Source organism: Kangiella shandongensis (assembly GCF_020005365.1).
Classification (GTDB): domain Bacteria; phylum Pseudomonadota; class Gammaproteobacteria; order Enterobacterales; family Kangiellaceae; genus Kangiella; species Kangiella shandongensis.
Genome location: NZ_JACNML010000005.1, coordinates 173,015 through 228,429, shown reverse-complemented (window position 1 = coordinate 228,429; position 55,415 = coordinate 173,015). Strand labels below are relative to the sequence as shown.

Sequence of the window (55,415 nt, the reverse complement as noted above, 5' to 3'; positions counted from 1 at the left end):
AATTGGTTAATTTGTCCCTGGTTTAAATGAACTGGCTGAGAAATCGCGTCCACTACCATAAAGTCATTACCAATACCCTGCATCTTTGTAAATGGCACTATCATGACCCAGCCTCTTTCAGCGTCGTGTCCGCTGGAGAACGCACTAATGTTTGTTTTTGTGGTTCATCGTCCGGCATGCGCAATGGCCCTTTTTGTCCGCAAGCCCCTAGAAACAACACGGCCAAGCCTGCTAATCCCAGCAGTCGTAAGCGTTTCATTGTCATCTTTGATCGTTTTTCCTGAAAATAAGTCTTATCTTGCAATAGCTGGGTTTTGACTGCAAGCAAGATTGCAATCAACCGCACTTCTGGCACAATATTCAACCAATATTTAGTAAACCGCGTATCACACTATGGCAACGCTAACGGAATCTGAATTTAACGAGCTGATGGACGATACCATCATCGCTATCGAAGAAGCGCTGGATGAACTCGACGAGCTGGATCTGGACTACGAAACCAGTGGCGGCATTTTAACCGTTACCCTGGAAAATGGCACCAAAGTCATCATCAACCGCCAAACCCCGTTAAAACAACTGTGGCTGGCTGCAAAAGATGGCGGCTATCATCTAGACTGGACGGGCGAAGCCTGGCAGACCGATAAAGAGCAGGAGCCGCTTGAGGCACTGCTCAATCGTGTTTTAAGCCAACAAGCAAACGAAACTATCAGACTCAATCTCGAACTATAATTTTTTATTACCGGATATTTTATGACTGAAACCATTTCAGAGCTGTTACCTTGCGTCACTGTGAACCCAACTACAGAACATAAAGCGACTGTCATCTGGCTACATGGCCTCGGTGCCGATGGCCATGATTTCGAGCCTATCGTGCCAGAATTAAAATTACCCGCCGAATTGGGGGTTAAATTTGTTTTCCCTCATGCCCCTGTCATGCCGGTCACCATTAACGGTGGCTATCAAATGCGTGCCTGGTACGATATTCGCGATGCCGATCTGGCCAACCGTGAAGACAAGGAAGGTGTCCGCCGATCCGCGGCTGAGGTTAAAAAACTCATCGACGCCGAAATCGAGTCGGGGGTCCCGAGCGACAAAATTATTCTGGCTGGCTTTTCCCAGGGCGGCGCCATTGCATTGCATCTGGCAACCCGCCTGCCGCATAAACTGGGTGGTATCGTTGCATTATCAACCTACCTCACCATGCCAGAGCAACTCGAGGCGGAGAAGTCCAACAGCAACCTGGATACGCCTGTTTTTATGGCTCACGGCTCTCAAGATCCGGTGGTGCCTATGCAGCGAGGCCAATACAGCGCTAAGGTACTTAAAGATAATGGCTTTAAAGTTTCCTGGCAGGACTACCCGATGGCGCATGCGGTTTGCCTTGAAGAAATCCAGGCTCTGGGACAGTTCTTAAAATCTAGGCTGTAAACTTCAGAATAGATGCAATAAGTACATTAGTGGCATGACGGCTTTGCCTCTTTAGCGGAGTCAAAGCCGTTTGGTTATTGAGCTGAACCAATGGCACTCGGGAGCCACGGTCTGAATGTGTTTTCGCCTGACAAAGCCTTGTCTGTTAGCAGTAATTATGCCGAGGACGCATAAACCCCATTCTGCTTTAAGTACCAACGGCTAAAATATTCGCTTGGTATCGCCGGAGAAATATAGTGACCTTGAGCCATATCACAGTCGATCTGCCTTAAGTAGTCATACACAACTTTCGTTTCGACACCTTCGGCTATGGTTTTAATGCCCATCTTTTTAGCTAAGGTGACGGCCGCATCAACAATATAAACCGCACCTTTGTCCCGCGGCAGACGCTTAACAAAAGACTGATCGATCTTAATCAGCGAAGCCGGCAGCCGATGCAGATATTGCAGCGACGAATATCCTGTTCCAAAATCATCAATCGAAATCGAAAACTTGGCTCCAGCCAATCGAATTAACTCATCAATGGTATGTTCCATATCGACCACTAAGGCACCTTCCGTTACCTCCAGTTCAATACATTCACCATCGATCTGAAACTCATCTAATAACCGAAAAACACTGTCAGTAAAATTGGGATGTAACAGATTGCGGGTGGAGATGTTCACCGCAATAGGAATGTTAATGCCCTGCTTTTTCCACTCCAGATGCTGCACAATGGCTTGCCGTAAAGCAAACTGGGTAACGACCTGAATTAGAGTACTTTGCTCAGCGCGAGGAATAAACAGATCTGGAGCCACCATCCCTCGCTGTGGGTGGTTCCAGCGCAGTAAAGCTTCAGCGCTACAAATTTCACCGCTTTGTAAATCCACCTTCGGTTGGTAGTGTAAACAAACCTGCTTGGTTTCAATCGCTGCCTGCAATTCTCCCAAGATAGACAAATTCTCTTCCGTCTTTGTGACTATCTCTGGGCTGTAAGCTGTCATTTCCTGAGATCGTTCCTGTACCAAGGCTAACGCCGCTTCTGCTCGATGCAGATACACTTCCGGATCCTGTTTGACTTCATTAAAGCTAACGTATCCCGTTCGCATTTCAATATGAACCGAAATATCGTTATAGGACACGCCTTCTTGTAGTAACACACTCAAATTCCTTAAAAAGCGTTCATTCTTTTCCTGGCCATTATTTAAGATGATGGCGACCTGAGCGGAATCCGTATGATAAATATCATCCCCCCCGTTCAGCGCTAATCGTCGCGCTACCTGTTTGGTCGCCTCGTCAATCACACCAAAACCAAATGCCGACTTCAGCTCTAAGGTATTATCTATGGCGATCACCGCTAACATAGCCGTTCCCTCTGGCTGTCCCTGCTTTTTCATTTGCAATAAGGTATCAAATAAAGCATTGCGATTAGGTAAACGCGTCGAACGCTTATGTCGGGATATCCACTTCAAGTAACGCAAATATCGAGCAACAATATCACTCATCACACCGCTGGTAGCTCCGATAGCCACAAAGAATCCAGTGCGGTACAACCAGTTTGCCGTTTCTTGCATTTCTCCGCTAACAACATCGATCGGCATAAAGGGTCCAAGCACAATGCCGGCCACCAGTCCGATTAAGATGCCACCTTTAATACCAAAAATAAAACCGGATATGAGGATGGGGATGTACATTGAATGGGAATAGACATACTTAATTCCGCCGGTACTGTAGACCAGCAGATAGACCATGCCAACAAGCAGCAGCACGGTAGGAATCATTAAGCGCTGCAACCTAACTTTACGGCGCTCGATCCAGTCAAAGAGTTTAGGGGCTTCCATGAAAAACTCCTTTTATTTATAAGCAGTTACCTTCAGCAAAATGCTCACTGCTCCCCTTAACATACTAGAGATAATGACTTTTTTCCGCAAGAGGCATACAAAATACATCTTTATTACCCTTAAAATTGACTATTTATCAACGGCTTATTTAATATTAATTTTGTTTAGCTGTGGATTTTTCCAGCGTTTTAAGCGACTATTAACCCATGAAAAACGGGGATTCCACCATCTCAGGCACCAATCAGTTACCTGACTTTTGTCAGCCGGCCACCCTGCATCTGACCATTATCGCCAGCATATTGTTAGCGTTGATGCTCAGTTTTTTGCTTCCCCAGTGGCAACATAATTTTTGGTATCACTTGAGTTTGCATGCTCTGTTTACCTTGTGGACTTCACTCACCAGTCTTGGCCTCTTATGTTTGCTGCGCCGCTACGTCAACAAAAAGCAGTTACAAAACATTCCGTTGCAACGTTTTTCTGCGCTGGCCATCGGTATTATTTTGTTGGTCACGCTCTGCTATAGCCTCGTTATCAGCTTTTACCTCAGCGAAGCACCGTCCATCTGGTTTTTACTGCGTAACCTGTTTATTGCCTTTATTGTCAGCGGCGTTTTTTTCCGCTACTACTACCTGCGGGAAGAAAGCCTGCGACGCATTCGCTCGGAAGCCGAAGCTCGAGTACAGGCGTTACAGTCACGCATCCGGCCTCATTTTTTATTTAACAGCCTCAACACTCTGGCCAACTTGGCCGCGGTCGATCCAGAGAAAACGGAGCAGATGATCCTCGATATGGCGGATATTTTCAGAGCCAGCATGAAACGCTCGGATGTGTTGATTCCGTTTACCGAAGAAAAGCAGCTGTGCTCGCAGTATTTAGGGCTTGAGTCGCAACGCCTTGGCACCCGGCTCAAGGTTGAGTGGCAGGTCAATAACATTGCGGACAATTTACTGGTTCCACCGCTGATCTTACAGCCGCTCCTGGAAAACGCGGTGTACCATGGTGTGCAAAAGCATCCTCAAGGCGGCACCATTCGTATCAAAGGCGTCAGCTATCGGCACCATATTCAATTGGAGGTTACTAACCCGATAGCACCGACAGACAGCGAAGAGCATAAAGGCAACTCGATGGCCTTGAACAATATTCGCCAGAGACTTGACGTACTTTATGGTAATAAAGGTCAATTAACCTATCATCAGGCCGACGATTTGTTTTACTGTATCGTCAATATACCGAAGCAACTATAAGACTGACGATAAGAAATAGAGCTATGAAAACCATAATAGTTGATGATGAACAGCCTGCCCGAGAACGTATACGCCGTCTGCTGGCAGACTACCCAAATGTGGACATTGTCGCTGAAGCAAGTAATGGCGAAGAAGCCTTGAGTAAAATTCAGCAGCAACAGCCACAGCTCGCGTTCCTCGACATTTCCATGCCCGTCATGGGCGGTGTCGAACTGGCGCGCGTGCTGAGTCAGGATTACCCGCAACTGCACATCATTTTCACTACCGCCTATGATCAGTATGCCCTGGAAGCCTTCGACGTCAATGCCACCGACTATCTACTGAAACCCATCCGTAAAGAACGTTTAAACAAAGCCTTGGGCAAGATCATGAACTTTCAGCAGGATGAGTCCTTTATTACAGTACGTGAGCGCGAAACAGTGCGTCAGGTGTTATTGAAGAACATCGTCTGCCTGCATTCGGACCAAAAGTACGTCGAGATTCACCTACAGGATCACACCCTGCTCAGCAGCGAAAGCCTGAAAGAACTGGAACAACGTTATCCGAATATCTTTCTACGCATCCACCGCTCAACGCTGGTTAACCGCCAGTATTTTTATGGTGTCGAGCAGGATAATGGACAGTGTGTCGCCCTGCTCCGTCACAGCAACTTCAGGCCGGTTATCAGCCGACGACATCAGGCGGAGGCACGACAGTTTTTACAATCCAGCACCGACTAAAAGCAGCAAAACCGAAGCTAATGGCGTACCATTTATGCTAAACTTGCCTCCAAATTTAACAGTAATCCCTTGTCCAGAGCGACCTGTACCTTATGAGTAAAACGACCCTACGTATCGCCACCCGCCAAAGTCCCCTGGCGTTATGGCAAGCCGAATTCATTCAACAGCGCCTGCACCAGCTCCACCCTGATTTAAGTGTTGAACTGGTTCCCATGACCACCAAAGGCGATAAAATTCTCGGTACGCCTCTGAGCAAAATTGGTGGTAAGGGGTTGTTCGTCAAAGAACTGGAACAGGCCATGCTGGAAGATCGTGCCGATATCGCCGTGCACTCGATGAAGGATGTGCCCTACCGGTTCCCAGATGGTCTGGAACTGAAAGTTATTTGTGAGCGTGAAGATCCGAGTGATGCCTTCGTGTCTAACGATTATCGCTCTCTGGAAGACTTACCACAGGGCGCAACGGTCGGTACCTCAAGCCTGCGCCGTAAGGTACAGATCATGGCATTACGCCCGGATCTGAAGATTACCGATCTGCGAGGCAACGTTGGAACCCGTTTATCAAAACTGGATATGGGTCAGTACGACGCTATTATTCTGGCCTCGGCCGGTCTGATCCGTCTCGGCCTGGCAGAGCGTATCGCCAGTCACTTTGCGCCAGAGCAGTTGCTGCCCGCTCCCGGTCAGGGCGCGGTCGGAATCGAAGCTCGTAGCGATGATGCGGAACTGGATGCCCTGCTCGCCCCATTGCAGGACGACGAAACCGCGCAGCGGGTCAAAGCCGAACGCGTCATTACCGAAACCCTGCAAGCCAGCTGCTCCGTCCCTATCGCTGCTTTCTCCACGGTGACCGATGGCATCCTGTCGCTCCGCGCCTTAGTCGGCGGTATTGATAACCAGATGATCGAAGCCTCGGCAGACGGTCCTGTTGAAACTGCAGAAAACATCGGTCAGACAGTAGCACAGTCTTTACTTGAGCAAGGTGCCAAGGAAATGATTGCAGCACTCGGTGAGGCTGGAGCCTAGTCCGTGAAGGCTCCATTACAGGTTATCGTCACACGGCCATCGCCCTATGGCGATGAGCTGTGTCTACAGCTTGAAAGTAACGACTTTACTGCTGTACACAGCCCTTTAATTGACTTTAAAGCTGATGACTCCTATAGCGACCAACAACGTATTGAATTGCTGACTGGTTGCGATACCTGGATCTTTGTCAGTCGTCAGGCGGTTAACTTTTGCTTCAATAGCCTAAAACCAGAGCAGCTGGAGACACTACAAACCGCAAGCCAGAGCAAGCGCCTCATCGCAGTGGGGCCTGCCACAGCGCAGGCGCTTCAATCGTTTGGCTTTAAAGCGATGATACCGGCCACGCCCGATAGTGAAGGTATGATTCAGCTCATCCAGCAGCAGCGACTGGAGCAACAACCCACCTGCCTGATTCGTGGCAATCAGGGGCGTCAGCTGCTACAGCAATTCTTTACCGACGAGACGTTACACATTTTACCGGTTTATCGGCGCGTGGAAACCGATTTACGCCTACCATCATTGACTGAGCAGAGTGCCGTCGTTGTAACCAGTGGCCAATTATTGGAGCTTGCCGATAAGCAATTGAAAGCACAACCAAGCTCTATACTGCCCACAATCATTGCCGGCAGCGAGCGGATCTGCAATAAAGCTCGACAACTGGGCTACACAAATTGTTATACTGCGAACAGTGCAGCAAATTCCGAACTAATAAAAACCTGCATTTTGTGGCGAAATGACGTAACTTAGCGCCATAATGAAGGCTATAGTTAACAGATGAGAGACATCATTGATGAGCGAAAAGGATAAAGAGATCACATCCACTGACGCCTCAAAAGAGGATAACGGTCAGTCAGACTCCAGCAAACCGGAGACACAGGTCGATTTTGACGAAGCGGCCGCCGACTCGGCATTTGAAAGCGAAGAACCAGAGGGTGAGTCATCTCAGCCACAGGCAAGTCAGTCCGATAACTCCAACGGTGGTGTTAAGGCAATAAAGTGGTTCGTCCTTCTTATCGTACTGGCAGCCATAGCCTACGCTATTTATTTCGGCTGGCAAAAGTGGCAGCAGTACCAGACTAACAGCCAAAAAGCCGATCAGGTCGACCAACTGCAATCGCAGTTAGAGAAGCAACAACAACATCTGGATCGCTCATTGCAGCAACAGTCACAAGAGCTGGAAAAGATGAACAATGCCCTGTCGCAAAGCCAGGTCCGCATTGAACAGTTACAGCAGCAGCTGCACACTACACAACGCAAAATTCAGGCACAAACTTCCGATAAACAACAGGACTGGCTATTTAACGAAGCCGAATACCTGCTACGTGAAGCCTCGCATAAACTCAACTTCACCAATGATGCCGCATCTATCATTGCGTTGCTGAAAGCAGCCGATGATCTGATTGCCGAGCTTAACAACGGCTCCTACACCACGCTGCGTCAGGCCATCAGCAGCGATATCAATGCCATTCGTGGCAGCGGTAATCTCGATATTGAAGGTATTGCCATAGCGCTAGAGACATTAAAAGATGACATTAACCAGCTTGAACTCGCCAGTGTCCAACTCGATTCAAAGCCAGAACAAACTTCCGAGTCAGATGCCACTACTGATATCTCCAGCTGGCAGCACTTCAAAAACTCGGTAACGGAAGCCGCCAGCAAGTACTACACCGTACACCACTTTGAAGAGTCGGTACGGCCTTTTATCAGCCCGCAGAAAGCTCATCTGTTACGTGAGAATATCGCTTTAAATCTACAAACGGCACAACTGGCCGCCCTGCAAAATAATCAGGCGCTATATCAAGCAAACCTTGAACAGGTCAAAGGTTGGGTCAGCGACTATTTTAAGCAAAAGCCTGCCAGTACTTCGGCTTTCCAGCAACAGCTGGACGAACTGCTTAATGAATCGGTCGAACTGGACTTGCCAGCATCTCTGGATTCGTTCCAGCTAATCAGCGAACTATCGCAGCAAAAGGTTAATAGCTGGTTGCAGCAGGAAACGCCAGAAGATAAGGCGTCTGCTGAAGAGCCAGCCCAAGCAGCAGAGGAGCCATCAACATGAAACTGAAATGGGTCATCCTGCTCGCTCTGTTTGGTGGACTGATCCTTGGTCCGCTAATCAGTAATGTTCCTGGCTCTACCTATATTGTCTTCGATCAGACGGCCATAGAATTTAAAAATAACGCCGCCATAGGCCTTCTGCTGTTAGCTTTACTGGCGCTGTGGATGTTATGGCTGTTGCTCCGCTATATCTTCCAAACCAGCAACCTGACCGTAGGCTGGTTCGGTGATCGCAACTTACGTAAAGCAAGACAGCAGACCATCGACGGCATGATTGCTTTGGCTGAAGGTCACTGGAAAACGGCCGAAGGTCTGCTGATTAAAGGCGCCAAGTTTCGTGATACCAAACTGATAAACTATCTGGCGGCGGCTCGCGCAGCGCAGGAGCAGGACGATGATAAAAATCGTGATAGTTACTTGCAGGCCGCGGCCAAAGCCGAACCGGATGCGCATATCGCCATCGGGTTAACTCAAGCACAGCTACAGATTCAGCATCGCCAGTACGAACAGGCGCTCGCTACCTTGAGCCACTTGCGCAATATGTCACCGCATCATCCCTACGTTTTAAAACTACTGAATCAGCTATACACGCGATTGGGTGACTGGGAGCAGGTCATTGAACTATTACCCAAGTTACGTAAGTACCGCGTTTTTCAGCCACAGGCTATCGACCAGATTGAAATCAATGCCTGGTCCGAATTTATACAGTTACAGGCTCAACGTGAAGGACTGCAGGCAGTTAACGATACCTGGTTAAAACTGTCGAAATCGCTTCGTAACCAGCCTCAATTACAACTCGTTTATGCAGAAGTTCTGGCCGAGCAACAGCAGTTTGATCAGCTCGAACTGCACATCAAAGATGCCATGAAACATGAATGGCAGGAGCCGCTGGCACAGCTATACGGTTCAATCAAAAGTCAGGAACCGGCACGAACTCTGGCCACGGCAGAAAATTGGCTAAAACGAAAACCGCACAATACCACTTTACTCACCACTCTGGGCAAGTTGTCGTTACAGGCACAATTGTGGGGTAAGGCCAAAAGTTACCTCGAACAGAGTATTCAGCAAAAAGCCACTGCCGAAGCCCATTATTATCTCGGCCAGGCCTATGCTGCATTGGGGCATCCAATTCAGGAGCAACAAGAGTATGAGCGCGGACTGGTGAGCTTAATCCAACCTCAGGATAAGGCGTTACTCCCCGAATTAGAGCCGGAAACGGAGCAGGATTAAAGCTCTTTTATTTTGATAATCTGAGCCGGAGTGACAGCATCCTTCGGCTTTTCTTCTGCTGCCAACTCATCGGTAATCCTTTCTACAAAGTCACACTCCACACACTCGCGCACAAAGACTTCGTCTTCGTAATAACAGACGATCGTGTCCATCTGCTGACAGTTGGGGCACTTAGCGCCCGCGACAAAACGTTTTGGTGTCGATTTTTGCTTCATTGAATTTGTTGACCGATTACTATAAGGTGCTTTTTCGACCATACTTTTTGACAATAACTCTGACGATCGCTCTAAGCGTTAGTCTAACATAAATAAAATAACTCTATGAGCTGGTTAAGCATACTCCCCCCAGTGGTGGCGATTATTTTTGCCGTCTGGAAACGTGACGTGACCATCGCGTTATTGTTAGCTATTTTCACCGCTTCGCTGATTCTGGTTGGTGGCAAACCGGTTTATGCTTTTACCGATACGGTCGAACGTATTATCGGCGTCTTTTCCAGCGCCTATAACACCCGAATACTGATGTTCAGCCTCTTGATTGGCGCCTTGATCCAGCTGATCAAGATTTCCGGCGGTGTTAGTGCTTTTGTTAATTGGCTGACCCACCGCAGTCTGGTCAATAACCAGCGCAAAGCTGGTCTGTTGCCTACTATTCTCGGCAGTTCTATCTTTATCGACACCAATATGAGTGTCTTAACCGCCGGCCTGTCGTCGCAAGCCTTATTCGACAAATTTAAAATGAGTCGGCTGCGACTGGCTTATATCATCGATTCGACCTGTGCCCCAATCAGCGTATTAATCTTGCTCAATGGCTGGGGGGCCGCCATCCTGGGTCACGTCGAAAAGACCGGTGTCCAGGATCCGACATCAGTCATGCTGGGCAGTATCGGCCTGAATTTCTACGCCATCGTCACCCTCCTGATTGTGTTCTACACCGTCCTCAGCACTAACGTTCATGGCCCCATGAAAAGCATGGAGCGTGAGATAGAGCCGCAGGAAAACGAACGCTCACTACCACCAGCCACCAAGAAACGTTACATGCTGCTGCCGCTAATTTTTATGGTCGTCAGTATTCTCGCCTTTATGTACATTACCGGTGAAGGTGACTTACGTCAGGGCTCAGGCTCCGAGTCAGTACTATGGTCAGTCATCTTATCCACACTGCTGGCTTTATTGTTACTGCGCTATGACGCCAAGAAGCCGACCAAGGAACTCATGGCCGAATCCTTTAAAGGCCTTGGCAACTTATTACCCTTGGTTACTTTGGTTCTACTCGCTTTTGCGCTATCGTCGGCCATGGGCGATCTGGAGACAGGACCATTTGTCGCGCAGGCGGTGGGTGACTTTATTCCGTTATGGTTAATACCGGCTCTTATTTTTGTGCTGGCTGGCTTTATCTCCTTTACCACCGGAACCTCCTGGGGCACCTTCGGAATTTTAATTCCTATCGCCGTCCCTTTAGCCCTGGCCTTAGGGATTTCACCCAGCCTGGTATTGGGGGCTGTACTCGGCGGCGCTGTCTTTGGTGACCATGCTTCACCGATTTCAGACACCACGGTAATTTCATCATTGGCCGCAGGTTGTGATTTACTGGATCATGTGAAGACACAGTTACCATATGCTTTGACAGCTGGTGGTATTAGCATCGTGCTGTATATTATTTTTGGGCTAATGCAGTAAATAGAATTAATAGACATCATCAGATTATGAGTAAACCACTTCGCTACGGGGTCGTTGGCAACCCTATTTCACACAGTATGTCGCCACAGTTGCACCGGCAATTTGCCAAGCAGCTCGGTATTGATATTGTGTATTCAAAATACTGTCCCAGTAAAAAAGGCTTTACTCGAGTGCTTAACGATTTTTTCCAAAGTAGTGGAAAAGGCCTTAACGTTACGGCACCTTTCAAGCTGGATGCATTAGACTACGCCGATTTAATCACCGATCGCGCCAAAGACTCCAACAGCGTTAATACCCTGGTTTACACGCCTGAAGGCATTCTCGGTGACAGCACTGACGGTATGGGGTTTCTACGCGATCTCTATCATAAACAAAAAAACCACCACATCGACTTTGCGCATAAACGAGCCGTACTGCTTGGTGCGGGTGGCGTCGCTCGTTGTATCGCGCAAGCCTTATTGCTTGACGGCTTTGAGGTCTATCTGATTAACCGAACTCAAAGTAAGGCTGAACAGCTGGCGAAAGACTTATCACACTTAGGCAAGATAACACTGTATGACAATGCCATTGCCGTTGATCTGATTGTCAATTCGGTCAGTTTTAACGCCGACAAGTTCCTACAGCAAGTTACCTTCGCAGCAGACGCCATCGCCTACGACCTCAACTACGGCGACAAAGCTGGCCAGTTCTTACAAGCCGCCAAGGAATACACCTCTCATCAGTTTGACGGCCTCGGCATGCTGATCGAACAAGGCGCCGAATCCTTTGGTTTATGGACGGGACAATATCCTGATACATCAACTATCAAGCTATAAGAATAGCTTCATTTTATGACAAAGATTGAATTAGAAACCATCGCTCATGACTTTATTAAGGGCAACGAAAAACCATTTGATGAGCATATTGATGACCTTTCTCATGTTATAGAACAATCACCCTATGCCTGGGCTGATGACTTAATTTTATCGCTTACCATTCGTGCACCCGAACAACTTTGGGACATCATTTTAGCTATTCTTTATAAAGATCCCCCAATGCCCGTACTTGCAGTATTGGCAGCCGGCCCGCTTGAGGATTATTTAGCCACTAATAATGAGGCATTTATTTCTAAGGTTGAAAAGCAAGCCAGGAAAGACCCTAAATTTGCTTTTTTATTAGGTGGGGTATGGCAGAATGGTATGACAGACGAAACCTGGGCCAGAGTTAAAAAAGTTTGGGATTGTTCGGGCTGGGATTAACAATAGGTTTAAACTCTCAAGGATGACAGTAATGATTTATAAACGACTTTTAGTCACGTTACCGATTCTAAGTTTCGTGTGGCTGGCAGCGACTACTATCATCGCCGGTTACTTTTATCCAGACTATAGTCATATCTCACAATTTATCAGCGAGCTAGGCGCTACCGGCTCTCCTCACGGTCCCTACGTCAATTACCTTGGCTTCATCCCAACGGAACTATTTATCCTCGGCTTTGTTTACTGCTGCTTTAAAGTCATGCCAAAAACCAAAAGTAATCTGACAGGGTTAATACTCATCACCATCTACGCGCTTAGTCTTGGTCTGACTGCGCTTTTCCCCTGTGATTTTCAGTGTGAAGCCGACGAACCCACACTGTCCCACAATATACATATCATTGTTTCCTTACCGGGTTATTTCTGCGCCATTCTTGCCATGTTTGTTATAGCCTCTGGTGCAACTCCACTAACTAAGACAACCAGCTTTAAAGCCACCGGTATGACTATTGGTATCTTTGCTACTCTAGCCTTAGTGAACCTAAATCCTGAGTTATCTCAAGCTGGTCTCTATCAACGTATTTTAGAAAGCCTAATTTACGGTTGGCTGATTTATTTCGGAGCGAGTTTAAGTAGGACTCTGGATAATAAGCATTAACTGCCGTTGATAGTTTTCATGCATTCGTCAGCCAGTAGCCAATTTGCTATATTCAACCATTATGAACTCGGAAGTTATCAGCACACTCTACAAACCGATACAGCCCGCTATTAAGCAGGCAGATAACGGTATCGCTTACCGCGAGTTAACACCTGATGCTTCCTTAAAGCCGTTCATACATTGCTACTGGCAACTAGACACAAAGACGCCACTGACAAAGCCATTCGACTACAAGGTGGCTGCCGATGGCTGCATTGATATATTCTTTGACGCACTCGCCCCTGAACAAAGCTTTGTTATGGGTTTCAGTCAGCAGTTCGCTCAGTTTCCCCTTGCTCTATCCTTCCGTTACATTGGGATTCGCTTCCAACCATCGGCCTTCCCGCAGGTATTTCAGCTACGAGCTGATGAGTTAACCAACCGTACTTTAGCGCTTGAGCTTATTGATAAAAAGCTTTCTTCCTTTATCCGTCTTTCCACTCCCGCAGGCTCAAGCTTTGGCAAAATTACCAAACTGTTTAACCTTTACTTTAAGCAACGTTTTGCACAACTTGAACCGAAATCTGATCCACGGCTGTGTCGTGCTCTGGAAGTGATATTTAAACACCGCGGCGCCGTCATCACATCACAAGATTTAGATGCCGGCATTAGTCAAAGACAGTTGCGCCGACTATTTAAGCACTACATAGGCGCCAGCCCCAAAAGCTTCAGTAAAATTGTGCGTTTTCAGCACATACTAAAACTTACTCAACTGGATATGACACCAGGGCATGGTTTGTTGTCTCATGCTCAAGGCTTTTATGATCAGTCCCACTTAATTAAAGACTTCAAACAACTGTCGGGCTCGACTCCCAGCAAAATTTCGATTTAATGTCCGTTTTATACAATTCTTTCTAACGCTCCAGTGCTAACCTCTTATCCATACCATGATAAAGAGGTTACTCAATGAAACTTTTAATAAGCACTCTTCTACTCGCCACCCTTTGCTGTAATCCGACTCAACTTAACGCTGAGGAGCTACCCCCTATGAAACTTAACGCAGGCATCGTTACTGCTAAGCTTAAAGAGACCAAGCAGTTTTATACTGAAAAATTAGGTTTTGGAATCACCTTTGAGAATGAGTTTTATCTGTTAATGCATACCCCAAATCAAAAAGACGAGATCAGCTTTTTATTGCCTAACCACCCTTCCCAACAGCCAGTATTTCATTCAGAGTTCGGTGGACAAGGTGTTTATCTCACCATAGAAGTAGACGACGTCGACTCACTCTACGACACGATAAAGGCAGAAGGCATCGACATTAAAGTCCCGCTGCGTCATGAACCGTGGGGCGATCGCCACTTTGTGATTGTTGATCCTAATGGTATCGGCATTGATTTTGTTAGCTACTCGGGACCAGAGTAAGTCCTTTCATACAACAGCCCTGTGTTACAACACATCGCTCGTTAACACCATATTTAACAGTGCGTCTAGACACACCTTACTTTTGTTGATAAAACAACAAGTTGGAAAAAACAAGATATTAAGAATTATTGATTAAACAACGTTAGAGAAGCTAAATATGGTCAGGAAAATCTTTATTGCGCTATCGGTTATTTTTGCAGTGCTGTTATTGTTATTGATACCGCTATCCAGCCCAACCGATCTTGGGCCCAGAGTCATTGAATTTGCGCTTCCAGTTGGTATTTGTTCGGCAGGCTTTGCTATTGCCGCAGCGATTATGAAGAAAGGATAGGTGCTGTCTATTCTTATTTATCTTTATACAGAGCATATTTCCAAGACCTCTTTCGGCCTTCAGCGAGTTACTTTTCTTGGATGGACAAGAAAAGTAACCAAAAGAAGTCCACCCCTATATTGAGATCATTCTACGAATGATTCCCTTCGAATAAAGCAAGTTATTTAACGCACCGTGAAATACAGTCCCTCCATGGCCTGAATGTCACTATCAAAATCATCCACGATTTTGATTGCTATAACTTGCTTTATCCACAGCTCAACATAATGGGGCTAGGCTATACCTTCCTCTACTGATATATTGCTCTATAAATTTTTCATTAATCTTCTTATGGAATTAGAAAGCGAGTTATTAGGAAATAATCAAATTAGATTTTTCACTTCCGAAGGTAAATTACTTCCTGACCCAAACTTGATATGGAATATTGACCATTTCATAGCTTTTATTGAAATAACCATTAATAACTGGGATAAACACTCCATAGCGATTAACCGTGAAATCAAGAAAAAAGCTTTATGTGATAGCTCTTGGTTTACTTTTAAAGGCAAAATTTCTGATGAAAAGATATATCGTGATACAACTCTAAATAAAAGAATTAATGAGCGCATTTATCTCAGCTCGATATTCTCTATTGCCACTTATTATATAACTACGCACGCAGCTATAGAGAAACTACATAGCCAATTAGGTAAGATATGCCAGATAAATCAATATAACGTAAAAAAACCAAACCTTCGCTGGGATTCAACTTTCCATAACAAAGTTAAAACAATTAGACATATATCCTTCATTCACCAAGACTCAGACAAAGAACAAAACCTTATGAACATACGCAGTGCTATGTCATGGTCACCTTCCATATCCTTTAAGAGTAATGAAATACCTACCACTGAGGATTATATTTTTTCACCTGTTAAGTGGCATCAGACCGTAAACGGGGAAAGAACTGAAACCACCATAGATATCAAAGTACATGGGTTTACGAAGTTTGCACACACGGCTTTAAAAACTCTTGAAAAGAACAAAGTGATCTTGAGTGATTACTTTTATCAAATAAAAGATTCATCAAAATAGTACTCTGAATTTCAGGCAAAGCAACACTCCCCTTAAAGTTAGCCAAGTAAAAGCAAGTTATAGCGTAAATTGGGCAGGATAGCCCAATTTAGTCAAAACGAGTAGGTGACTGAAAGGAATCCCTTTAGGGGACGTCGAGTTTGACGGCGCGTGAGTAACTTGCTTGAACGAGGGAAGCCCGAAGGGCCTAACGTCGGGGGTGTCTTTTCTTTTCGCCCTTTTCTTTGGACAAGCAAAGAAAAGGGTAAAATCACATTAATCACAACAGAAGAGCCGCTACTCTGAAGCTATGATTCTCTCTAGCTTCTGAGCTAAGGCAAGGCGCGGCAAAATGCCTTAAAAAAGCGGAGTGTACTGTGAGTACATGAGCACGTTTTTAAGACATTTTAACAAAGCATTGCCAACGATCAGGAGCTAGAAAGGCTGGAAACAATCGGCGGATGATGAATCATCTGCACCCGATTCCCATCCGGATCGAGACAATAGAAGCTGGTGGCGCCGTCACGGTGTCTGCGTGGTTCTGTTAACATCTGTACGCCATGGTGCTTTAAAAATGCGTACCACTCGTCGACTTCTTCCGCTGTATTCATGATAAAGCCGAGGTGATCGAGTTTCTGCCCGCCGGAGGTATCCAAGTCCGGCTGTTTGCGGTGCAGAGCCAGATTGTCGTGGCCTTTTGAGGTTAGATAGACGTTGTCCTCGTCGGGACGCCATTCGACGTCCATTCCCAGTAAATCCACGTAAAAGTGCTCAACTGCCGCTAAATCATCGACAAAAAGTGCCAAATGTCGCATTCCTAAGTGTAGTGCAGGCCTTTTCATTGCCAAACTCCTTACACAGGGACTATGTCAAAGCTGGTTTCGACTGGCAGATTCGGGTCCAGCGAGTGCATAACCGAACAATATTTCTGTACCGAGAGATCTACGGCCTTCTTAACCTGCTTGGTTGAGAGATTTTTGCCGCGGACGACAAAGTGCAGCTTTAGTGCGGTAAAACGGCGTGGCGGCTCATCTGCGCGCTCTGATTCCACTTCACAGTGGCAGCCTGTGATCTCCTGACGCGCCTTCTGCAGAATCATGACCACATCGACCGAAGAGCAGGCCCCCACGGACATCAATAAATTTTCCATTGGTGAGACGTAATCACCCTCACCACCAAACATCACGTTTTGTCTTTTGCTGTTTTTCCCAATAAAATTAAGGTCATTGACCCAGTCGACGGTTACTTTCATAATGATTTGTGACCCAGTTAGAACTTTTAGAGGCTATATAGTGCCATAACAAATTTGATTTTAAAGAGGTACGGCACTAAGATTTCATGCTATATTTTGAATGATTACAACAAAATAGGAAATACGTATGGCGTTACCTTATCACTTGGCACAAGACGAGACCATTCAATGGTTCCTAAACCATTGTCAGAGGCGCCGTTTTCCAACCAAGAGCACCCTGATTTACGCGGGTGACTCTTCGAATACTTTGTATTTCTTACTCGAAGGCTCAGTCACAGTCCTCATCGAGGATGACGAGGGACGTGAACTGGTATTGGCCTACCTTAATCCTGGTGACTTCTTTGGCGAGATGGGGCTTTTCACTGACGAGCATGACCGTACCGCCTGGGTTCGCACCAAAACCGAGTGTGAAGTTGCGGAAATTAGCTATGACAAGTTCCGCCAATTGACCAAAGACGATCCTGAAATTCTATTTAAATTAGCCACCCAGCTGGCAACCCGTCTTCAGAAGACGAGTCGCAAGGTTGGTGATTTGGCTTTCCTTGATGTAACAGGTCGTGTGGCACACGCTCTACTCGAATTAGCGAAAGAGCCGGATGCCATGACCCACCCAGATGGCATGCAAATCAAAGTAACACGTCAGGAATTAAGCCGTATCGTCGGTTGTTCGCGTGAAATGGTTGGGCGCGTATTGAAAGCGCTTGAAGAGCAGGACCATATTCATGTTAAAGGTAAAACCATGGTGATCTACGGCGCGAGATAGCTCTCGCTTGAAATAAATCGTCTGCAACTAAATTTAAGCCCTGCGATTGCAGGGCTTTTTTTATGCTGACTTATTACCTTCAATGAAGTTCTTTAATAATTGGTGGCCCTTTTCGCTTAAGATCGATTCTGGATGGAATTGCACCCCTTCGAGCTGCAAGGTCTTATGCCTTATGCCCATAATGTATTCCAATTCACCTTCCTCATCTTCGGTCCAGGCGGTGATCTCAAACTCCTGCGGCAGACTTGGCGTATCCACCACCAGCGAATGGTAACGCGTCGCTTCCAGCGGGTTAGGTAAATCTTTAAACACTCCAATATCTTTATGATAAATCGGTGAGGTTTTGCCGTGCATCACCTGTTTGGCCTGGATCACTTTACCGCCAAACACCTGCGCCATCGCCTGATGACCGAGGCAGACACCGAGAATCGGATAGTCGCTGGCCAGCTCTTCGATGATCTTGAGCGAAATGCCCGATTCGTTTGGCGTGCATGGACCCGGTGAAATGACGATATAGTCCGGTTTTAATTCCTTCACCTCTTCAATACTGAGTTCATCGTTGCGTTTAACCAGCACATTGAGGCCCAGCTGACCGAAGTATTGCACCAAGTTATAGGTAAAGGAATCGTAGTTATCCACCATCAATAACTTCTTGCGCTGCTGTGGCGGCTTAATCCAGACACTGCCGATGCCGAACACCACGCTGATGAGTAGCATGATGATAAGCGGCGTATGGTTAGCGACAAAACCTGTGTCGCCTTCGTAAATTTCTTTTTGCGAACAATAGTCAGCATCAAAATGATAACTGCCGCCAGCTTCAAGACACCGCTCAATCGCGCTTTGATCGTTGGCGTAATGAACGATGGTCGTCAGGATCATCAGGGCGGCAAAAATCCACCAGACTTTACGCATAGACTTTTTGCTCCATATTAATCAATGGGATGAGCTGCTCTAGATTGTCCACCACGCGATGTGGGACTCTCTGAGGCCGGATATCGGTATCCGCCATGGCATAACCATACGTGACTCCAATAAACGGCATCTGCGCGTTCAGCAGCATCGGCGTCCTTACTCGAATCCCCAACCATCCAACACTCCTGTGGCGCCACCTGATGCTGACGGCAGACGTGGAATAAAGGTTCTGGATTTGGCTTTTTCTGCGGCAAGCTATCACCACCTAAAGCATGTGAAAAATAATCAGCAATTCCCATGTGACTGAGAATTGGCGGGATTAATTCCTGTGGTTTATTACTGACCACGGCCATAGCCACTTGTTGCTTCGCCAGCTCGGCCAGCAATTCACGAACCCCTGCAAATATTTGGCTTCGATCTGCTGGTACGGCTCGGTAATGCGCCATAAATAATTCATAAGCCTGATCGAAGCGCTCCGATTGCTGAAAAAAATGCAATGCTTTTTCTATAAATACCTGAGCACCACCCCCAATCCATTTTTTTACCTGAGGCAAAGGTTGTACGGGTAGCTGTAGCACCGAAAAGGTCTGGTTCGCTGCTTCGGCAATATCTGCCGCGCTGTCCACTAAAGTGCCGTCGAGGTCAAAAATAACCAACTTCGGCTTCGGGATCATGGTCATATTATCGAGCCATGCCTTTCGCTGCATTCGCTTTCATCTGCGATACCGTCGCCTGATAGTCGTCTGCGTTAAATATGGCAGAGCCCGCAACAAAGGTGTCGACACCGCAGGCTGCTATCTCTTCAATATTATCCACTTTGACCCCACCATCAATCTCCAGGCGAATATCGCGCCCCGTCTGCTCAATCAGTTCGCGCACCTGCTGGCACTTGCGTAACGTCGAAGGAATAAAACTTTGACCACCAAAGCCAGGATTGACTGACATCAACAATACCAAATCCACTTTATCGATAATGTATTCGAGAATACTGACCGGAGTGGCTGGGTTCAGCACCACACCCGCTTTACAACCATGCTCCTGAATTAAACTAATGGTGCGGTCAACGTGTTTCGAGGCTTCAGGATGAAAGCTGATGTAACTGGCACCCGCTTTGGCAAAGTCGGGGATGATTCGGTCAACCGGCTCTACCATTAGATGAACGTCAATGGGTGCCTTAATGCCGTAATCGCGCAGTGCCTGACAAACCATGGGACCAATGGTTAAATTAGGGACATAATGATTGTCCATAACGTCAAAGTGGACCCAGTCGGCTCCAGCTTTTAGAACATTTTCAACTTCTTCACCCAGGCGTGCAAAGTCGGCGGAAAGGATGGATGGCGCAATAACTGTATTCTGCATAAATCATCGAAAGTGGTTTTTTCGATCATTTTACAGAAACTTGGCGGTGACTTCTATGTAAGCAGCAAAGCCATAACCTTCCATGGCTGACTTGCCACTTATCTATAGACTAAAACTATTGGAGAACCTTAAGCCGCTTGCTCTTGCTTCTGGTTAATCGCGACCAACACAGCATCCCACAGGTTTGAACGCAGCATTAAGCTTTGTTCTGCTACTGCCTGAGCTTTTTGCCATTTTTGCTGATCATCGCCACATAAAGCTTGTAGGCATTTTTCCGCCAGTGGACCATGCTCATCGCCATCCAGCTCGATATGACGCTCTAAGTAATAGATTAACGTCGGGCAATCGACCTGCTCCGCCGCCATGACATCTTTAATTGCAGTAAACATGTCGGGAATCAATTTCTCACGCCCATACAAGAAGGCCGAAGCCACTTCTTCATCCGTACCCTCACGTGCAATCTTTAAGTTATATTCAACAAACTCACGAGCACCCTCAGGAATCAAACTCAGATCTTGTGTCTCAATAAATTTCTCTACCCGACTGCTATCAGCGCCCACTTCTTCCATAGCCTTTAAGTATAAGGAATAGTGACTGATGGCATTTCCTTCCGGATCCAGATCGCTTTCTTCACCGATCACAATTTCATTAATGAAGCGAACAACTTCCGCATCCTGCTTCGACTCAATCCATGGCACCTCGACGCAGGTTAAACGCTGTTGTAGTGATTTTAGCAAACTCATGAAATCCCATACCGCATAGATATGATACTCCATAAAAGTTTTTACGCTCTTCACACTATTTAACGCTTGATAGGTCTCGTGGTGGGATAGTTTATGGTTTAAGTCGGTTAATTTTTCTTTCAACATGATGACTCCTCACATAATTATTTTAAGCATCCCCAATAAAACTGTTGATGCATATTTGACTTAATATTATTCCTTGAACAATTATTATTGTGTCCTCCTTCTACTAATCACAGCACCCCAAAAAAATCCACAATTTATCGAGCGTTTTTTATTTTTTTTATGACCCAGTTATCATTCATAATTATTATTAAAAGAATTATTCAAATATGAATTGATGCCAATGCAATACTGCATAATGCATAAACGCATTATTTTCTTATTTTTGAATAAGTTATAATGATTGAAAATCGCAATAATTTAGTGTCTACTTAGAGTAGGCTAAGACTAAACAATAATCTGCTGAGGATGATTACAATGGGGTTTATTAAAGATTTTTTTACAAAGAGACCCAAGGTTGAAGAGCAACCGGTAACGCCGCCGAGACCAAGGCCAAGTGTTGCCCCAAAAAATAAAAAGGGGATTCAGTACGACCCGGGACTCGTTGATAATCTTAAGAACGATCACAGCCACCTGGTAAAGTTATATGGTCAAATTTGGGAGCAGGGTTTTCAGGCGAATAACCCCAAAAAACTGTCCGCTTTAATTTTACAATTTAAGCGTGATTTTCAGGCACACCTGTTAAAAGAAAACGTTAAGTTTTATGTTTACCTTGAACAAAACTTATCTAACGACAGTACTTCGATGGAATTGGTACGCGATTTCCGGACCGAAATGAATGACATTGCACAGGCAGTGGTTAAGTTCTGTAAAAAGTACTCTAAGCCGCTACCGATGGCGCAACTCAACGTTCACTTTCCCGATGACTACCAGCAAGTGGGCGAAGTTCTGACCCACCGCGTATCGCTAGAGGAAAACGAGCTCTACACCTTGTACCAACCCTAGTTTTTGACTGGGCTGTATTCGCTGAAAGGGATTTCAGTGAGCAGTTTGCATTGCTCTCAATCTCACCAGCAATATACTAATCACCAGCGCCATCACCACCAACGTAATATCCGGATACCTTCCCACCAAAAACAGCTGTAACCCCGTAATAACTACCGATAACGCGAAAAGAAAGCCCGCAGCAGCACGATAATTATGCCACCACTTAGCAATAAAATACCCCACCGAGGACAGTATTAACGACTCTTCTATCAACGCACCCAAGTTGTACCAGGTCGAGCCTGTTAGAAAGTCATCAAAAGGTAGCCATTGGAATGCATTGATGTGACCTTGGAACGTCAGTGGATAAACCGTTTCCCACAACAATAGGATAACGCTGCTTATCGCCAGCAGAGGTACCATCCAGCGCTGAGAGATCATGTGATGCATGATGATAGCCAAGGGCAACGCCGTCACTTCACTCCAGCCCATCTGTGAACGATACATCGCAAGTTTAACAATGAGCAGGAATACGGATAACGAAATGATAAAACTGATACGATAATCTGTACCCAGCAATCTCTGCAGTAAATGATAAAAGACCAACCAGAACAACACATACTGTAACCACGAAACTAACGACCAGGTGCTATTGACGATAGTATCCAGACTTTGTCCGAACTGCTTACTTTCGAATACGGGAATATAAGGGAAGAACTGCCAGCCAATCCATAAAAACAGCACCAGAAAGGCTGGTGAAATCGCCAGTCGTAACCGTGCCGGAATGATACGCTGTATGCGCTGACTGTTGGAGTATGCTGCCAGTGCAATACCAATCAAAATCCCGACCGCATTGAGCAAGGCATCAGCCGCATGCGATACCCGCGACGGCAGGTAAAACTGGATAAACTGTAAGCAAAATGCAAACACAATACCGAGCAGCAACATCATCAATATCGACAGCAATAAATGTCGCTTACGCTGCTGCTGAATGGTTAATGCACCAAAAAAGCCATAGGGGATGAATAATAAAATATTGGCAATCACGTCCGAGCGGATGGTTCTCTGTTGCCAATTCAGTAGCCAGGCGCCGAGATCGGCGGGTAACGGGCGCGACAGATCAAAGTTAAACGGATACAGCGAGCCGTAAGCAATAAACAGTATAACGATGTACCAGATTAACCTCATCTATGAGCCCTTTGCGATCTACACCCTGTTGCCCGGGCGACAATTTTACTTTGTTTAGCTGACGTTATAGAAGGAAACCGCTAAAATGTCAGCAACTTATTTATTCAATAATAACGGATCGCTGATGCTTTGCCAGTTTGACGACATAGTCACCCTAAGCAGTCAAAACTTTGCCGATAAGGTTGCCGTTGATGACAACAAACAACAGCAAACCTATCAACAGCTTAACGAGAATATCGACGCCTTAGCCGCTCGCTTTATAGCGCTGGGGCTAGAGCCCAATAGCCGCATCGGGGTATATCTACCAAAGCAGCTCGAGTCCGTTATTGCTTTCTTTGCTGCCAGTCGCGCCGGCTTGGTATTTGTACCAATCAACCCATTACTCAAAGCGCCTCAGGTCAGCTATATCGCTCAGGACTGTAATATCCAACTGATGGTTACCAGCAGCCAGCGAGCCAAGATCCTACAAAGCATCTACCCGGAATGCGATGATTTGCTTCACCTTTTGCTGGTCGATGACTCGACAGATTTCGAAGTTTCCTCGCATCAGCAGATGCACTTATGGGATGCACTCATCGCTCAGCCAGACACATCGCCACAACGCCGTAGGCGTATTCTAACCGACCTCGCTGCCATTCTGTATACTTCCGGTTCAACGGGTCAACCCAAAGGCGTCTGCCTTTCGCACCAGAACCTGATAGCCGGTGCACAAAGCGTCAGTCAATACCTGCATAATACGCATAATGATACCCTGCTTGCCGTTTTGCCCCTCAGTTTTGACTACGGACTCAGTCAGGTGACGACAGCCTTACTGGTGGGTGCCAAAGTCGTATTGATGGAATACCTGCTACCAAAAGATGTCATCCGCCAGGTAGTGAAACATTCGGTAACAGGGCTGGCGGCAGTTCCCCCCTTGTGGGTACAACTGTCCACTCTGGAGTGGCCGCAGGAAGCCAAGGAGTCGCTACGCTATATTACCAATACTGGTGGTGCCATGCCGGAGAAGACGTTACGCCAGCTACAGACAGCATTACCTGATACGGCGCCTTATTTAATGTATGGGCTGACCGAAGCTTTCCGCTCAACCTACCTTGAGCCACACGAACTCGACAAGCGTCCTAACTCCATCGGCAAGGCCATACCCAACGCCGAGATTCTGGTACTGCGTGCAGACGGCAGTGAATGTGAGATCGATGAACCGGGCGAGCTGGTTCATCGAGGCGTACACGTCAGTCTGGGCTACTGGAATGCTCCGGAAAAAACCGCTAAACGCTTTAAACCCTTAAAACAGAATAACCATCGAGCCGAAATTGCGGTCTGGTCCGGCGATACGGTAAAACGTGATAGAGATGGCTTTTTATACTTTATCGGTCGTCAGGACGATATGATAAAATGCTCAGGATATCGTATCAGTCCTGCCGAGCTCGAAGATACCCTGTATGGCTTAGAGCAGCTGCAGGAAGTGGCAGCGATTGGTGTTAACGACTCTCAGCTCGGGCAAGCCATATTGTTAGTGCTCAAAGCCGACAGCGATGATCAGGAAACTCTGATTAAAACTATCAAGCGCTACTGTCAGCAGCAACTGCCTAATTATATGCAGCCCCGATATATCGAGTTTGTCGAGCAGTTACCACGCAATGCTAACGGCAAGATTGATCGACCCGCTCTACAGCAGCAGTACCAATATCTGGCACAGTAGTCAGCTTGTCGGCAAAAATAACAACGTATGGTGAACACAGTGACCCAAAAACAGCACGCAACGATGGATCAGTTCTCGCACCGAGACAATCAGTTACTGATTGCCGGCAGAACGGTAAGTGAAGTGGTGACCATCGCTGGTCAAACACCCTGTTATGTTTATGATAAGAGCGTAATTAAAGCCAATGTGGAGCGTTTGCGTCACTATTTCCCACAAATCAGTCTGCATTATGCGATCAAAGCGAATCCGTTCTCGCCACTGCTCAGCTACATGGCTCAACAAGTCGATGGTCTGGATGTCGCTTCCGGCCAAGAGCTGCATCTGGCTTTGGCGACATCGATGGATAACCGTAATATCAGCTTTGCTGGCCCCGGCAAGTCGGAGCGGGAAATCGCCATGGCTCTGGCGAGCAATATTACCTTAAACGTCGAATCTAAAACCGAACTGCAGCGGATCATTGAGCAGGCTGAAAAGCTCGATAGCAAGGCTAATATCGCACTTCGGCTAAATCCTGATTTTGAACTTAAGTCCTCTGGTATGAAAATGGGCGGTGGACCTCAGCAGTTCGGTATTGATGTTGAACAACTGTCTGATTTAATCGAACCGCTGCGTCATCCGCGACTGGTTTTTCAGGGCCTACATATTTTTACTGGTTCACAAAATTTGCGCCCTGAATCGATCATCAGTGCCCACAATAATATTTTTGCTTTAGTCGAACGACTGGTTGAACAATACCACTTCCAGCTACACCACCTGAATATTGGTGGCGGCTTCGGTATCCCTTACTTCCCTGGCGAAACGCCGCTTGAGCTGGAACCGATTGCTGACAATCTGCAGCAACTTAAGAAGCAGTATGCTCATCTGCTGGCGGATTGTGAGATTATTCTGGAGCTGGGACGCTATCTGGTGGGCAATGCTGGTTTATATCTGTGCCAGGTGACCGATACCAAAGTCTCACGTGGCAAACGCTACCTCATCACCAACGGTGGTCTGCACCACCATCTGGCCGCCTCTGGTAATTTCGGCCAGGTGATTCGTAAGAATTATCCACTGGCGGTAGCGACGCAAATGAAATCAGAACAACAGGAAGTGGTCGATGTGGTTGGCCCTCTGTGCACGCCACTCGACATCCTCGGCAGCAATATCTCCCTGCCAAAAGCCGAGATTGGTGATATTATTGCGGTTTATCAGTCCGGCGCCTACGGTTACAGCGCCAGTCCCCGTGACTTTTTGAGCCACCCAGCACCCGTTCAATTATTACTTTAATAGGTTACATCAACTTATGTCCTTGTCTTCGAGTTTAAAGAACTTTTCTCTGGCTTTATTGCGCCTGCCATTAAAGTTATTGGTACGTGAAAAACGTGCGCCGTCTGACCCTCAGTCCGAGTTTCATTTATCGGCTGAAGACCATATCGTCTATGTCTTGCGCACACAGTCCATGACTTCGATCGAACTGCTGAGACGACAAGGCGAGCAGCTTGAGCTACCGGCAGGTAAAGCTACCGATCAGAAATTGAACATCCCGGCGCAGGGCAGCTGCCTGTTCCTTAATAATCGTCCCAGTATTTTCCGTCGCCACAAAGAAAACGAGGCCCACAAGGCCAGTATCGTTAAGCTGCTCAAGGCGCAGCAGGCAAACCCTAACAAACCGTATAAACTGGTCCCAGTGTCGATGTATTGGGGCCGCAATCCGGGCAAAGAGAAGTCTTTTCTGCGCTATTTTGTGTCCAGTATCGAAGAGTCGGGGCGCTTTGGTAAGTTCCTGATCATGTTGTTCTCCGGTCGGCAGTGTCTGCTTCAATACGGACAGCCGATAGAACTGAGTTCACCGGATATCGATCTCAGTATCGCGCCTGAAAAGAATGCCCATAAACTTAGCCGCATTTTACGCGTGCATTTCAATCGTGCCTGGGTAGCGACCGTCGGCCCTCGTACCGAAAATCGCCGAGATCTGATCGACGGTATCGTTGCCTCGGACTCAGTTCAGCAAGTAATAGCGCGCGAGCAGACCAAGGGCAAAAACAAGCGCAGCTCTGACGAACTGGAACAGGAAGCAGGTAAATACGTCAAAGAAATTGCCGCTAACTTCAGTCCGCGCATGATCCGTTTCCTCTCCAGCCTGCTGACGCGTGTCTGGTATAAGATCTACGCTGGTATTGAAGTGAATAACCTCAAACAAGTACGGCAAATGGCGAAAGATCATGAGATTATTTACGTGCCCTGCCACCGCAGCCATGCCGATTATTTGTTACTGTCTTATCAGCTGTACCATGAAGGGTTGGCACCGCCGCATATCGCTGCCGGTATTAACTTAAACTTCTGGCCCGTGGGCTCCATTCTGCGTCGTGGTGGTGCTTTCTTCTTACGCCGTAGTTTCCGCGGTAACCGCCTGTATGCTGCTGTTTTTAACGAATACCTGTACCGCCTGTTTAACAAGGGCATACCCGTCGAGTATTTTCAGGAAGGTGGGCGCAGTCGGACTGGCCGTTTGTTAACGCCAAAAACCGGTATGCTCGCCATGACTGTACAGAGCTTGTTGCGCGGCCTCAAAAAACCGATTCTGTTTGTGCCAGTTTATATTGGCTATGAGCGCATGTTTGAAGGTAAAAGTTACGTTGGCGAACTGCGTGGCAAACGCAAACAGAAGGAATCTTTCGGTCAACTGTTAGGGGTACGTAAAGCCCTGAAGCGCTTCTATGGCAAAGTCTACCTCAACTTCGGTCAGCCACTTGATTTACAGGACTTCCTGCAACAACGAAATATCGACTGGCGTCAATCCTCACAAGATCAGGAAGAGCGCCCCGAATGGTTATCCAACACCGTGACTGAACTCGGCGATGAAATTAACCGCCGTATTAATGCTGCCGCCAGTGTAAATAGTGTCTGTCTGGTCAGTTTAAGCCTGTTAGCTACGCCGCGACAGGCCATGGACAAAAATGAGCTGATATCACATCTTGATATGCTGATCACCTTAGCTAAGTCCGCCCCTTACAGCGATTATATTAATTTGCCGCAGCATAGTGGCCTGCAGCTACTCGAGACGGCACTCAAACTGGGAATGGTTCAGGAGTTCTCCGATCCGGCAGGCGATGTCGTTTTCATTGAAGGCGACGAAGCGATCTTATCGACCTACTACAGTAATAACATACTGCATATTTACGCCCTGCCATCATTAATCGCCGCGGTGTTTCAACGTCACGATCACGTATCTCGCGATGAGATCAAAGGCTACATTAAACTGATTTATCCTTTCCTCCATCAAGAGCTCTATATCCGTTGGCAACGCGAAGCTCTCAGCGAGCAGGTCGATTTAGTGCTGGATAGTCTGATTACACTCGGCTTGTTGCAGGAAAAAGGCGGCAACATATCCTCCGCCAGCGATGAGGATCCAAACTGGTCACGCCTGATGACATTAGCACAAGCCGTGCAGCCAGCTTTACAGCGTTACGCCATCAGCTTAACGATGTTGCACAGCCTACAGGATCATGAAAGCCTTCGTCGTGCCGAGCTGGAGCAGGAAAGTCAGAAACTTGCACAGCGTATTGCCGCGCTGCACAGTATCAATGCTCCTGAGTTTTTCGATAAAAACCTGTTCCGTAATCAGGTTAAGGTCCTCAAGGAGGAAGGTTGGGTCCATCATACTGAAGGGACTGGCATGCGCCCAACGCAACAATGTGAAACGCTCTATTCAACCGTATTGAATCTACTGAGCGTTCCCCTGCAGCAGGGACTCAAAAAAGCGTCACGGAGCTTACGTCAGAATAAAGAGCTAGGCACCGAACCAGTAATGACAGACCAGTCCAAGGAAGAAAGCTAGTCCAACATAATTGTTATTAAGAAAGGCGTTGAAGCATTCCTTGGGATTGCGGGTGCGACAACGCCAAACCTGTCGAGTAATCAAACCAACAGCAGCCAGCCAGCCTAGATAATAATAAAAAGACAGCTCAAGCTGTTGGCCCAGCAGCAACATGCCAAAAATAAACATCGCTTGGATGGCAGTGATTAGCATCAAATCCATATCACCGAATAGAATCGCCGTCGACTTTAAACCCAGCTTAAGATCATCTTCCCGGTCGACCATCCCATACAACGTATCGTAGGCCAGCACCCACAGTAGAGTCGCCACATATATTAACCAGGTAATAATCGGTACCGTATCTTGAATAGCGGCAAAAGCCATTGGAATACCCCAGGAGAAAGCGGCACCCAACACCACCTGAGGGTAATAGGTATAGCGCTTCATGAACGGATAGGTTGATGCCAGCAGTAAGGCCACCACACTCAAACCTATCGTCAACCAGTTGAGTGTTAGCACTAATAGAAGCGCCATAAACACTAACACTGCAAACAGAGTCAGTGCTTCATCCGTTGTCACCAGATTCTGAGCCAGCGGGCGCGTTCGCGTACGCGAAACATGCGCATCAAAGTCCCGGTCTGCATAGTCGTTGATAATACAACCGGCCGAACGCATTAGGAATACGCCAAGCACAAAGACCACAAAAACCCACCCGTTGGGGACACCTTCGGCAGCAATCCACAAAGCCCATAGCGTCGGCCATAATAATAGGAAAGTACCTATTGGCTTATCAAAGCGCATCAGTTTTAGATAGTGTCCCCAGTGTTCTTTCTTTAATTCTAATTTCATGGTTTAGCTTTATGCTTTAATCGTTATACAGCGGTGAATCCGGTAAGAAGACCTCGACTAACAGCAGTTTTTTTCCTGCCGCGGTATCACCACTCCCCCAGACAGAGCGTCTGGCCCACAAGTAATCTGGTTTATGCTTACCGTCAACCTGCTGTAACGCCTCATTAAATAACTCATCACCAGCTTGCAGTTGCCGCACTTCCAGCGAATACCTCCGCAATTCACGGGAAGTAAACAATATACTGCCGAGCGGTTTGTCGCCCAACCCCGTTAACAGGGCTTTATTATCGGCTGGCACGACCGTTCGCGCATAAATCCAGGGCTTGCCCGGACCGTATAACGTCACTTCACGCACTTGGCTCTGAGCGTTATTGACCAGACCCAGTAGCTGCTGCTCATTGTCAGTCGCATTCTCAAGTGACTCTTTAAGTAGCTCGAGTCGAACCGGATCGGCGTAACAGGACAGCTTTTGCGTTAATGAGCCAAACTCAGCAACCCATTCAGCGATATAATACGGTAACTGTTGTATGACGGCATCATTAGCGCTACGCCAAGTCGAAAAGTCCATAGCAAGGCAGACGGTAAATTTTCAGTTATTGTACTGGATTCTATTTACAAACCCTAGCCGCTCGTGTCTTAATAATAGTGAAGTGTTAACAAGGAGGCGATAATGGCTTTAGCAGTTGTTGAGACTTATGCTGATACCATGCAAGCCCATATAGCCAAGGGTCTATTGGAAACACATGGTATAGAGGCCACCATTTTGCATGAGGGTTTTCATAACACCTACGGTGCGGCCGTCGGTGAAATTCCCTTAATGGTTGACGAAGAGAACTTGATTCGAGCTAAAGAAATTCTAGGGAAAGAGCTCGACAATGACTCGATGGAGACATTTTCTGCCTGACTTCCCGGAGCATCACTGCTCGGTATCCACCGGATGATTCAGCTTCCACACTTCAAAGCCGCCATCCATGCTATACACTTCTTCAAAACCCTGAGCAGCAAAATACTGCGCTGCCGGTTGGCTGCTGTGGCCGTGATAACAGACCACCACCAGCGGTTTTGATTTATCAGTGTGCTCGATGTAATCGGCGGCATTTTGATTATTGATATTAACCGCTTGCGGCATGTGTCCTGCAGCAAACGACTGCGGATCCCGAATATCAATCACATTGATCGACTGCTTCTGATCTAATTGACTCACTTCTTCAATGCTAATTCGCTTAAAATTCATAATAACTCAACTAAAACGCTTTAACCTTTGAGGTAATAAAGCCTAATGTACCACCTGCTATCAAGCCAATCAGGTGCGCAGCATTGGCGATACCAATCATGCCGGTAGAGTTCAATACAAAGCCCAACACCAGCCAGATCATCATAAACTGCATAATACCCGGGTGAAGATCAACGCGGAAGAAAGGATCAAATTTTCGGCGCACAAAAATAAAACCTAACAGCCCAAAGACGACGCCCGACATACCACCAAAGATATAACGCGGGCTGACGTAGCCGCTAGACATAAACTCGGCAAAATATTGGGCAAAATTGGAAGCAGCACCAATGACCAGCACCAGTCCCAACAGATACCAGGGCCCCCGCTCTTTCTCAATAGAACCACCCAGATCCCATAACCACATCATGTTAAATAACAGGTGGATCGGCAAAGAACCAATCATAAAGTGCAGAAAGATCGGCGTGATCAGCCGGTGTATCTGACCTTGCAGAATTAATTGCCAGTCAAAGGTAAAATACCCTGTTAACTGATTGCTGCCTGACAGCGTAATAATCGAGACCACGACACTGATCCCAACCAATAGTTTAGTCATCCAGCCGGCACGAGTTAGAAAATCTTTTAGCATAATTAATGTCTTTCTCTGATCATCCTAATGTGTGGGATACCGTCTTCCAGATAAGGTTCCGATACGGTGTTAAAACCTAACTGCTGGTAAAAAGCCTCCAGATACGCCTGTGCACTCACCGTTACAGCTTCTTGGCTTTTACTCTCAATATGATCAAGCGTTACCTGCATCATTTGTCGAGCAACGCCTTGTCCCCGTTGAGAAGCTTTAACGCAGACCCGTCCAATCGCCTGATACGTCTTTCCTTGATAGAGCGCCTCATAGATTCTGGTGTACCCGTTAAGTTGATTGTCAGTGCCAATTACCAGGATATGCTGAGCCTGTTCATCCAGCCCATCCAGATCCTGATAAGCACATTCCTGCTCAACCACAAACACTTCCGAACGAAGCCGTAAAAGCTGGTAGAGCTGTTCTTTACTCAACTCCGCCCAGCTTAAAATAGAGTAATTCACCTGAACCTAGTCCCAGCTTAAAACCACTTTCCCCGATTGGCCACTGGCCATGGTTTCAAAGCCCTCTTCGAATTTATCAATATCGAAACGGTGGGTAATCACCGGCGTTAAATCCAAACCGGACTGCACCATGGCAATCATCTTGTACCAGGTTTCGTACATCTCACGGCCGTAAATACCTTTAATAATTAAGCCCTTGAAAATGACCTTGTTCCAGTCAATCGCCATATCGCTGGACGGAATGCCGAGCATGGCAATCTTACCGCCATGGATAATGGTATCAAGCATGGATTTAAAGGCTGGCGGTGCACCTGACATCTCAAGACCGACGTCAAAGCCTTCCGTCATGCCCAGCTCATCCATCACGTCTTCCAGCTTTTCCTTGGTCACGTTAACCGTGCGCGTGGCGCCCATCTTTTTCGCCAGCTCCAGACGGTAATCGTTCATATCAGTGATCACTACGTGGCGTGCGCCGACGTGTCTGGCAATCGCCGCTGCCATAATACCTATCGGGCCGGCTCCAGTAATCAATACATCTTCACCGACCAAGTCGAAAGACAAGGCGGTATGCGCTGCATTACCAAATGGATCCAGAATCGAGGCAATATCATCGGAAATATCATCCGGGATCTTGTAGGCATTTTCCGCCGGGATCACCAGATACTCGCCGAAAGCACCCGGGCGATTGACGCCAACGCCGACGGTATTACGGCAGAGGTGACGACGACCTGCGCGACAATTACGACAGAAGCCACAGGTGATATGGCCTTCACCGGAAACGCGATCACCAATCTTAAAACCTTTGACTTCCTGCCCCACTTCTTCGATCACGCCGACATATTCATGACCCACGGTCATCGGCACCGGAATCGTCTCCTGCGCCCACTCATCCCAGTGGTAAATGTGCATGTCAGTGCCGCAGATAGCGGTCTTTTTAATCTTAATCAACACATCATTGTGCCCAAGCTCCGGCTTAGGATGGTCTACCATCCAGATCCCTTTTTCCGCTTTAGCTTTACTCAATGTTTTCATAACTATCTCTGTTCGTTGTCATTCCCGCGAAACCGGGAACCTTTGCTAAATCAAAGTGGCATATCCACTAACCTGTTACTGTCGCAGGGTCTAGCGTACTTTACTTAATCACACCCAGTTCTTTACCCACTTTCTCAAAAGCAGCAACCGCGCGATCGATATGTTCAATGTCATGAGCCGCTGACATTTGTGTACGAATACGCGCCTGCCCTTTGGGCACCACCGGGAAGGAGAAGCCAATCACGTAAATGCCTTCCTGCAACATCTTATCCGCAAACTTGCTGGCCAAGCTAGCATCGCCCAGCATCACAGGAATAATCGGATGCTCGCCGGGCACCAGCTCGAAACCTAATGCAGTCATTTTCTCACGGAAATATTCACTGTTGTGCTTCAGTTTTTGTCGTAACTCATCGCCATTTTCCAGCATATCCAGTACACGCAAACTGGCCGAAGCAATCACCGGAGCCAGGGTATTGGAGAACAGATACGGGCGCGAACGTTGACGCAGTATCTCAACAATTTCTTTACGCGCTGCTGTATAGCCGCCGGACGCACCACCTAATGCTTTACCCAGAGTACCTGTGATAATGTCCACACGATCCATAACGTTACAATGCTCATGCGTGCCGCGCCCCTTATCTCCGATAAAGCCCACTGCGTGGGAATCATCAACCATGACTAGCGCATTGTATTTATCTGCCAAATCACATACCGCTTCCAAATTCGCAATAATGCCATCCATCGAGAACACGCCATCCGTTACAATCAACTTATAACGTGCACCATCAGCATCAGCCTGCTTTAATTGCTCTTCGAGGTCCGCCATATCGTTATTGTTGTAACGATAGCGCATGGCCTTGCATAAGCGAACGCCGTCAATAATTGAAGCGTGGTTCAAAGCATCAGAAATAATGGCGTCTTCTTTCGATAAAATTGTTTCAAATAAACCGGTATTGGCATCGAAACAGGAAGAGTAAAGAATCGTATCTTCCATGCCCAAGAAATCGCTGATACGGCTTTCCAGTTTTTTATGTACATCTTGTGTACCACAGATAAAGCGTACGGAAGCCATACCGTAGCCTTGTTTGTCCAACGCAGCCTTACCCGCTTCGATCAATTCCGGACTATTCGCCAGGCCTAAATAGTTATTGGCGCAGAAGTTCAAGACGCTCTCACCTGTGGTGACGTGGATATCGGCGGCCTGCTGTGAATCAATCACTCGTTCGCTCTTATACAAGCCCTCGGCTTTGATCTCTTCAACTTGCTCTTGAAGGTGGTTTAAGAAATTTTTATTCATGGAAAAACCCTTGTTTCATCATTACCAGCAGCGTTCTGCTATCAATTGCCGCTATTCTAACATTGATATGTCCCATATTCCTTAGCAGCACTACTTTTTATTGACAGTTTTAAACATCTACCTTAACTTCCCATTAAAACAAATAAGGAGAATGTATGGGAACCTTCTTTCAAATTATAGGAATTATCGTTGTCAGTATTATTGTCTTGCTATTGATATTGTACTTCGGATTTAAGTATTACCTCCGATTCAAGCTAGGGAAGCAGATGTCAAAGGTCATCGAGCACGGTCCTTTAGAGCAGCCAGCGCGTATAACCCTCGAACCAGTCACAAAAGATCAAGTCGACTCACCAGAACTCCATCAACTCGTGGAGCAACTCCAGTCATTACAAGCGATTGAGGCCGGCTATTTCATCATTCCTCAACTCAACAATACTCACTTATATGCTGCCTACGCACCTGATCACAAGGCGTGCATAGTCATCTATAACCATATTGTTGGCTGCTTTTTTGATATTGTCGCTCCATTAAAAGATGGAACAAATCTGACTTTCAGTACAGCTCCTTTTGCAGAAGGCATGGACTGTCCGCCAGGCGAAGAAAAGCATTTTCTTTCATCTGACACTTCTCTCCAAGAGGCATACCAGACATTACTCGACGATGGTCGCGAACGCCTGTCCTTAGAGCCGCCATTTAAGGATTACTTTGAACAGGCCTATGCTAAAGAAATGGACTGGCGCCTAACCCGGGGTATTTCAGAACAAGAAGTTCGTAATCAGGCTTCATTAAACGGTCAGCAAGTTTCAGAAGAGGATATTCTGGCAGTATTGGAGCAACAAAACCAATTATATAGTGAAGAGCTGGACGATTTAGTTGTTTCTAACTTCCTCGATACTACGGATATCAGTGCCAAAGATTGGAATCAATATCAGAATAGTTTATTAGTCATTCATGAAAAAACATCTTTAGACTATTTGCAGGAAATATTGCACTGGTATGTAGAAGATCTAAGTCCAAACACTACTTACGCTAACATTATCGATCGAGCTAATAGCTGTTCAGATCTACTGACGGAACTCAATAACTATTTGCCTGAAAAACTACAGTTACAATTGATTGGTCAGGTACAGGATCCTGTCAGTGCCAAGCTTTACTATAACCCTAAACTCGGATACTAGGCTAATGGACACCGCACAACAGTGCGGTGTCCGCACCCTGACTTACCACACAAATTGTTTACTGCTAACCCGTTCGACTAACTTGCTTTGAATACGCAGTGCATCCTGCAACATAATATAAGGGATCTCGACATGGTGCGCGCCAACCATGGCTCCGGCCGTATCGACTTCCAGCTTGGCCATGCCGTAGCGTCGGTCGAACAAACTTTCCTTAACCTGCACTGTCTGGATCTTACTTAACCTGACATAAGTTTCTTTCTTAAAAATGACACCACTTTTAAAACCGATCATGTCATTATCGAGACAATAAGCGGTGTGTTTCACGTAGGCTCGGGCATAGAGGAAACTTAAGAGCACCAAAACGACAAAACTTGCGGCAGCATAGAACCAGTGAGAAAAATACAGCGGAATAACAGGCAGCAAACTCATTAGCGTGAGCCGCTTAATAATTCGTCTTAACGCCTTACGCTCAATTGGCTTCCACTGGATCCCCTGCCATGAAATATCTGGCTGAATTTGGTATAACAGTCTCGCCCGCTCCGCAGCTGGAAACAATGGCGCAATCTCTTTCAGCGTTAATCCCTGTTTTTCATTATTAACGCCACCAGCAGTCTCAACACTGACCGTCAAACGCTTAAACCAACGATGTAACATTGAGTTTCTAACGGTCAGGGTCTGTATTCTCGACATGGGGATGGTGGCCTGCATTCGAGTCAGCAACCCCATGGTCGCCTGTAACTTGCCATGACTTTTGAGCAACTCGAACTCGTGTAACTTAAATAGCGCAAAACTAACCGACAGCAGCCATAAGCCCAGCAAGCCAAGGATGGTTAATAACAAGACATAAACCACGATGGTCAAGGCGCCTAAATCCCCCACAAAGCTGTCAAAACCGTTAGAGAACCAATCCGCGAAAGCCACCATCCTGCTCTCAACATAGTTCTTGATGTAGCCATCACTAAGCTGCGATAAAAAGCCGAATACCACTGCTAAAATAACCAGGCCTTTATTGGTAATAACGCCATAGCGTACAATTTCTGCAAAAGACAGCGTCAAAAGCGCTGGCTTTTTTCCTGATGCCTCATCACTGCTGGCTTCGGTGTTTTCATCAACTGGGGTGTCGCCATGAATCATCTGCTTTAACTCCTTCACCGCCGCCATATCGACCACATTAATCACCGCTTCGGGTTTACCACCGGAGGCCGACTCCAGTTGGACGGTGACCACACCGAGTATTCGATGCAAAGGATTCTGCGACAGGTTTAGATTCTGGATACGCTTGTATGGCACCTGGCGCTCATTACGAAAGATAACCCCTTCTTTCACCCGGATTTGGTTGGGCTCCAGCCAGTAACGATAAAATCGGTACTGTACGATTGAGAGCAGACTGACTATAAGCGCAATGGCTAAGGCTATGTACTCCCAGTAAGAACCGCCCGAACCGAGTAGCGCAATGAGTATAGGAAAGATGATCTTCTTAATATTATCCAGCAGGATAAAAATCGGCGACGATTTGTGCAGCTTACGCTCTTCACTAGACTGCATCACTGTCCCCTTCCTGACGCAACTCCTGGCGCAGGCTATTGGCCGTTTCCATTAACAGGCCATCGATCGGAACCGAAGCATCGCGCGTGCCGGCGGTATAGACAATCAGCTTGGCCAGCTCAAACCGTCGCTGCAGCGGACCCTGAGCCACATCGGTGTGCTGGATACGATTTCTTGGCACCAATGCTTTTCTGCGCCATAACACGCCACGTTGAATATACAATCCTTCGTCGGTTAACCAATACCAAGTGTAATCGTAAGATTTTTTCGCCCAGAAAAACAGCAGGCTAAAGAGGAGTAATATTGCGGCAAGAGCAATTCCCCACAGCAACCAGCTACCGGCAATAAACGACACCACACTGGCTGCCGCCAATAAAATGATGCAAAAAATTAAGTGAGCGATTCTCGAAGCTTTAATCGCATCAGGATGAAGCCGCTTTACGTTCTCTGGGCGCTGCTCGATAAGTGATGGTTGTTGTGACATCTGTATCTCCTTTTTGCTAATTATTATAGTGCGCCGCCCAGTAGCTGCCAGTGGGAAATTGTGACATTTTATGAGCAATATCAATGGTTGATCGCTCGTCTCCAAGCCTCGAAACCACCGTGTAAACTGTAAACGCAACTGAAATCAGACTCTATCAGGCGATGTGCCGCATTAAAGCTCTTCTGTCCCAGCTGGCAAACCACTACTACCGCTTCATCCGGATCCCACTCGTTTATAAAGCTGGCAAACTCCGCTATCGGTAACGACAAACTCTCCTTCGCTTTTATTGCGATGGGCTCAAACGCTTCTTCCTCGCCACTGACATCGATGACTAAAGGGGCATCAGGCTGCGTTAGCCATTGCGCCAGATCGGTAGCTTCGATAAATTGAACCTTATCCTGTTCCTGTGGGATAAATTCGCTCATGGTGCTAACTGCTCCAGCATTTGTCGAGTCACTGCTTCAGGATCATCGGCCCGAGTAATAGCTGAAATCATAGCAATGCTGGAAACGCCGGTCTGTGCCACTTCATCAAAACGTTCAAGGTTAATGCCACCGATCGCTACCCATGGATAATGCGGCAGTAATCGCATCCACTTCTTCAAATTCTCAATGCCATGCGGGATCCAGGGCATATCCTTACTGTCGGTATGATAGACCGGCCCACAGGCAAGATAACTTGGCCTGATGGCATGGGCACGAGCCACTTCATAATAACAATGGGTACTCAAACCTAAGCGCAAACCCGCCTGACGAATGGCTGCAATGTCCGCATCGACAATATCTTCCTGTCCCAGATGGACCCCATAGGCGCCATGTTTAATCGCCAACTGCCAGTAATCGTTAATAAATAATCGAGCATCATATTGTCGGGCAATGCTTATCGCCTCTACAATCTCTTGCTCCAACGCCTCGCCCTCTAAATCTTTAACTCTTAACTGAATGGTCGACACGCCCAGTGGTAGCAAACGCTGCAACCACTCAGCCCGATCGACCACAGGATATAATCCAAGCGCTTTATCTTCGGAACAGGGCGGAAATGCTTCGCCATTTGGATCAAGGCTATTCGCTGTTATTAAAGGCACATCCCTGGCTTCATCAGGCCAGGACAAAGGCTTCAACGGACCCTTTTGACGCCCCAGAGCGTAACCGTGTCGTAAACCTTGGCTGAGTAACATCTTGCCGATAATTACCGAGTCTTCCAGTGAGTAACTATGAGCTAAGGCTGCACTAATTGCCGAAGCGAGGACACAGCCAGTGCCCCGAGTATTGTCAGTCTTTTGTTTCGGGCTATGTAACCAGAATTCCTGTTGCTGGCTGATAAAATAATCGTGCAGGTACTTATCTTCGCTTCCACTAAGTTGCTCGGTATGCCCGCCTTTCACCAATACCGCCTTAACCCCCTGTTGCAATAGATGGTTAGCGGCACGCTTGACGGACTCTTCATCATTCACAGTGAGGCCGGTCAGCAATTCCAGTTCAGGTAAATTAGGCGTGATCAGCGAGGCTTTGCTCAGTAATTCACGGTAGGAGACTAAAGTATCTTCGCTAACCAGTGACTTACCTGAGGTGCTGACCATTACCGGATCCAGTACCAATGCTTCCTGATACTCCTTAAGATATTCCATCAGAGCTTTTATCGATTGGGTACTGGGCAACAAACCTACCTTGATCGCCCGCGCTGGAAATGATTCTTTTAACGCTTGAAACTGAGATGCTATCTGGTCGTAGGTTAATTCGTTAACAGCTACCACCGTCTCATTATTCTGTGCCGTTACCGCAGTGGTTATGGAGCCGGGATGAGCGCCCAGAGCTTCGATAGCGCGGATATCTGCGGCCTGTCCTGCCAGACCGGAGCAATCAGAGCCAGCAACCGACCACACTATCGGCTTGTTAGTCACCGCCATAAATCTATTCGCCCTTGTCCTGTTGCCAGAATGGCGTGCCTAAGACCGGCGTACTCGGCTTGGCGATATCCCGCACCGGCATGGCCCCAGCTTTATAAGCACTGCGACCAGCCTCAACACCGTCTTTAAAAGCTTCAGCCATCATCACCGGATCTTCCGCCTGCGCCACTGCCGTATTGAGTAACACGGCATCAAAGCCCATTTCCATCGCCTGTGCCGCGTGAGACGGTAACCCAATGCCAGCATCAATCACCATTGGGATCTCTGGCAATCTCTGGCGTAAGGTTTGTAACGCATACGGATCGCTTAGACCGCGGCCAGTACCTATGGGTGCGCCCCATGGCATCAGGATATTACAGCCTGCATCGAGCAAACGCTGACACAGCACCAGATCGTCGGTGCAATAAGGAAATACTTCAAAACCGCGCTTTACCAACTCCTTACTCGCCTCAACCAACTGAAAGGGATCCGGCTGCAAATTGTACTCATCACCAATCACTTCCAACTTAATCCAGTCCGTCTGAAAAATTTCCCGCGCCATCTCAGCCGTGGTAATAGCTTCTTTGACGGTGTGGCATCCCGCAGTATTGGGTAGCCAGTGACAATCCAGTTGATTGATCTGCTTCCAGAAATTCTCACCGCCCTGTCCTTCACGCCGAACCGACACCGTCACTACATCAGCAGCCGAAGCACGGATCGCATCCAGCATAATCTGTGGCGACGGATATAATGCCGTACCTAGAAACAATCGACTGTTAACTTCTTTACCAGCGATTTTTAACATACTCTATTCTCTTAATGACCTATAGTTTTCGCACAAGGCTTTAAACAAACTATTGGCTCCCCTTAATATTGAGCTAAGATTTGTCAAAAACATAGCAAACAAAATCTGGATGATTTTGTTAAGAGTTTTCAGCACAAGGAAGTGCTGTAAACTCTGGTGCGTTACATGTTTTGGACAAAACGCAGGCAGTCATGTTTACATGACCTCAATATCGGAGTGGCCTTCTTTTGGTCACTTTTCTTGGCCACTCAAGAAAAGTGACGATTCAAGCTTAGTGCTTTTAATAATGAAGTTAAAAATTCCAGGCTAAGCAAATACGAAGCAAAAATCATTTTCAAAAAGGAGTTTACAAAAAGTAAATGACTTTGCAGAAAATTATTTTTAACAAAGTAGTTGCAACGACCAGGATTTTTAACCGCCCTGCATCGGCTGCACAATCTCCAACTTATCATTCTCCTGTAGCACCGTTTCTGCATACAGAGAACGCGGAACAAATTCCATATTAATGGCGACAGCAAAATTACCCGTTTGCTGAAACCATTCAATAAATCGTGCCAGAGTCATGCCGGTCTCTATATCCAGCACTTCATCATTAACTATTACTTGCATGAGTTACCTTCTGACTGAGTTGTTCAAAGTTGTTGATCGCCTCTTCGACTATTGCCGGTGCCATCAAAATACCATGACGGTACAAGCCATTGATTCGAGTTAACCCCTCTTCTGTATCGATTATTGGCAGGTTATCCGGTAAGGCGGGACGACAGTTGACCACAGACTTTATAATTCGAGCCTCACCAAAGCCGCGGTGCACACTATAAGCTGCCGATAACAATTCCAGACTCGAGCGCACCGACACCGGACTGTAGTCGTCACTTTCAATCTCTGTTGCGCCGATAATATAAGTATCATTTGGTCGTGGTACCACATAAATCCGATAACGCGGATGGATCAGCCGGGTCAGGTGTTGTATTGACACGTCCGGCGCCTGTAACCACAGTAATTCACCGCGTACCGCTCTAAGTGGCAATTCGTCTTTTGCGCCCAGGCCACGACAATCGAATACCCAGTCGAACGTTTGAGTTTTCCCCGCGATGGTAAGCGACTGATGATTGACCGCATCGACCTCTGTTCCATCATGCCAGATTAAATTGTCACTTTGCTCTAATTCGGTTGCCAATGCCGCCAATAAACCGATGGTGTCAACCTGACCTTCGCTCGGTAAAAACAAACCATCACCGAGATGGCTTAAATCTGGTTCCTTGTCCGCAACCTTTACTTTCTCGACCGGAGTATCGTTTAAGGCATCGTTATCGGCTTTACGTTGTATCAACCTGTAAAAATGCTCCAGCTCGACCTTATCACTACCATGCGCTGTGACTAACGAGCCAATCTGACGGAAAAATACTGGCTGCGATAATTGCGTCAGCCATTGCTGGTACAGCTCCATCGAGCGTACACCAAAATGGAAAATATCCGGCTCGGCCATCTCCAGCTCCGCTAACGGCGATAGAATGCCAGCAGCGGCGAAGGAGCAGGCGGCCTCTTCTCCCCTGACTGCTTTATCGTACAGTTCGACGCTGTGGCCTGACTTAATTAAACGCCAGGCCAACAAACGACCAGCAATACCAGCACCAACAATAGCTAGTCTCATCACGTCGTTTTACTCGGTTAGTTCTACGTAAATTTCGCCACCCTGCTTTTTGAACTCTTCCGACTTTTCTTTCATCCCAGCTTCGATCTTTTCTTTCTCCGCAGCATAGTCGCGTACGTCCTGACTGATGCGCATGGAGCAGAATTTTGGCCCGCACATGGAACAGAAATGTGCAACTTTAGCCGAGTCTTTTGGCAAAGTTTCGTCGTGATATTCACGCGCCGTATCAGGATCAAGACCAAGGTTAAACTGGTCTTCCCAGCGGAAATCGAAACGAGCTTTAGACAATTCATCATCACGATGACGCGCCCCTGGATGACCTTTCGCTACATCTGCGGCGTGAGCTGCCAGCTTATAAGTAATAATACCTTCTTTAACATCATCACGATTCGGTAAGCCCAGGTGCTCCTTTGGCGTCACATAACACAGCATGGCACAACCGTACCAACCGATCATGGCCGCCCCAATACCTGACGTAATGTGGTCATAGCCCGGTGCGATATCTGTAGTCAAAGGTCCAAGCGTATAGAATGGCGCTTCATCGCAAGCCTCTAACTGCTTGTCCATATTGTCCTTAATCATGTGCATTGGCACGTGTCCCGGCCCTTCGATCATCACCTGAACGTCATGCTTCCAGGCTATTTTAGTCAATTCTCCAAGCGTTTCTAACTCACCAAACTGTGCTTCATCATTCGCATCGGCCAATGAGCCCGGACGCAACCCATCACCCAGCGAGAAGCTGACATCATAAGCTTTCATGATTTCGCAGATTTCTTCGAAGTGGGTATAGAGGAAGTTCTCTTTATGGTGAGCAATACACCACTTGGCCATAATTGAACCGCCGCGTGAAACGATACCTGTCACTCGATTGGCCGTTAAGGGCACATAACGTAACAACACGCCGGCATGAATAGTAAAGTAATCGACGCCCTGTTCAGCCTGTTCGATTAGCGTATCGCGGAACACTTCCCAGGTTAGATCTTCAGCCACACCATTCACTTTTTCTAGTGCCTGATAAATTGGCACTGTACCAATCGGCACTGGCGAGTTGCGCAGAATATAATCACGCGTAGCATGAATGTTTTTACCGGTGGATAAATCCATTACCGTATCACCACCCCAGCGAATACCCCATACCAGCTTTTCCACTTCTTCTTCAATGCTCGAAGTAACTGCTGAGTTACCGATGTTAGCATTGATCTTCACCAGGAAGTTACGGCCAATAATCATCGGCTCCAGCTCGGTATGATTGATATTGGCAGGAATAATGGCGCGGCCTTCGGCGATTTCTTTGCGTACAAATTCCGGCGTAATTTCATCTGGGGTGTTAGCGCCAAAAGCATGTCCTTTTAACCGCTTTTCGCGTTCCTCTGAACTTAGTGTCTCTTGCCACTCCTGTCGACGTTGGTTCTCGCGAATCGCGATGTACTCCATCTCTGGCGTGATAATGCCCTTGCGCGCATAATGCAATTGCGTCACATTCTGACCTTGTTTTGCACGCAGAGGCTTACGTTGTAAATCCGGGTTATGAGTAGCAAAAGCCTTGTCGTCATCGGTATAACCGTTATCAATCGCCTTAATTTCGCGACCTTGGTACTCCTCAACATCACCTCGCCCTAACACCCAGTCGCGACGTGTTTCAGCCAGGCCTTTACGCACATTGATCTCGGCATCTGGATCCGTGTAAGGCCCGGAAGTATCGTAAACGGTAACTGTATCGCCGTTCGTCAGTGCGATCTCACGCATTGGAACGCGAATGTCTTTATGAAGGTCGCCCTCAATATACACTTTTTTCGATGCCGGGAGCGGATCGCGTGTAATGGTATGTTTGTTGAGTTCGATAGGATCGTTTTTCGCCATACTGGTCTCCAAAAATTGGGTCTCCAACGATTGTGACCGGCGCAAAAAAGACGATAGGACAAGGGCGGTGAGAAAACAGCAAGATCGGTTCTTACCTTTACCCTTGATACTACTCTTCCCTCCGCCGATGCTAATCGGATCAGGTAATACGGGTTCCTGGTTAATGCTATCTCAACCAAGTCTCAGCCTAACGCGCGCAAGCTCAAATTAAAGTCTTAATCGCTACGGCACCCCGAGAGATGAGATCATTATAGGGATTCTGAGTCGATAATTCTATCCGTCTCGTACGATTTTTATACTTTCGACATAGACCAGTTCACAGGCCCCACTTCCGGTATCGTCACGGCGTAACGAACTTCTCCAGCGCCAACCGTCTTTATCAGTCACTTCAACCAGCTTCCCTTTCAGTTCAATGATCTGCCCCGGTACTATGTCCGCTAAATCATCCTCTATCCATGGTTCTGCGGGGATCATGTGCATATTCGCGCTATGAGTTTCGATTTCTTTTTGCGGGATAGGCGCGGATTGATAGCGGTAACGGTACCAACGGCCGGATTGAGAAAAGTTGATATGCTTAAGTATTGCCTCATCGGACATACGCCCCCAGCCTAGAGCCAGATCCATCGGCGAGACATCCGCTTCCCTGCCCATACTATAGTCTTCTCGTAGAATCACTTTCGCTGTGATATGAAAGTCCGCTAATGGTTTAACCGTATAACCTTCGAACTTAAGTGGAACGGGGTTCTCAATCTGTGTCTGTTTCGGTTCAACAGGCGCCAGGACACCTTCGCCCAGCTCCACTTTATCCTGATGAAATACCCAAACCAACAACACACCGGCTATCGCAATACCCAACCACTTCTTCATCCATACAAACCCTACATTTATTCTATCCCCGTATCATACCAAAAAAGGCGGCCGAAGCCGCCACCGTTAGCTGGAGAGAGAGTCTGCCAACTATTTAACTAACTTTATTGAGAAAGGATATTGGTATACGCCACCCTCACTCGCTTTAATTGCCGCCAAGATGGTCACGATAAAGTGGAATATCACCAGACCAACCAGAATAGGAATACCAATCAAAATAATGCATAAAACCAAAGCCACGCAGTAGGCAATAAACATTGTGATATTAAAGTTCAGCGCTTCGATACCATTTTGAGCAACCAACGGCATCTCTTCTTTCTTAAATAACCACACAAATAATGGACCTAAAACCATGCCAATCAGCGGTACCAGCGGAATCAAAGCCGCAAAAGCAGCAATATGACTTATCATGGCCCAATTTTTCTCCTCCGAGCTTGCTTCTTCGCTGCTGACCACTTCAGCCTCACCTTCAACCACATTCTCGTCTTGCCCAGCACCTTCTTGCTTCTGATTTACTGACTCCTGATCATTCGATTCAGGTTTATCATTCTCAGCATTTTCATCTTTGGGTTTGTCATGTTCGTTTGTCATCTTAGTGTCTCCTCAATAATTCACTCGACACATTTAGATTAGCAAGAATTAATATTTCAAAGTGTTACTAAGCGTCATGCATTTTGACGATGAAATCCTGCTTCCTTTAGCCTCCACGACAAGATCCTAACCAACTGATTTCTAGCAATTTATTTTTTACTTCATTAATCCGAGTGTACTTTTATCACTTCATGAAAATGTCAAGAAAACTCATAAGCCATTGATAAACAATAAAAAAATTTATTTTTATCATATTGAGAGACGTGCAAAAACGAGATAACTATTTGATATATAACGAATTAGCTTTTTGTAGAAAAATCACAGATTGACGATATGCTTATATACAAGTCTTAAACTTGTCTTATCATTTATCCGGTTCTGGTCTCGACAGGTGCCTGGTTCTTTATTTACTCAGCCTTTAAGGTGCGATTTCGGCCCTGTGCTTTTGCTCGATATAACGCATCATCTGCCCTGTCGATAAGGCGATCCATGGTTTCTTCCTGATTGAATTCGGCCACCCCGAGGCTAATGGTGACGTTAAACGGTTTATCCTTATCACCAAAAGTCAATGCCTCAGCACCCGTGCGTAGACGCTCCGCCACTTGGTAAGCATTGTTCAAATTAGCCTGGGGCAACACCACAACAAACTCTTCCCCACCGTAACGCCCAAGCTTATCCTTTTGTCTGAGTATGGTTTGACAAAATGTACTCAAGGCCTTTAACACTTCATCTCCCATCACATGACCATACTGATCATTAATCTGTTTAAAATTATCAATATCAAAAACGATGATGCTTGCGTCCACCTGCTCACGTTTTGCCTGTTGTAATATGGTTTGGCAATAATCTTCAATATAACGACGGTTGGCAACTCCAGTCAGACTATCGGTTAGTGCCTGTCTTTTTAGGCGTCGCGATAAGCCTAACTGACGAACTATCAAAAATAATAAAACCAACGTCAGCAAACCACCCATAATGATCGCTATCATCTGCCAGTGTTGGGCTCGCTTCAGTGCCTCGACTTCGGTTTCCTGCAGCTTTTTCTCAGCTAACAGTTTCTTATTTTCCAGCTCGCTGCGCTCACTATCAAACTGGTACCTGAGTATTAATATTTGTTGCTGTTCCCGATCTTTTTCTAGCGCCCGGGATAACGCCATATGTTTTTGCATCGCCTGTAGCGCGGCCTTTTCATCACCCAGCAGCTGATGATTGTTAGCACGAGCTTCGTACAACATGGATAAATAGCGGCGATTACCCCCCGCTTTCATCAATTGTTCGGCTCGCTCAAAATGTTGTTTGGCCAGGGTGTGCAGCTCCAAGCCATCGAGAGCAATTCCCATCTGCATCTCTATCATTTCATTGCTGCGGGTTAAACCAAACTCTTCAAGCAGGCTCTGTGCCAGCTCTAACTCTTCTTTAGCCTCACTAAAACGTTGCAGTTTGTTGAGACTTGTCGCAACGGCAACCCTGGCGCTAGCAGATTGTGCGCTATATTCATCTTGTTCAGATAACGCCAGTGCTTTTTTCTGTAACTGCAAAGCCCTGGTATAGTCCTCCTGATCATAATAGACAAAGCTTTTCTGGATCGCAGTCTGCACCCGGCCGACCAACAACCCCTCTTCTGTAGCCAAAGCCTCCATTTCATCAAAGTATTCGAGAGCCTTGTCATAAAAACCAATTCGCCGGTACGCTATGCCGATATCGAATAACAACTCGTCGCCGGTTGCCTCCTTGTTGGCTTCTCCGTACAGCTCTCGAGCTTTAAGACAGTCGACCAGTGAATTGGCAAATTCGCCGACCAATGAACGGATCGAACAGCGAAAAGCCAGCCCCCAGGCCCAATATTCTTTATGCTCAATGGATTGTGATACTTTTATCGACTGATTAATAGAGTCAATGGAATCTTTCCACAATGCACTGGCAGCCTCATATTCGGCTAAACAATAGTAGAACCGGGCTTCAGCTTCCTTATCTCCGGCCTGCTGCGCCTGCTTTATATAGCTTTCGGCAACCTCAATTGCTTGGTTAAACTCAAAGCCATAGCCCGTGACACAAACGTAAAATTCATACTGGCGGCGCCTGACATCATCCCCTTCGGGTAGCGCCGCCTGTAAAGATTCCAGATACTCATCTCGATCTTCCAGCGAGTCAATTTCCACATCACCGGTATCAATTCCTTTGTACAGTTCATCAAACACAATCTGCTGCTCGTTTCTCGTTTCGATCGGATCTTTTTCACTGGCGCGGGATAAGGGGGACAAAATTAACAACAGGACAATAAGACAGCCCAGTATCGGATGCACAGATAAATAGCGTAGCGGATAAAGGGATATGATCGCTTTATGGTATTTGCAGAGGTAGTGTTTGCGACAAGTTTGCAGCACGCATTAATCCATCTAATTTGAACAGCAGTTATAACCTAGCATAACTCAGTTCAAAGACAAAGCTCACACTTTTGGCAGATTTTACAATCAGAGGAGTTTTCTATCCGACTAGCCCTCTTTATCATTGTTGCTTTTCGACTGCTCCTGCTCAATTTCCTCATCGATCAGCCCCCTCGCCTGTGCACGCTGTAACCACTGCTGCCTCGCCAGCTTTTGCATATCCTTGACCTCATCCACCTCATCCATAATTTCCATACCTAACAGCGTTTCAACTAAATCCTCCAACGTCACCAACCCGCGCGTATCACCGTATTCATCAACCACCAGAGCAATGTGTTGCTTTTGATTCAACAGGGTCTCCAATAGATGTGGCAGCGACATCTCATCCAGCACGCAGACCATTTGACGCTGGATCGCTTTCAGCTCTAGCGTTTCTTTTCCTTGCGCCTGTGCCATGAGCACATCATCTTTCAATACAAAGGCTGTAATGTCGTCAATATCATTACTGTAAATCGGAATTCTGGAAAATTTGGATTCAACCACATGATCAAAGATATCAGCGATTCGATCACTCTCCTGCATATAATGAATCACCCGCCGGGGGGTCATGATGTCTTTAGCTTTCAACGAGTTTAATCGGAACAGGTTATGAATAATCCTTGATTCATGTTCATCGATATCCCCGGTTTTTTTACCTAAACCTGCCATCGCCAGAAACTCTTCACGGCTGAAAATATGTTGCTGCTTGCCACGCGAAATCAGTTTGGTCAATCCCTCCGAAATCCAGATCAAAGGATACAGCACCTTGGTCAGCCAACGTACAAAAACAGCTGTCACTGGCGCCAGCTTTCCCCAATAAACCGCTCCTATCGTTTTCGGAATAATTTCAGAGAAGAACAAAATCGCCAACGTCATTAGCGCTGAAAACAAACCAATCCAGGCGCTTCCAAACACCACCGTCGCTTTTGCCCCTGCAACGATAGCACCCACGGTGTGTGCAATGGTATTTAAAGTCAGAATAGCCGCCAACGAGCGATCAACGTTATCCAGACGTAATCGTTTTAACAGTAAAGCACGCTTTGGGCGTTCCTGCTGTAGGTGCTCGATATAGGAGGGGGTAATACTCAACAGCACGGCTTCGGCAATTGAGCACACAAAAGAAAAAAACAGCGCAATAAAGACGTAGACTGCTAGCAGCACTATATCCCACTGATCAATAGCTGTAGCTGTGTTTTCTGCTGCTTCCACTGCATTACTGACTAATAACAATACCGGTAAGCCAACGAACATCGCTAACGGTCGATTTTTCTTCAGAAGATCCATGCACTGCCCTGGAATCAATAAGATATTAACTCATTTTATGGCAGTTGTTTTATTGATATCAAATATTTACCCATAAAAACCTAGCTGTTGCAGGGCGGGGCTACCCAAATCGACGAAGGGAGTCACCGATTTAAAAGTAACTCATGCTCTACTTTACCGCTGGTTGTTTTAATCGGAAAACTATTCCAGGCTCGGCATGAACCGATTTCCAGCCCTGTTACGAATTCAAGTCAGCTGGGCCAGTGCATCCTCTAGCTCTTGCTGCCAATCGACAACCTCTTTCCAGCCGGATTCGCCAGCAAAAGCACTCGATATCACCAGATCTGGATGATACTTCCTTAAGCGCTTAATACTCTGTTTTAACGCCTTTCGTTCAGAGCCTGGCAACATGCCCGGAGATAATCCCTTTTTGTCATTAAGGTACAAGGTATCTCCGCTAAACAAACAGCGGCTACTATCAGACAGCGTCAGGTAAAAACAGACACTCCCCGGACTATGCCCGGGCGTATAAATAACTTCCAAGTCATCAAACAACCTACCACTTTCCTCAAATAGGATATTCGGCTTCACATAGTGACGATAATCGTTAAGCTCCGCCTTATGTCCGCCCAGCTGCGAACCATATAGCGTTTGAATCGTTTTTAAGCTCTCTCCCAACTCATCCCGGTGACTGAGCAACTGATAGGCAACACCGCCCAGCTCTTTCATGCTGGCGATTTCATCGCTGTGTCCGGTGTTATAAAACAAGATATTGCCTGCCTCACGCTGCCAAAAGTAAGCATGAGTCTTCAACCCCGGTGCAGGTCGCTCAACTCGTGTTTGCCATAAGCCTTCCCTAATCTGTTTCACTTTCTTCCCCTTGTGCTGAGCGACGTCTTGGCTGATAGTTTCCGAAGTCTGCTTCAATACCCAGGCGCTGCATGGTTTCTTTTGGCTTAAATGCCTTCACCTCGTGAAATTCCGTAATAACACGCTGCGCACGCTCAATCGCCGTCTGCTCCTGCCGCTCGGCGATCGTCACAATATTAAACTTACTTGCGCCATCGACTTGCTCCAGAATGAGCTCTCGGATAAAGCCCGGTTGCTGTTGTAATAACCCGTGAGTTTTTTCGACAAGAGCCATGAATGACTTCATGGACTTCTGGGGGACACTAAACTTATCAACCCGGATAACAGGGTTTGCAACTGACATGGTTTTGCTCCTTCGAATACCCAATGTCATTCCAGTTTAAAACCTCAAGTAAACATGAGGTCAAGCGACTTTTTAAAGTTAAGCGAGCGGGGTGATGTTATATCCGGCATCCAGTTTTGCTTTAAGCGGCGGATACTGCAATATTTTACGTTGTGGCTTAACGCCTTTGCTGATTTTTTTATTCCAAAGGAAGGCAATAAATAAAGCGGGGATACTCCATGCCAGCGCGATACCTGCACCAATCGGTATCCCAGAGCCACTAAACTCCGTTTCGGAGACCAACAGGTATAACATGGTTGCTACAGCACCACCGACGGCTATGGTGAAAAACAGAATAAGAAAATTTTTAACCGTTTTTTTATGGATAGACTGGCAGTTTGAACAAGCTGGAACTTCCACCAGTTCACGTTGTTCTTCTTTTTTCAAGTTAACCTGATAAGTTTTATCCGCCCTCTCGGCCTCACAAAACCAACAGATCTTTTCATCATGAGTCATAAGTATTTCATATCGCGTAAACTGTGCTCAACTTAACTCAAGTCTATTACTCATACAACCAATATTGATCGCCTTATGCCTCCGTATATATCCATGCCTCTCGGCCAGACTGCAGTTCTCCCGTCGTACGACAATAGTCTTTTACTTCATACGCATCAGCCTGCTCTAATTCCTCAGCCGAAATCTCAAAAACCATTCCTTCGACTTTGTCTTCTAGACTGCCGGTATACTTTAAAATGGGATGAATTCGCTTGCCACTCGCAGCAATAACCGCCTTGTCGGTTATTGTCGTCTGTCCGACCTTATAACCAACGAGAACATCCTTACTCCCTTCAAGTTTTCGGCCGAAGGTTTCCAGTTGAACCTTCTCCTGCTGCAGAGTACCGTAAGAGAACAGTTTATGACCTTGTTTGGTCTGTTTACAGTGATCGCCCATCAAATTCCTTTACCTCTACCTTGTCTAAGTTAACATTATCTAAACATCGGATATTTACCGCGGCGACAGCGTTACCCTCTGGATCCACGGCGTCACAAAATGGATGCATTCCACAGTTTGTACAAAACTGATGTTTAATCTTATGACTATTAAAGGTATAAGGCTTTAACTCGCTTTCTGAGCTTACTAGCTTTAATTGATTTCTAGGCACCATCCACAGCAGTGAACCCTTTTTCTGACAGATAGAGCAATTACACGATATTGCTGCATCAATATCGCCTTCAACTTCAAATTTGATGTCGCCACAATGGCAGCTTCCTTTGTACACCATAATAATACTCCTGTTACCATGTTCTTTGAAATAAAGTCTGTTATTCCGCGCTTAAGCGTTTTAATGACACTGACTCATTAAATTCTTTAGCCCGGCAATGAGTTAAACTGCTCCCAGCTTATTACCCTCAATCTTCGATTTGAATATCATTTGGAAATGCTCGACCTGTTCCAGTTTCAGCCAGCTGCTTTAAACTCAGTAAAAAGACTGCCCACTTCATGTTGCAGTGAGCCGCCAGATTACTTGCTTCTTTCCAGTTGGCATGGGAAAAATCTATACGGGTTTTGTCACCATCTTCCTGTAAATCGAATACGATTTCCGTGCCTTGCCACTCCTCTGGTACGCCTCCCGAATACTGCCATCGCACTCGCTTACCCGGGGTTAGCTCTGTTACCTTAAAATCTGGGCCATTGCCATTAAATCGAAACTGAATTACCGAGCCCGTATCGCCAGCGCCGGTCACATCCTTGGTCCACCAGCCTTTCAGGCCTTCATCAGTTGTCAGCAACTGGAACACCTTGTCCGCTGATGCCTTAATTCCAAACCGATGTCTAATTGCATACATACGTTTCTCCTTTTCCATATTAAGTGCATTCAATCCAAATAATCTTTGACGATGGCCTCTCCTCGCTTCACTTTCTCTCGTACCGATTTACTTAAGCTGCGGTTATCTTTATCTATGAGTTCAACTAACCGAGGGATGCGCTTAGCTTGTGACTCGGCATCGTATTTCGCACTCCACAGAACGATTTCAAAGATCACAGGAATCAAATCCAGCCCTTTTTCCGTCACGGAATAAATATCTTTCCGACCATCATCCTTATCTTTACTCCGCTGCAAAATTCCTGCGTTAATCAAATTCTCCAGGCGCGATGCCAAAATATTGGTTGAGAAACCTTCTTCCGATTTTAAAAACTCACCATAGGTCCGCTTACCGCGGAAAATGATATCTCGGAGTATCAACAGGGCCCAACGATCACCAAACATTTCCAGTCCATAATTCACCGGACAATGCGAACGCATACCTTTTTCTTTTTTAGTCATTTACGCTTGCCACCATATTAACTTGCAATATGCAAGTAATCTATTTATAGTTTATTTGCTTGCAAAATGCAAGTGATAATTTACTTCACGTTTACCGCAGGTGACGATGCACCACCTTCACCTGCTGTACCGGGCCTATACCTAACTCCTCTATCACGCCCTAAGTACCATCGACGGACTTTCGAAGTGGTGGACCAAAGAAACACAGGACAACGAACAACCCGGTGGAGAGATTAAGATCGCTTTTACTGATGATAATGATGGCCTTAAAGCAGCCATGCGGATGAAGGTGGAAAAGCCGAGTCCGAATAAAGCCATTCGATGGCAGTGTCTCGACGGCCTTGGGGAGTGGGTTGAAACCGAGCTTACTTTCCATCCCTCAGACTAGGGCGAGCAGACGCTCCTTGTCTTAACTCATAATAACTGGGAGGAACCTTCAGAAATGAATGCACACTGCAGCATGAAATCGACAACCTTTCTGATGAGTTTACGTCACTATCTCGAAGCAGATAGAGGGAAGTTCGCACCGAGGGTATTAAAACTGATAACTGGAATGGGTAATGGCGTTTGATGTAGCGGCAGCACCGCCACCACAATAGATAATAACCTTGGGTGACTCGAGCACCGATTTGAGCTTATGTCTCAACTGTTTTCCGGCCGAGTACCTTCCAAGCTGCAATTAACAGCATGCTGGCCTATGGTGATGTCTGATCATTATTACGATTCGACAGCGCCAACTTAAAACCAAATACGGGAAATCCCTGTTGTAAAAAGTCCAGATCTTCAGAGCGCTTAAAACCCAGTCGTTCATACATGCTCCAGGCTAGCTTCATCGCTTCAGTCGTATGAATAATTAATTCCTGATTACCGCCCGCTACCGCCTGTTTGATGCAAAACTCGGTTAGTGCTTTGCCAACGCCCAGCCCTCGTGCTGATTTACTTACCGCTAACAGACGAAATCCCGACGCATGCTTCTGTTGTGTAGCACTACCCCCCGAACCGTATTGGCCCATATCTGAAAAATAGACCACACCGCCCAGCAGCACACCGTCCTTACTCGCCACAAAAACCTCGGTACCAGGTTTCGTCGCTAACTCACCAACTCGCTCCAGCATCCGATAATAGTCCGGCTGCTCCTGTGGCGATGGGAAACCTTCAAGGCTTGAATAGACCTCCACCATCAGCTGGCCAAGCGCTGTTGACTCTTTGGTAGTTACCGGATGAATACTGATCTTTGTAGCCATACTTTAATTAATCATTATTTAATAACCATTATTGGCTGGAGCTGAATTCCTTAAGCGACCCGCCCGGTTACTATGTGCGCCGACACTTCAAATACTTGGCCGGTTATCCTAGATCCAGACATCGGTTTCTGCAGTAAGCTCCCCGCCCGAGTCGCCCGTATTAACCACGCCTTTCGGTTCTACCAGCATAATTTTGCATTCAGACTTAGCCACGGGTTTATGCTCAACACCTTTCGGCACCACAAACATTTCACCCTCGTGTAGCGTTACTGTTTTATCCCTAAGTTCGATATCAAGCTGACCTTCCAGAACAATAAACACTTCATCCGTATCCGGGTGTTCATGCCACACAAACTCACCTTCAACTTTCGCCAGCTTAAATTGATAGTTATTCATTTCGGCAATAACTTTAGGCGACCACAAATCGTTAAATTTTGAAAATTTCTCTGCGAAATTAACAGGTGAATTTTGCATACGCTTCCTTATAGACCTTTGTCCAAGTTATAGGATTTTCTCGTAATGAGACACCGACTCGTCGAACCGACTTAACACTTGTCTTGCTTCTTCAGGTACCACAGCATGTTCGAAGTGTTCTCCTGCAAACTGCTTTACAGCCTGCAGAGACTCAAACCAAAAAATAGTTGTAAACTCCACTTCACTACCACTATCCCTTTTAAGTAAATTCGTACTGATATAACCTTCTACGCCGCTGGTTACTTTCGGTAGAATTTTCTCCACAAAAAGCTTTTCATATTTCGGTGCGTTTTCAACTGTAGTCCAGCCTTTCCACATTCTTGCAATCATAATGCTTACCTTAAATCTACCCGTGAAGCCGCACTTCGCGTAGCTTTGGCATCTTGCAAGATTTTGACCCCACCGCGAATAACCACTAACGCAATAATGGAGCCGATAACTAAGTCCGGAATACGGCTGCCAATGACTGCAACAAGAATACCGGATATAATTACCCCAAGATTAGCAATTACATCATTGGTCGAGAATATCCAGGAAGCCCGCATATGCACACCGCCTTCTTTATGCTTGGATATTAAGACCAGGCACATGATATTGGCCAATAGAGCGACAGCACCTACCGTAATAATGAGAACGCTTTGCGGCTCACTGCCAAACATTAACCGCCGAGCGACCTCAAACAGAACCCCCAGGCCTAATATAATCTGTAAAACACCACTGACATGCGCAGCTTTCGCCTGTCGTAACACACCCTTGCCCACAGCATAGAGCGAAAGACCGTATACCGCCGCGTCAGCCAACATATCCAACGAGTCGGCGATCAATCCTGTCGACTGCGCCACCCAGCCTAATCCCAACTCGACCACAAACATAAAGGCGTTAATGGCAAGAAGCATTCGTAATGTTTTCTTCTCGAGCTTATCGGCCTGTTCTGCCCCGCAACCGCAATCTGACATTCTTTATCTACCTCTAAAAATATTTTTAGCGCAACAACATTCAGCCACAACGCTGTCACGAGAAATTCGCTGGTAGTATACCTCTCATCTTCGCAGCAATATAGGGGGAGCAGACGGTGACGAGCAAAATCAATGGCCACAGGTTACCATTCTTGAAAGTATAAGCTTCCAGTATTAAAGCCAGCTTTTTTCCTTGCCATAGTCCCAACGAAAACTCAAAGACAATCGTCAAACTCAACCAACCAAAGCCAATAGCCACTAGCTGCCAATTGTTACGAGGCACCAGCCATGGGATGGTTATATAGCTGACCAACATAATCAACAGCGAAAGCAATATGCCACTGATGATAAAGCTTGATGGAACGCCGAATAGCGGAGTGAGCAAAGCCTCTCGTAACAGGCCATTCATAACAGCCAGCACCAGTATGATAAACCACACCAGTAATGCCTTTATGGGAGTACTTGCTTTCATAACTCACCGCCGCAGATTGTGGCTTTACCTCTATGACTTGACGATATACATGCCTTCGGTCTCCGGGCTACCAAACTTAAAACCGAACTTCAGATACAGCTCAGGAACGTCAGCCATAAGCGTAATATAAGC

66 protein-coding genes, 1 pseudogene and 1 riboswitch (2 of these 68 running past the window's edge) are annotated in these 55,415 nt (G+C 46.6%); of the genes and pseudogenes, 24 read left to right on the top strand and 43 right to left on the bottom strand.

The genetic code is table 11. The annotated features are described in order from the left end of the window. Both dapF and lptM read right to left on the bottom strand, forming a co-directional pair. Window positions 1-104 carry the 5' end (the start) of a diaminopimelate epimerase gene (dapF, locus tag H7708_RS07775; protein ID WP_235727550.1) on the bottom strand. It extends 727 nt beyond the left edge of the window, so only the first 104 of its 831 coding nucleotides appear in the window; it begins with the start codon at window positions 102-104; its stop codon lies off the left edge, out of view. Further along, a complete protein-coding gene (gene lptM, locus H7708_RS07770) occupies window positions 101-259 on the bottom strand; it encodes an LPS translocon maturation chaperone LptM (RefSeq protein WP_223669936.1) in 159 nt (52 codons plus the stop codon). The genes dapF and lptM overlap by 4 nt, the downstream gene beginning before the upstream one ends. A gap of 134 nt (window positions 260-393) precedes the next feature. Here lptM and cyaY point away from each other — a divergent pair, with 134 nt between their 5' ends. Together cyaY and H7708_RS07760 are read left to right on the top strand one after the other, a co-directional pair. Next, entirely contained in the window at window positions 394-729 is a 336-nt protein-coding gene (cyaY, locus tag H7708_RS07765) for an iron donor protein CyaY (protein ID WP_223669935.1), read from the top strand. Window positions 730-750: 21 nt separating this feature from the next. Then, on the top strand, window positions 751-1,428 hold the full coding sequence (locus H7708_RS07760; RefSeq protein WP_223669934.1) for an alpha/beta hydrolase: 678 nt from the start codon (window positions 751-753) through the stop codon (window positions 1,426-1,428). A gap of 155 nt (window positions 1,429-1,583) precedes the next feature. Here the strand turns inward: H7708_RS07760 and H7708_RS07755 are convergent, their stop codons facing one another. Continuing rightward, a complete protein-coding gene (locus tag H7708_RS07755; protein WP_223669933.1) occupies window positions 1,584-3,248 on the bottom strand; it encodes a putative bifunctional diguanylate cyclase/phosphodiesterase in 1,665 nt (554 codons plus the stop codon). A gap of 206 nt (window positions 3,249-3,454) precedes the next feature. Between H7708_RS07755 and H7708_RS07750 the strand changes: the two genes are divergently transcribed. The 6 genes from H7708_RS07750 to H7708_RS07725 all read left to right on the top strand — a co-directional run bounded on the left by H7708_RS07750 (window position 3,455) and on the right by H7708_RS07725 (window position 9,524). After that, on the top strand, window positions 3,455-4,492 hold the full coding sequence (locus H7708_RS07750; protein WP_223669932.1) for a sensor histidine kinase: 1,038 nt from the start codon (window positions 3,455-3,457) through the stop codon (window positions 4,490-4,492). Between the two features lie 23 nt (window positions 4,493-4,515). Next, complete coding sequence (locus tag H7708_RS07745; protein ID WP_223669931.1) at window positions 4,516-5,211, top strand: LytR/AlgR family response regulator transcription factor; 696 nt, start codon at window positions 4,516-4,518, stop codon at window positions 5,209-5,211. A 92-nt stretch (window positions 5,212-5,303) separates the two neighbouring features. Then, window positions 5,304-6,236 carry a hydroxymethylbilane synthase gene (hemC, locus tag H7708_RS07740; RefSeq protein ID WP_223669930.1) on the top strand — a complete coding sequence of 311 codons (933 nt, stop codon included), beginning with the start codon at window positions 5,304-5,306 and terminating at the stop codon, window positions 6,234-6,236. 3 nt (window positions 6,237-6,239) lie between these two features. After that, window positions 6,240-6,983, top strand: a complete 744-nt coding sequence (locus H7708_RS07735) for a uroporphyrinogen-III synthase (RefSeq protein WP_223669929.1) — start codon at window positions 6,240-6,242, stop codon at window positions 6,981-6,983. Window positions 6,984-7,026: 43 nt separating this feature from the next. Then, window positions 7,027-8,295: a uroporphyrinogen-III C-methyltransferase gene (locus H7708_RS07730; RefSeq protein ID WP_223669928.1), complete on the top strand. Its 1,269-nt coding sequence runs from the start codon at window positions 7,027-7,029 to the stop codon at window positions 8,293-8,295. Continuing rightward, window positions 8,292-9,524, top strand: coding sequence for a heme biosynthesis protein HemY (locus H7708_RS07725; RefSeq protein ID WP_223669927.1), 1,233 nt, complete (start codon window positions 8,292-8,294; stop codon window positions 9,522-9,524). The genes H7708_RS07730 and H7708_RS07725 overlap by 4 nt, the downstream gene beginning before the upstream one ends. Here the strand turns inward: H7708_RS07725 and H7708_RS07720 are convergent. Beyond that, window positions 9,521-9,739, bottom strand: a complete 219-nt coding sequence (locus H7708_RS07720) for a YheV family putative zinc ribbon protein (protein WP_223669926.1) — start codon at window positions 9,737-9,739, stop codon at window positions 9,521-9,523. The two genes, H7708_RS07725 and H7708_RS07720, sit on opposite strands and share 4 nt — an antisense overlap. Window positions 9,740-9,844: 105 nt before the next feature. Between H7708_RS07720 and H7708_RS07715 the strand changes: the two genes are divergently transcribed. The 8 genes from H7708_RS07715 (at window position 9,845) to H7708_RS07680 (ending at window position 15,899) form a co-directional block, all read left to right on the top strand. Continuing rightward, window positions 9,845-11,200, top strand: coding sequence for a Na+/H+ antiporter NhaC family protein (locus H7708_RS07715; protein ID WP_223669925.1), 1,356 nt, complete (start codon window positions 9,845-9,847; stop codon window positions 11,198-11,200). Window positions 11,201-11,226: 26 nt separating this feature from the next. Next, window positions 11,227-12,015 (top strand): shikimate dehydrogenase, encoded by a 789-nt coding sequence (gene aroE, locus H7708_RS07710; RefSeq protein WP_223669924.1) that lies wholly within the window; start codon window positions 11,227-11,229, stop codon window positions 12,013-12,015. 15 nt (window positions 12,016-12,030) lie between these two features. Next, entirely contained in the window at window positions 12,031-12,438 is a 408-nt protein-coding gene (locus H7708_RS07705; RefSeq protein WP_223669923.1) for a DUF6869 domain-containing protein, read from the top strand. 31 nt (window positions 12,439-12,469) lie between these two features. Next, the gene (locus H7708_RS07700) at window positions 12,470-13,090 is read left to right on the top strand and encodes a DUF998 domain-containing protein (protein WP_223669922.1); all 621 of its coding nucleotides are present in this window, start codon (window positions 12,470-12,472) and stop codon (window positions 13,088-13,090) included. A gap of 43 nt (window positions 13,091-13,133) precedes the next feature. Beyond that, window positions 13,134-13,961: an AraC family transcriptional regulator gene (locus H7708_RS07695; protein ID WP_223669921.1), complete on the top strand. Its 828-nt coding sequence runs from the start codon at window positions 13,134-13,136 to the stop codon at window positions 13,959-13,961. A gap of 155 nt (window positions 13,962-14,116) precedes the next feature. Continuing rightward, window positions 14,117-14,494: a VOC family protein gene (locus H7708_RS07690; protein WP_223669920.1), complete on the top strand. Its 378-nt coding sequence runs from the start codon at window positions 14,117-14,119 to the stop codon at window positions 14,492-14,494. Window positions 14,495-14,651: 157 nt separating this feature from the next. Beyond that, complete coding sequence (locus H7708_RS07685; RefSeq protein ID WP_223669919.1) at window positions 14,652-14,825, top strand: hypothetical protein; 174 nt, start codon at window positions 14,652-14,654, stop codon at window positions 14,823-14,825. A gap of 330 nt (window positions 14,826-15,155) precedes the next feature. Next, complete coding sequence (locus tag H7708_RS07680) at window positions 15,156-15,899, top strand: hypothetical protein (RefSeq protein ID WP_223669918.1); 744 nt, start codon at window positions 15,156-15,158, stop codon at window positions 15,897-15,899. Window positions 15,900-16,306: 407 nt separating this feature from the next. On the opposite strand, the gene H7708_RS07675 is transcribed toward H7708_RS07680, so the two are convergent. Together H7708_RS07675 and H7708_RS07670 are read right to left on the bottom strand one after the other, a co-directional pair. After that, window positions 16,307-16,720, bottom strand: coding sequence for a VOC family protein (locus H7708_RS07675; RefSeq protein ID WP_223669917.1), 414 nt, complete (start codon window positions 16,718-16,720; stop codon window positions 16,307-16,309). 11 nt (window positions 16,721-16,731) lie between these two features. After that, a complete protein-coding gene (locus H7708_RS07670) occupies window positions 16,732-17,130 on the bottom strand; it encodes an OsmC family protein (protein ID WP_223669916.1) in 399 nt (132 codons plus the stop codon). Window positions 17,131-17,257: 127 nt separating this feature from the next. Between H7708_RS07670 and crp the strand changes: the two genes are divergently transcribed. Next, window positions 17,258-17,893, top strand: coding sequence for a cAMP-activated global transcriptional regulator CRP (gene crp / locus H7708_RS07665; protein ID WP_223669915.1), 636 nt, complete (start codon window positions 17,258-17,260; stop codon window positions 17,891-17,893). A 60-nt stretch (window positions 17,894-17,953) separates the two neighbouring features. Here crp and H7708_RS07660 read toward each other — a convergent pair whose 3' ends face one another. From H7708_RS07660 to H7708_RS07645, 4 genes are all read right to left on the bottom strand, one after another. Next, entirely contained in the window at window positions 17,954-18,805 is an 852-nt protein-coding gene (locus H7708_RS07660; RefSeq protein WP_268884893.1) for an anthranilate synthase component II, read from the bottom strand. Between the two features lie 17 nt (window positions 18,806-18,822). Next, the gene (locus tag H7708_RS07655; RefSeq protein ID WP_223669914.1) at window positions 18,823-19,512 is read right to left on the bottom strand and encodes an HAD-IA family hydrolase; all 690 of its coding nucleotides are present in this window, start codon (window positions 19,510-19,512) and stop codon (window positions 18,823-18,825) included. After that, window positions 19,487-20,164 carry a ribulose-phosphate 3-epimerase gene (gene rpe, locus H7708_RS07650; RefSeq protein ID WP_223669913.1) on the bottom strand — a complete coding sequence of 226 codons (678 nt, stop codon included), beginning with the start codon at window positions 20,162-20,164 and terminating at the stop codon, window positions 19,487-19,489. Before rpe ends, H7708_RS07655 begins: the two co-directional genes overlap by 26 nt. Before the next feature lie 128 nt (window positions 20,165-20,292). Then, the gene (locus H7708_RS07645) at window positions 20,293-21,033 is read right to left on the bottom strand and encodes a DUF3050 domain-containing protein (RefSeq protein ID WP_223669912.1); all 741 of its coding nucleotides are present in this window, start codon (window positions 21,031-21,033) and stop codon (window positions 20,293-20,295) included. Between the two features lie 354 nt (window positions 21,034-21,387). On the opposite strand from H7708_RS07645, the gene H7708_RS07640 reads away from it, so the two are divergent. Beyond that, a complete protein-coding gene (locus H7708_RS07640; protein WP_223669911.1) occupies window positions 21,388-21,915 on the top strand; it encodes a hemerythrin domain-containing protein in 528 nt (175 codons plus the stop codon). 33 nt (window positions 21,916-21,948) lie between these two features. Here H7708_RS07640 and H7708_RS07635 read toward each other — a convergent pair whose 3' ends face one another. Next, window positions 21,949-23,082: a VanZ family protein gene (locus H7708_RS07635; protein WP_223669910.1), complete on the bottom strand. Its 1,134-nt coding sequence runs from the start codon at window positions 23,080-23,082 to the stop codon at window positions 21,949-21,951. Between the two features lie 85 nt (window positions 23,083-23,167). Here H7708_RS07635 and H7708_RS07630 point away from each other — a divergent pair, with 85 nt between their 5' ends. Genes H7708_RS07630 through plsB form a run of 3 tightly spaced genes read left to right on the top strand, consistent with a single transcriptional unit; the run spans window position 23,168 to window position 28,598 of the window. Continuing rightward, complete coding sequence (locus H7708_RS07630; RefSeq protein ID WP_223669909.1) at window positions 23,168-24,781, top strand: acyl-CoA ligase (AMP-forming), exosortase A system-associated; 1,614 nt, start codon at window positions 23,168-23,170, stop codon at window positions 24,779-24,781. Window positions 24,782-24,808: 27 nt separating this feature from the next. Continuing rightward, complete coding sequence (locus H7708_RS07625) at window positions 24,809-26,047, top strand: pyridoxal-dependent decarboxylase, exosortase A system-associated (protein ID WP_407929729.1); 1,239 nt, start codon at window positions 24,809-24,811, stop codon at window positions 26,045-26,047. Between the two features lie 16 nt (window positions 26,048-26,063). Continuing rightward, window positions 26,064-28,598, top strand: coding sequence for a glycerol-3-phosphate 1-O-acyltransferase PlsB (gene plsB, locus H7708_RS07620; RefSeq protein WP_223669907.1), 2,535 nt, complete (start codon window positions 26,064-26,066; stop codon window positions 28,596-28,598). Here plsB and ubiA read toward each other — a convergent pair. Both ubiA and H7708_RS07610 read right to left on the bottom strand, forming a co-directional pair. Beyond that, the gene (gene ubiA, locus H7708_RS07615) at window positions 28,551-29,426 is read right to left on the bottom strand and encodes a 4-hydroxybenzoate octaprenyltransferase (protein WP_223669906.1); all 876 of its coding nucleotides are present in this window, start codon (window positions 29,424-29,426) and stop codon (window positions 28,551-28,553) included. The two genes, plsB and ubiA, sit on opposite strands and share 48 nt — an antisense overlap. A gap of 16 nt (window positions 29,427-29,442) precedes the next feature. Then, window positions 29,443-29,994, bottom strand: a complete 552-nt coding sequence (locus H7708_RS07610; RefSeq protein ID WP_223669905.1) for a chorismate--pyruvate lyase family protein — start codon at window positions 29,992-29,994, stop codon at window positions 29,443-29,445. A 102-nt stretch (window positions 29,995-30,096) separates the two neighbouring features. Here H7708_RS07610 and H7708_RS07605 point away from each other — a divergent pair, with 102 nt between their 5' ends. Continuing rightward, entirely contained in the window at window positions 30,097-30,330 is a 234-nt protein-coding gene (locus H7708_RS07605) for a putative signal transducing protein (protein ID WP_223669904.1), read from the top strand. A gap of 12 nt (window positions 30,331-30,342) precedes the next feature. Here H7708_RS07605 and glpE read toward each other — a convergent pair whose 3' ends face one another. From glpE to H7708_RS07580, 5 genes are all read right to left on the bottom strand, one after another. Continuing rightward, window positions 30,343-30,660, bottom strand: coding sequence for a thiosulfate sulfurtransferase GlpE (glpE, locus tag H7708_RS07600; RefSeq protein WP_223669903.1), 318 nt, complete (start codon window positions 30,658-30,660; stop codon window positions 30,343-30,345). Between the two features lie 10 nt (window positions 30,661-30,670). Next, window positions 30,671-31,285 carry a rhomboid family intramembrane serine protease gene (locus H7708_RS07595; protein WP_223669902.1) on the bottom strand — a complete coding sequence of 205 codons (615 nt, stop codon included), beginning with the start codon at window positions 31,283-31,285 and terminating at the stop codon, window positions 30,671-30,673. Window positions 31,286-31,287: 2 nt separating this feature from the next. Further along, window positions 31,288-31,737: a GNAT family N-acetyltransferase gene (locus tag H7708_RS07590; RefSeq protein ID WP_223669901.1), complete on the bottom strand. Its 450-nt coding sequence runs from the start codon at window positions 31,735-31,737 to the stop codon at window positions 31,288-31,290. A 6-nt stretch (window positions 31,738-31,743) separates the two neighbouring features. After that, window positions 31,744-32,769 (bottom strand): L-threonine 3-dehydrogenase, encoded by a 1,026-nt coding sequence (tdh, locus tag H7708_RS07585; protein ID WP_223669900.1) that lies wholly within the window; start codon window positions 32,767-32,769, stop codon window positions 31,744-31,746. 100 nt (window positions 32,770-32,869) lie between these two features. After that, window positions 32,870-34,066, bottom strand: coding sequence for a glycine C-acetyltransferase (locus H7708_RS07580; RefSeq protein WP_223669899.1), 1,197 nt, complete (start codon window positions 34,064-34,066; stop codon window positions 32,870-32,872). Between the two features lie 266 nt (window positions 34,067-34,332). Between H7708_RS07580 and H7708_RS07575 the strand changes: the two genes are divergently transcribed. Next, a complete protein-coding gene (locus H7708_RS07575) occupies window positions 34,333-35,244 on the top strand; it encodes a hypothetical protein (protein WP_223669898.1) in 912 nt (303 codons plus the stop codon). A 42-nt stretch (window positions 35,245-35,286) separates the two neighbouring features. Here H7708_RS07575 and H7708_RS07570 read toward each other — a convergent pair whose 3' ends face one another. From H7708_RS07570 to H7708_RS07480, 19 genes are all read right to left on the bottom strand, one after another. Further along, window positions 35,287-36,789 (bottom strand): PH domain-containing protein, encoded by a 1,503-nt coding sequence (locus tag H7708_RS07570; RefSeq protein ID WP_223669897.1) that lies wholly within the window; start codon window positions 36,787-36,789, stop codon window positions 35,287-35,289. Next, a complete protein-coding gene (locus tag H7708_RS07565) occupies window positions 36,779-37,273 on the bottom strand; it encodes a PH domain-containing protein (protein ID WP_223669896.1) in 495 nt (164 codons plus the stop codon). Before H7708_RS07565 ends, H7708_RS07570 begins: the two co-directional genes overlap by 11 nt. Before the next feature lie 80 nt (window positions 37,274-37,353). Further along, complete coding sequence (locus H7708_RS07560; protein ID WP_223669895.1) at window positions 37,354-37,698, bottom strand: rhodanese-like domain-containing protein; 345 nt, start codon at window positions 37,696-37,698, stop codon at window positions 37,354-37,356. Continuing rightward, complete coding sequence (thiE, locus tag H7708_RS07555) at window positions 37,695-39,179, bottom strand: thiamine phosphate synthase (protein ID WP_223669894.1); 1,485 nt, start codon at window positions 39,177-39,179, stop codon at window positions 37,695-37,697. The genes H7708_RS07560 and thiE overlap by 4 nt, the downstream gene beginning before the upstream one ends. Window positions 39,180-39,183: 4 nt before the next feature. After that, complete coding sequence (locus H7708_RS07550) at window positions 39,184-39,963, bottom strand: thiazole synthase (RefSeq protein ID WP_223669893.1); 780 nt, start codon at window positions 39,961-39,963, stop codon at window positions 39,184-39,186. Window positions 39,964-40,374: 411 nt separating this feature from the next. After that, entirely contained in the window at window positions 40,375-40,572 is a 198-nt protein-coding gene (thiS, locus tag H7708_RS07545) for a sulfur carrier protein ThiS (protein WP_223669892.1), read from the bottom strand. Beyond that, entirely contained in the window at window positions 40,556-41,614 is a 1,059-nt protein-coding gene (gene thiO, locus H7708_RS07540; protein WP_223669979.1) for a glycine oxidase ThiO, read from the bottom strand. The genes thiS and thiO overlap by 17 nt, the downstream gene beginning before the upstream one ends. A gap of 9 nt (window positions 41,615-41,623) precedes the next feature. After that, complete coding sequence (gene thiC, locus H7708_RS07535; protein WP_223669891.1) at window positions 41,624-43,474, bottom strand: phosphomethylpyrimidine synthase ThiC; 1,851 nt, start codon at window positions 43,472-43,474, stop codon at window positions 41,624-41,626. A 99-nt stretch (window positions 43,475-43,573) separates the two neighbouring features. After that, a riboswitch (TPP riboswitch) is annotated at window positions 43,574-43,719 on the bottom strand. A gap of 28 nt (window positions 43,720-43,747) precedes the next feature. Beyond that, complete coding sequence (locus H7708_RS07530) at window positions 43,748-44,341, bottom strand: hypothetical protein (RefSeq protein WP_223669890.1); 594 nt, start codon at window positions 44,339-44,341, stop codon at window positions 43,748-43,750. A gap of 90 nt (window positions 44,342-44,431) precedes the next feature. Further along, window positions 44,432-44,932 carry a DUF4870 domain-containing protein gene (locus tag H7708_RS07525; protein WP_223669889.1) on the bottom strand — a complete coding sequence of 167 codons (501 nt, stop codon included), beginning with the start codon at window positions 44,930-44,932 and terminating at the stop codon, window positions 44,432-44,434. Between the two features lie 407 nt (window positions 44,933-45,339). Further along, window positions 45,340-47,316 carry a sensor domain-containing diguanylate cyclase gene (locus tag H7708_RS07520; RefSeq protein WP_223669888.1) on the bottom strand — a complete coding sequence of 659 codons (1,977 nt, stop codon included), beginning with the start codon at window positions 47,314-47,316 and terminating at the stop codon, window positions 45,340-45,342. Between the two features lie 108 nt (window positions 47,317-47,424). Continuing rightward, window positions 47,425-48,639 carry a hemolysin family protein gene (locus H7708_RS07515; RefSeq protein ID WP_223669887.1) on the bottom strand — a complete coding sequence of 405 codons (1,215 nt, stop codon included), beginning with the start codon at window positions 48,637-48,639 and terminating at the stop codon, window positions 47,425-47,427. A 225-nt stretch (window positions 48,640-48,864) separates the two neighbouring features. After that, entirely contained in the window at window positions 48,865-49,488 is a 624-nt protein-coding gene (locus H7708_RS07510; RefSeq protein WP_223669886.1) for an MBL fold metallo-hydrolase, read from the bottom strand. Continuing rightward, the gene (locus tag H7708_RS07505) at window positions 49,475-49,831 is read right to left on the bottom strand and encodes a hypothetical protein (protein ID WP_223669885.1); all 357 of its coding nucleotides are present in this window, start codon (window positions 49,829-49,831) and stop codon (window positions 49,475-49,477) included. The genes H7708_RS07510 and H7708_RS07505 overlap by 14 nt, the downstream gene beginning before the upstream one ends. A 78-nt stretch (window positions 49,832-49,909) precedes the next feature. Further along, a complete protein-coding gene (locus tag H7708_RS07500; RefSeq protein WP_223669884.1) occupies window positions 49,910-50,326 on the bottom strand; it encodes a hypothetical protein in 417 nt (138 codons plus the stop codon). A gap of 73 nt (window positions 50,327-50,399) precedes the next feature. Next, window positions 50,400-50,762 (bottom strand): gamma-glutamylcyclotransferase family protein, encoded by a 363-nt coding sequence (locus H7708_RS07495; protein WP_223669883.1) that lies wholly within the window; start codon window positions 50,760-50,762, stop codon window positions 50,400-50,402. Further along, window positions 50,746-51,093, bottom strand: a complete 348-nt coding sequence (locus tag H7708_RS07490) for a GFA family protein (protein WP_223669882.1) — start codon at window positions 51,091-51,093, stop codon at window positions 50,746-50,748. Before H7708_RS07490 ends, H7708_RS07495 begins: the two co-directional genes overlap by 17 nt. Window positions 51,094-51,220: 127 nt before the next feature. Continuing rightward, window positions 51,221-51,658: an SRPBCC family protein gene (locus H7708_RS07485; protein WP_223669881.1), complete on the bottom strand. Its 438-nt coding sequence runs from the start codon at window positions 51,656-51,658 to the stop codon at window positions 51,221-51,223. Window positions 51,659-51,687: 29 nt separating this feature from the next. After that, on the bottom strand, window positions 51,688-52,137 hold the full coding sequence (locus H7708_RS07480) for a winged helix-turn-helix transcriptional regulator (RefSeq protein ID WP_223669880.1): 450 nt from the start codon (window positions 52,135-52,137) through the stop codon (window positions 51,688-51,690). Window positions 52,138-52,297: 160 nt separating this feature from the next. Between H7708_RS07480 and H7708_RS13430 the strand changes: the two are divergent. Next, a pseudogene (locus tag H7708_RS13430) lies at window positions 52,298-52,525 on the top strand (hypothetical protein); the annotation flags it as partial. Window positions 52,526-52,832: 307 nt separating this feature from the next. Here the strand turns inward: H7708_RS13430 and H7708_RS07470 are convergent. The 6 genes from H7708_RS07470 to H7708_RS07445 form a co-directional block, all read right to left on the bottom strand. Continuing rightward, a complete protein-coding gene (locus H7708_RS07470; protein WP_223669879.1) occupies window positions 52,833-53,381 on the bottom strand; it encodes a GNAT family N-acetyltransferase in 549 nt (182 codons plus the stop codon). 108 nt (window positions 53,382-53,489) lie between these two features. Continuing rightward, complete coding sequence (locus H7708_RS07465; RefSeq protein ID WP_223669878.1) at window positions 53,490-53,855, bottom strand: cupin domain-containing protein; 366 nt, start codon at window positions 53,853-53,855, stop codon at window positions 53,490-53,492. Between the two features lie 27 nt (window positions 53,856-53,882). Next, window positions 53,883-54,185, bottom strand: a complete 303-nt coding sequence (locus H7708_RS07460; RefSeq protein WP_223669877.1) for a hypothetical protein — start codon at window positions 54,183-54,185, stop codon at window positions 53,883-53,885. 5 nt (window positions 54,186-54,190) lie between these two features. Then, window positions 54,191-54,811, bottom strand: coding sequence for a cation transporter (locus tag H7708_RS07455; protein ID WP_407929728.1), 621 nt, complete (start codon window positions 54,809-54,811; stop codon window positions 54,191-54,193). 55 nt (window positions 54,812-54,866) lie between these two features. Further along, window positions 54,867-55,283 carry a hypothetical protein gene (locus H7708_RS07450; RefSeq protein WP_223669876.1) on the bottom strand — a complete coding sequence of 139 codons (417 nt, stop codon included), beginning with the start codon at window positions 55,281-55,283 and terminating at the stop codon, window positions 54,867-54,869. Between the two features lie 30 nt (window positions 55,284-55,313). Next, window positions 55,314-55,415: the 3' portion of a GNAT family N-acetyltransferase gene (locus tag H7708_RS07445; RefSeq protein WP_223669875.1), read on the bottom strand. The gene runs 297 nt beyond the window's last position; the window shows 102 of its 399 coding nt (coding positions 298-399); its start codon lies beyond the right edge, outside the window; its stop codon occupies window positions 55,314-55,316.

Bases quoted from the DNA above. Each gene is read 5' to 3' on its own strand.
- lptM (WP_223669936.1), bottom strand. From the start codon at position 259: ATGAAACGCTTACGACTGCTGGGATTAGCAGGCTTGGCCGTGTTGTTT.
- cyaY (WP_223669935.1), top strand. From the start codon at position 394: ATGGCAACGCTAACGGAATCTGAATTTAACGAGCTGATGGACGATACC.
- H7708_RS07760 (WP_223669934.1), top strand. From the start codon at position 751: ATGACTGAAACCATTTCAGAGCTGTTACCTTGCGTCACTGTGAACCCA.
- H7708_RS07755 (WP_223669933.1), bottom strand. From the start codon at position 3,248: ATGGAAGCCCCTAAACTCTTTGACTGGATCGAGCGCCGTAAAGTTAGG.
- H7708_RS07750 (WP_223669932.1), top strand. From the start codon at position 3,455: ATGAAAAACGGGGATTCCACCATCTCAGGCACCAATCAGTTACCTGAC.
- H7708_RS07745 (WP_223669931.1), top strand. From the start codon at position 4,516: ATGAAAACCATAATAGTTGATGATGAACAGCCTGCCCGAGAACGTATA.
- hemC (WP_223669930.1), top strand. From the start codon at position 5,304: ATGAGTAAAACGACCCTACGTATCGCCACCCGCCAAAGTCCCCTGGCG.
- H7708_RS07730 (WP_223669928.1), top strand. From the start codon at position 7,027: ATGAGCGAAAAGGATAAAGAGATCACATCCACTGACGCCTCAAAAGAG.
- H7708_RS07725 (WP_223669927.1), top strand. From the start codon at position 8,292: ATGAAACTGAAATGGGTCATCCTGCTCGCTCTGTTTGGTGGACTGATC.
- H7708_RS07720 (WP_223669926.1), bottom strand. From the start codon at position 9,739: ATGAAGCAAAAATCGACACCAAAACGTTTTGTCGCGGGCGCTAAGTGC.
- H7708_RS07715 (WP_223669925.1), top strand. From the start codon at position 9,845: ATGAGCTGGTTAAGCATACTCCCCCCAGTGGTGGCGATTATTTTTGCC.
- aroE (WP_223669924.1), top strand. From the start codon at position 11,227: ATGAGTAAACCACTTCGCTACGGGGTCGTTGGCAACCCTATTTCACAC.
- H7708_RS07705 (WP_223669923.1), top strand. From the start codon at position 12,031: ATGACAAAGATTGAATTAGAAACCATCGCTCATGACTTTATTAAGGGC.
- H7708_RS07700 (WP_223669922.1), top strand. From the start codon at position 12,470: ATGATTTATAAACGACTTTTAGTCACGTTACCGATTCTAAGTTTCGTG.
- H7708_RS07690 (WP_223669920.1), top strand. From the start codon at position 14,117: ATGAAACTTAACGCAGGCATCGTTACTGCTAAGCTTAAAGAGACCAAG.
- H7708_RS07685 (WP_223669919.1), top strand. From the start codon at position 14,652: ATGGTCAGGAAAATCTTTATTGCGCTATCGGTTATTTTTGCAGTGCTG.
- H7708_RS07680 (WP_223669918.1), top strand. From the start codon at position 15,156: ATGGAATTAGAAAGCGAGTTATTAGGAAATAATCAAATTAGATTTTTC.
- H7708_RS07675 (WP_223669917.1), bottom strand. From the start codon at position 16,720: ATGAAAAGGCCTGCACTACACTTAGGAATGCGACATTTGGCACTTTTT.
- H7708_RS07670 (WP_223669916.1), bottom strand. From the start codon at position 17,130: ATGAAAGTAACCGTCGACTGGGTCAATGACCTTAATTTTATTGGGAAA.
- crp (WP_223669915.1), top strand. From the start codon at position 17,258: ATGGCGTTACCTTATCACTTGGCACAAGACGAGACCATTCAATGGTTC.
- H7708_RS07660 (WP_268884893.1), bottom strand. From the start codon at position 18,805: ATGCGTAAAGTCTGGTGGATTTTTGCCGCCCTGATGATCCTGACGACC.
- H7708_RS07655 (WP_223669914.1), bottom strand. From the start codon at position 19,512: ATGCAGCGAAAGGCATGGCTCGATAATATGACCATGATCCCGAAGCCG.
- rpe (WP_223669913.1), bottom strand. From the start codon at position 20,164: ATGCAGAATACAGTTATTGCGCCATCCATCCTTTCCGCCGACTTTGCA.
- H7708_RS07645 (WP_223669912.1), bottom strand. From the start codon at position 21,033: ATGTTGAAAGAAAAATTAACCGACTTAAACCATAAACTATCCCACCAC.
- H7708_RS07640 (WP_223669911.1), top strand. From the start codon at position 21,388: ATGGGGTTTATTAAAGATTTTTTTACAAAGAGACCCAAGGTTGAAGAG.
- H7708_RS07635 (WP_223669910.1), bottom strand. From the start codon at position 23,082: ATGAGGTTAATCTGGTACATCGTTATACTGTTTATTGCTTACGGCTCG.
- H7708_RS07630 (WP_223669909.1), top strand. From the start codon at position 23,168: ATGTCAGCAACTTATTTATTCAATAATAACGGATCGCTGATGCTTTGC.
- H7708_RS07625 (WP_407929729.1), top strand. From the start codon at position 24,809: ATGGTGAACACAGTGACCCAAAAACAGCACGCAACGATGGATCAGTTC.
- plsB (WP_223669907.1), top strand. From the start codon at position 26,064: ATGTCCTTGTCTTCGAGTTTAAAGAACTTTTCTCTGGCTTTATTGCGC.
- ubiA (WP_223669906.1), bottom strand. From the start codon at position 29,426: ATGAAATTAGAATTAAAGAAAGAACACTGGGGACACTATCTAAAACTG.
- H7708_RS07610 (WP_223669905.1), bottom strand. From the start codon at position 29,994: ATGGACTTTTCGACTTGGCGTAGCGCTAATGATGCCGTCATACAACAG.
- H7708_RS07605 (WP_223669904.1), top strand. From the start codon at position 30,097: ATGGCTTTAGCAGTTGTTGAGACTTATGCTGATACCATGCAAGCCCAT.
- glpE (WP_223669903.1), bottom strand. From the start codon at position 30,660: ATGAATTTTAAGCGAATTAGCATTGAAGAAGTGAGTCAATTAGATCAG.
- H7708_RS07595 (WP_223669902.1), bottom strand. From the start codon at position 31,285: ATGCTAAAAGATTTTCTAACTCGTGCCGGCTGGATGACTAAACTATTG.
- tdh (WP_223669900.1), bottom strand. From the start codon at position 32,769: ATGAAAACATTGAGTAAAGCTAAAGCGGAAAAAGGGATCTGGATGGTA.
- H7708_RS07580 (WP_223669899.1), bottom strand. From the start codon at position 34,066: ATGAATAAAAATTTCTTAAACCACCTTCAAGAGCAAGTTGAAGAGATC.
- H7708_RS07575 (WP_223669898.1), top strand. From the start codon at position 34,333: ATGTCAAAGGTCATCGAGCACGGTCCTTTAGAGCAGCCAGCGCGTATA.
- H7708_RS07570 (WP_223669897.1), bottom strand. From the start codon at position 36,789: ATGCAGTCTAGTGAAGAGCGTAAGCTGCACAAATCGTCGCCGATTTTT.
- H7708_RS07565 (WP_223669896.1), bottom strand. From the start codon at position 37,273: ATGTCACAACAACCATCACTTATCGAGCAGCGCCCAGAGAACGTAAAG.
- H7708_RS07560 (WP_223669895.1), bottom strand. From the start codon at position 37,698: ATGAGCGAATTTATCCCACAGGAACAGGATAAGGTTCAATTTATCGAA.
- thiE (WP_223669894.1), bottom strand. From the start codon at position 39,179: ATGGCGGTGACTAACAAGCCGATAGTGTGGTCGGTTGCTGGCTCTGAT.
- H7708_RS07550 (WP_223669893.1), bottom strand. From the start codon at position 39,963: ATGTTAAAAATCGCTGGTAAAGAAGTTAACAGTCGATTGTTTCTAGGT.
- thiS (WP_223669892.1), bottom strand. From the start codon at position 40,572: ATGCAAGTAATAGTTAATGATGAAGTGCTGGATATAGAGACCGGCATG.
- thiO (WP_223669979.1), bottom strand. From the start codon at position 41,614: ATGAGACTAGCTATTGTTGGTGCTGGTATTGCTGGTCGTTTGTTGGCC.
- thiC (WP_223669891.1), bottom strand. From the start codon at position 43,474: ATGGCGAAAAACGATCCTATCGAACTCAACAAACATACCATTACACGC.
- H7708_RS07530 (WP_223669890.1), bottom strand. From the start codon at position 44,341: ATGAAGAAGTGGTTGGGTATTGCGATAGCCGGTGTGTTGTTGGTTTGG.
- H7708_RS07525 (WP_223669889.1), bottom strand. From the start codon at position 44,932: ATGACAAACGAACATGACAAACCCAAAGATGAAAATGCTGAGAATGAT.
- H7708_RS07515 (WP_223669887.1), bottom strand. From the start codon at position 48,639: ATGGATCTTCTGAAGAAAAATCGACCGTTAGCGATGTTCGTTGGCTTA.
- H7708_RS07505 (WP_223669885.1), bottom strand. From the start codon at position 49,831: ATGTCAGTTGCAAACCCTGTTATCCGGGTTGATAAGTTTAGTGTCCCC.
- H7708_RS07500 (WP_223669884.1), bottom strand. From the start codon at position 50,326: ATGACTCATGATGAAAAGATCTGTTGGTTTTGTGAGGCCGAGAGGGCG.
- H7708_RS07495 (WP_223669883.1), bottom strand. From the start codon at position 50,762: ATGGGCGATCACTGTAAACAGACCAAACAAGGTCATAAACTGTTCTCT.
- H7708_RS07490 (WP_223669882.1), bottom strand. From the start codon at position 51,093: ATGGTGTACAAAGGAAGCTGCCATTGTGGCGACATCAAATTTGAAGTT.
- H7708_RS07485 (WP_223669881.1), bottom strand. From the start codon at position 51,658: ATGTATGCAATTAGACATCGGTTTGGAATTAAGGCATCAGCGGACAAG.
- H7708_RS07480 (WP_223669880.1), bottom strand. From the start codon at position 52,137: ATGACTAAAAAAGAAAAAGGTATGCGTTCGCATTGTCCGGTGAATTAT.
- H7708_RS07470 (WP_223669879.1), bottom strand. From the start codon at position 53,381: ATGGCTACAAAGATCAGTATTCATCCGGTAACTACCAAAGAGTCAACA.
- H7708_RS07465 (WP_223669878.1), bottom strand. From the start codon at position 53,855: ATGCAAAATTCACCTGTTAATTTCGCAGAGAAATTTTCAAAATTTAAC.
- H7708_RS07460 (WP_223669877.1), bottom strand. From the start codon at position 54,185: ATGATTGCAAGAATGTGGAAAGGCTGGACTACAGTTGAAAACGCACCG.
- H7708_RS07455 (WP_407929728.1), bottom strand. From the start codon at position 54,811: ATGTCAGATTGCGGTTGCGGGGCAGAACAGGCCGATAAGCTCGAGAAG.
- H7708_RS07450 (WP_223669876.1), bottom strand. From the start codon at position 55,283: ATGAAAGCAAGTACTCCCATAAAGGCATTACTGGTGTGGTTTATCATA.